This window comes from Weissella kandleri (genome assembly GCF_001438705.1).
GTDB lineage: Bacteria > Bacillota > Bacilli > Lactobacillales > Lactobacillaceae > Weissella > Weissella kandleri.
Window position 1 is genome coordinate 1 of sequence record NZ_JQBP01000003.1, and the last position, 57,671, is coordinate 57,671.

At 39.6% G+C, this 57,671-nt stretch carries 56 protein-coding genes and 1 riboswitch (1 of these 57 running past the window's edge); of the genes, 32 read left to right on the forward strand and 24 right to left on the reverse strand.

Annotated features, from left to right (window positions below; genetic code table 11):
• The 26 genes from IV73_RS06665 to IV73_RS03315 form a co-directional block, all read left to right on the forward strand.
• Positions 1 to 217, forward strand: a 217-nt coding sequence (locus tag IV73_RS06665) for a hypothetical protein (protein ID WP_201781078.1), incomplete at its 5' end; no start/stop codon positions are given.
• 184 nt (positions 218 to 401) lie between these two features.
• Positions 402 to 2,702 carry a preprotein translocase subunit SecA gene (locus tag IV73_RS03195; RefSeq protein ID WP_057754808.1) on the forward strand — a complete coding sequence of 767 codons (2,301 nt, stop codon included), beginning with the start codon at positions 402 to 404 and terminating at the stop codon, positions 2,700 to 2,702.
• A 35-nt stretch (positions 2,703 to 2,737) separates the two neighbouring features.
• Complete coding sequence (locus IV73_RS03200) at positions 2,738 to 2,920, forward strand: hypothetical protein (RefSeq protein ID WP_057754811.1); 183 nt, start codon at positions 2,738 to 2,740, stop codon at positions 2,918 to 2,920.
• A 6-nt stretch (positions 2,921 to 2,926) separates the two neighbouring features.
• Entirely contained in the window at positions 2,927 to 4,348 is a 1,422-nt protein-coding gene (locus IV73_RS03205) for a hypothetical protein (protein ID WP_057754814.1), read from the forward strand.
• 33 nt (positions 4,349 to 4,381) lie between these two features.
• Positions 4,382 to 5,860, forward strand: a complete 1,479-nt coding sequence (gene asp2, locus IV73_RS03210) for an accessory Sec system protein Asp2 (protein WP_057754817.1) — start codon at positions 4,382 to 4,384, stop codon at positions 5,858 to 5,860.
• Positions 5,861 to 5,863: 3 nt separating this feature from the next.
• On the forward strand, positions 5,864 to 6,292 hold the full coding sequence (locus tag IV73_RS03215; protein WP_057754820.1) for an accessory Sec system protein Asp3: 429 nt from the start codon (positions 5,864 to 5,866) through the stop codon (positions 6,290 to 6,292).
• Positions 6,292 to 7,503, forward strand: coding sequence for a hypothetical protein (locus IV73_RS03220; RefSeq protein ID WP_057754822.1), 1,212 nt, complete (start codon positions 6,292 to 6,294; stop codon positions 7,501 to 7,503). Before IV73_RS03215 ends, IV73_RS03220 begins: the two co-directional genes overlap by 1 nt.
• A gap of 197 nt (positions 7,504 to 7,700) precedes the next feature.
• On the forward strand, positions 7,701 to 8,420 hold the full coding sequence (locus tag IV73_RS03225) for a response regulator transcription factor (RefSeq protein WP_057754825.1): 720 nt from the start codon (positions 7,701 to 7,703) through the stop codon (positions 8,418 to 8,420).
• Between the two features lie 8 nt (positions 8,421 to 8,428).
• Entirely contained in the window at positions 8,429 to 9,814 is a 1,386-nt protein-coding gene (locus IV73_RS03230) for a sensor histidine kinase (protein ID WP_057754828.1), read from the forward strand.
• A gap of 23 nt (positions 9,815 to 9,837) precedes the next feature.
• Entirely contained in the window at positions 9,838 to 10,506 is a 669-nt protein-coding gene (gene udk / locus IV73_RS03235; protein ID WP_057754831.1) for a uridine kinase, read from the forward strand.
• A gap of 2 nt (positions 10,507 to 10,508) precedes the next feature.
• The gene (pepA, locus tag IV73_RS03240) at positions 10,509 to 11,585 is read left to right on the forward strand and encodes a glutamyl aminopeptidase (RefSeq protein ID WP_057754834.1); all 1,077 of its coding nucleotides are present in this window, start codon (positions 10,509 to 10,511) and stop codon (positions 11,583 to 11,585) included.
• Between the two features lie 2 nt (positions 11,586 to 11,587).
• Positions 11,588 to 12,232, forward strand: a complete 645-nt coding sequence (ytpR, locus tag IV73_RS03245; RefSeq protein ID WP_057754837.1) for a YtpR family tRNA-binding protein — start codon at positions 11,588 to 11,590, stop codon at positions 12,230 to 12,232.
• Positions 12,233 to 12,263: 31 nt separating this feature from the next.
• Positions 12,264 to 12,542, forward strand: coding sequence for a hypothetical protein (locus IV73_RS03250; protein WP_057754840.1), 279 nt, complete (start codon positions 12,264 to 12,266; stop codon positions 12,540 to 12,542).
• 13 nt (positions 12,543 to 12,555) lie between these two features.
• Positions 12,556 to 13,899 (forward strand): UDP-N-acetylmuramate--L-alanine ligase, encoded by a 1,344-nt coding sequence (gene murC, locus IV73_RS03255; protein ID WP_057754843.1) that lies wholly within the window; start codon positions 12,556 to 12,558, stop codon positions 13,897 to 13,899.
• A 65-nt stretch (positions 13,900 to 13,964) separates the two neighbouring features.
• Complete coding sequence (locus tag IV73_RS03260) at positions 13,965 to 14,681, forward strand: Bax inhibitor-1/YccA family protein (RefSeq protein WP_057754846.1); 717 nt, start codon at positions 13,965 to 13,967, stop codon at positions 14,679 to 14,681.
• Positions 14,682 to 14,760: 79 nt separating this feature from the next.
• A riboswitch (purine riboswitch) is annotated at positions 14,761 to 14,857 on the forward strand.
• A 91-nt stretch (positions 14,858 to 14,948) separates the two neighbouring features.
• Positions 14,949 to 16,253 carry a nucleobase:cation symporter-2 family protein gene (locus IV73_RS03265; RefSeq protein WP_057754849.1) on the forward strand — a complete coding sequence of 435 codons (1,305 nt, stop codon included), beginning with the start codon at positions 14,949 to 14,951 and terminating at the stop codon, positions 16,251 to 16,253.
• 121 nt (positions 16,254 to 16,374) lie between these two features.
• The gene (locus tag IV73_RS03270; protein ID WP_057754853.1) at positions 16,375 to 17,001 is read left to right on the forward strand and encodes an NAD(P)H-binding protein; all 627 of its coding nucleotides are present in this window, start codon (positions 16,375 to 16,377) and stop codon (positions 16,999 to 17,001) included.
• Between the two features lie 119 nt (positions 17,002 to 17,120).
• Positions 17,121 to 17,561, forward strand: a complete 441-nt coding sequence (locus IV73_RS03275; RefSeq protein ID WP_057754855.1) for a hypothetical protein — start codon at positions 17,121 to 17,123, stop codon at positions 17,559 to 17,561.
• Positions 17,562 to 17,822: 261 nt separating this feature from the next.
• Positions 17,823 to 19,001 carry a thiolase family protein gene (locus tag IV73_RS03280; RefSeq protein WP_057754858.1) on the forward strand — a complete coding sequence of 393 codons (1,179 nt, stop codon included), beginning with the start codon at positions 17,823 to 17,825 and terminating at the stop codon, positions 18,999 to 19,001.
• A 98-nt stretch (positions 19,002 to 19,099) separates the two neighbouring features.
• On the forward strand, positions 19,100 to 19,828 hold the full coding sequence (locus IV73_RS03285; RefSeq protein WP_057754861.1) for an EAL domain-containing protein: 729 nt from the start codon (positions 19,100 to 19,102) through the stop codon (positions 19,826 to 19,828).
• A 32-nt stretch (positions 19,829 to 19,860) separates the two neighbouring features.
• Positions 19,861 to 21,051 (forward strand): GGDEF domain-containing protein, encoded by a 1,191-nt coding sequence (locus tag IV73_RS03290; RefSeq protein WP_057754864.1) that lies wholly within the window; start codon positions 19,861 to 19,863, stop codon positions 21,049 to 21,051.
• Positions 21,052 to 21,123: 72 nt separating this feature from the next.
• Positions 21,124 to 21,867 carry an EAL domain-containing protein gene (locus tag IV73_RS03295; RefSeq protein ID WP_057754867.1) on the forward strand — a complete coding sequence of 248 codons (744 nt, stop codon included), beginning with the start codon at positions 21,124 to 21,126 and terminating at the stop codon, positions 21,865 to 21,867.
• A 211-nt stretch (positions 21,868 to 22,078) separates the two neighbouring features.
• Positions 22,079 to 24,115: a pectate lyase-like adhesive domain-containing protein gene (locus IV73_RS03300; RefSeq protein WP_057754869.1), complete on the forward strand. Its 2,037-nt coding sequence runs from the start codon at positions 22,079 to 22,081 to the stop codon at positions 24,113 to 24,115.
• 25 nt (positions 24,116 to 24,140) lie between these two features.
• Positions 24,141 to 24,464: a hypothetical protein gene (locus IV73_RS03305; RefSeq protein ID WP_057754872.1), complete on the forward strand. Its 324-nt coding sequence runs from the start codon at positions 24,141 to 24,143 to the stop codon at positions 24,462 to 24,464.
• Between the two features lie 4 nt (positions 24,465 to 24,468).
• The gene (locus tag IV73_RS03310) at positions 24,469 to 25,050 is read left to right on the forward strand and encodes a hypothetical protein (protein WP_057754874.1); all 582 of its coding nucleotides are present in this window, start codon (positions 24,469 to 24,471) and stop codon (positions 25,048 to 25,050) included.
• Between the two features lie 39 nt (positions 25,051 to 25,089).
• Entirely contained in the window at positions 25,090 to 25,683 is a 594-nt protein-coding gene (locus IV73_RS03315) for a hypothetical protein (protein WP_057754878.1), read from the forward strand.
• An 83-nt stretch (positions 25,684 to 25,766) separates the two neighbouring features.
• On the opposite strand, the gene IV73_RS03320 is transcribed toward IV73_RS03315, so the two are convergent.
• Positions 25,767 to 27,293 (reverse strand): helix-turn-helix domain-containing protein, encoded by a 1,527-nt coding sequence (locus IV73_RS03320; protein ID WP_057754881.1) that lies wholly within the window; start codon positions 27,291 to 27,293, stop codon positions 25,767 to 25,769.
• A 285-nt stretch (positions 27,294 to 27,578) separates the two neighbouring features.
• On the opposite strand from IV73_RS03320, the gene larD reads away from it, so the two are divergent.
• From larD to xerS, 5 genes are all read left to right on the forward strand, one after another.
• A complete protein-coding gene (gene larD / locus IV73_RS03325) occupies positions 27,579 to 28,292 on the forward strand; it encodes a D/L-lactic acid transporter LarD (protein WP_057754884.1) in 714 nt (237 codons plus the stop codon).
• A gap of 260 nt (positions 28,293 to 28,552) precedes the next feature.
• Positions 28,553 to 29,035 (forward strand): CAT RNA binding domain-containing protein, encoded by a 483-nt coding sequence (locus IV73_RS03330; RefSeq protein ID WP_057754887.1) that lies wholly within the window; start codon positions 28,553 to 28,555, stop codon positions 29,033 to 29,035.
• Positions 29,028 to 30,860: a beta-glucoside-specific PTS transporter subunit IIABC gene (locus tag IV73_RS03335; protein ID WP_057754890.1), complete on the forward strand. Its 1,833-nt coding sequence runs from the start codon at positions 29,028 to 29,030 to the stop codon at positions 30,858 to 30,860. The genes IV73_RS03330 and IV73_RS03335 overlap by 8 nt, the downstream gene beginning before the upstream one ends.
• Positions 30,861 to 30,887: 27 nt before the next feature.
• A complete protein-coding gene (locus IV73_RS03340) occupies positions 30,888 to 32,345 on the forward strand; it encodes a glycoside hydrolase family 1 protein (RefSeq protein WP_057754893.1) in 1,458 nt (485 codons plus the stop codon).
• A gap of 185 nt (positions 32,346 to 32,530) precedes the next feature.
• Positions 32,531 to 33,601 (forward strand): tyrosine recombinase XerS, encoded by a 1,071-nt coding sequence (gene xerS / locus IV73_RS03345; protein ID WP_057754896.1) that lies wholly within the window; start codon positions 32,531 to 32,533, stop codon positions 33,599 to 33,601.
• Positions 33,602 to 33,798: 197 nt separating this feature from the next.
• On the opposite strand, the gene IV73_RS03350 is transcribed toward xerS, so the two are convergent.
• From IV73_RS03350 to IV73_RS03365, 4 genes are all read right to left on the reverse strand, one after another.
• Entirely contained in the window at positions 33,799 to 35,712 is a 1,914-nt protein-coding gene (locus IV73_RS03350) for a copper-translocating P-type ATPase (protein WP_057754899.1), read from the reverse strand.
• A 1-nt stretch (position 35,713) separates the two neighbouring features.
• Positions 35,714 to 36,094 (reverse strand): cupredoxin domain-containing protein, encoded by a 381-nt coding sequence (locus IV73_RS03355; RefSeq protein ID WP_057754901.1) that lies wholly within the window; start codon positions 36,092 to 36,094, stop codon positions 35,714 to 35,716.
• A 53-nt stretch (positions 36,095 to 36,147) separates the two neighbouring features.
• A complete protein-coding gene (locus IV73_RS03360) occupies positions 36,148 to 36,570 on the reverse strand; it encodes a CopY/TcrY family copper transport repressor (protein ID WP_057754905.1) in 423 nt (140 codons plus the stop codon).
• Between the two features lie 138 nt (positions 36,571 to 36,708).
• Positions 36,709 to 38,073 (reverse strand): MFS transporter, encoded by a 1,365-nt coding sequence (locus tag IV73_RS03365; RefSeq protein ID WP_057754908.1) that lies wholly within the window; start codon positions 38,071 to 38,073, stop codon positions 36,709 to 36,711.
• Between the two features lie 296 nt (positions 38,074 to 38,369).
• On the opposite strand from IV73_RS03365, the gene lepA reads away from it, so the two are divergent.
• Complete coding sequence (gene lepA / locus IV73_RS03370; protein WP_057754911.1) at positions 38,370 to 40,145, forward strand: translation elongation factor 4; 1,776 nt, start codon at positions 38,370 to 38,372, stop codon at positions 40,143 to 40,145.
• A gap of 90 nt (positions 40,146 to 40,235) precedes the next feature.
• Here lepA and IV73_RS03375 read toward each other — a convergent pair whose 3' ends face one another.
• The 19 genes from IV73_RS03375 to IV73_RS03460 all read right to left on the reverse strand — a co-directional run.
• On the reverse strand, positions 40,236 to 41,573 hold the full coding sequence (locus tag IV73_RS03375) for a M20 family metallopeptidase (RefSeq protein ID WP_057754914.1): 1,338 nt from the start codon (positions 41,571 to 41,573) through the stop codon (positions 40,236 to 40,238).
• Positions 41,574 to 41,585: 12 nt separating this feature from the next.
• Positions 41,586 to 43,088 carry a YfcC family protein gene (locus IV73_RS03380; RefSeq protein WP_057754917.1) on the reverse strand — a complete coding sequence of 501 codons (1,503 nt, stop codon included), beginning with the start codon at positions 43,086 to 43,088 and terminating at the stop codon, positions 41,586 to 41,588.
• A 220-nt stretch (positions 43,089 to 43,308) separates the two neighbouring features.
• Positions 43,309 to 44,190, reverse strand: a complete 882-nt coding sequence (fba, locus tag IV73_RS03385; RefSeq protein ID WP_057754920.1) for a class II fructose-1,6-bisphosphate aldolase — start codon at positions 44,188 to 44,190, stop codon at positions 43,309 to 43,311.
• A gap of 27 nt (positions 44,191 to 44,217) precedes the next feature.
• Positions 44,218 to 44,835: a 5' nucleotidase, NT5C type gene (locus IV73_RS03390; protein WP_057754923.1), complete on the reverse strand. Its 618-nt coding sequence runs from the start codon at positions 44,833 to 44,835 to the stop codon at positions 44,218 to 44,220.
• Between the two features lie 281 nt (positions 44,836 to 45,116).
• Positions 45,117 to 45,386 carry a 30S ribosomal protein S14 gene (gene rpsN, locus IV73_RS03395; RefSeq protein ID WP_057754926.1) on the reverse strand — a complete coding sequence of 90 codons (270 nt, stop codon included), beginning with the start codon at positions 45,384 to 45,386 and terminating at the stop codon, positions 45,117 to 45,119.
• Positions 45,387 to 45,388: 2 nt separating this feature from the next.
• On the reverse strand, positions 45,389 to 45,538 hold the full coding sequence (rpmG, locus tag IV73_RS03400) for a 50S ribosomal protein L33 (protein ID WP_006845447.1): 150 nt from the start codon (positions 45,536 to 45,538) through the stop codon (positions 45,389 to 45,391).
• Between the two features lie 214 nt (positions 45,539 to 45,752).
• Positions 45,753 to 46,391 (reverse strand): hypothetical protein, encoded by a 639-nt coding sequence (locus tag IV73_RS03405; protein ID WP_057754929.1) that lies wholly within the window; start codon positions 46,389 to 46,391, stop codon positions 45,753 to 45,755.
• A 2-nt stretch (positions 46,392 to 46,393) separates the two neighbouring features.
• Entirely contained in the window at positions 46,394 to 47,629 is a 1,236-nt protein-coding gene (gene pepT, locus IV73_RS03410; protein ID WP_057754931.1) for a peptidase T, read from the reverse strand.
• Positions 47,630 to 47,653: 24 nt separating this feature from the next.
• Positions 47,654 to 48,454, reverse strand: a complete 801-nt coding sequence (locus IV73_RS03415) for a Nif3-like dinuclear metal center hexameric protein (protein WP_057755495.1) — start codon at positions 48,452 to 48,454, stop codon at positions 47,654 to 47,656.
• A gap of 4 nt (positions 48,455 to 48,458) precedes the next feature.
• Positions 48,459 to 49,148: a tRNA (adenine(22)-N(1))-methyltransferase gene (locus tag IV73_RS03420; protein WP_057754934.1), complete on the reverse strand. Its 690-nt coding sequence runs from the start codon at positions 49,146 to 49,148 to the stop codon at positions 48,459 to 48,461.
• A gap of 202 nt (positions 49,149 to 49,350) precedes the next feature.
• On the reverse strand, positions 49,351 to 49,776 hold the full coding sequence (gene ndk, locus IV73_RS03425) for a nucleoside-diphosphate kinase (RefSeq protein WP_057754937.1): 426 nt from the start codon (positions 49,774 to 49,776) through the stop codon (positions 49,351 to 49,353).
• A gap of 76 nt (positions 49,777 to 49,852) precedes the next feature.
• Positions 49,853 to 50,605, reverse strand: coding sequence for a hypothetical protein (locus tag IV73_RS03430; protein WP_057754940.1), 753 nt, complete (start codon positions 50,603 to 50,605; stop codon positions 49,853 to 49,855).
• A gap of 5 nt (positions 50,606 to 50,610) precedes the next feature.
• Positions 50,611 to 51,894: a tetratricopeptide repeat protein gene (locus IV73_RS03435; protein WP_057754943.1), complete on the reverse strand. Its 1,284-nt coding sequence runs from the start codon at positions 51,892 to 51,894 to the stop codon at positions 50,611 to 50,613.
• 43 nt (positions 51,895 to 51,937) lie between these two features.
• Entirely contained in the window at positions 51,938 to 52,081 is a 144-nt protein-coding gene (locus IV73_RS06710) for a hypothetical protein (protein WP_169790292.1), read from the reverse strand.
• 38 nt (positions 52,082 to 52,119) lie between these two features.
• A complete protein-coding gene (locus IV73_RS03440; protein WP_236697728.1) occupies positions 52,120 to 52,659 on the reverse strand; it encodes an ECF transporter S component in 540 nt (179 codons plus the stop codon).
• Positions 52,643 to 53,461 (reverse strand): bifunctional hydroxymethylpyrimidine kinase/phosphomethylpyrimidine kinase, encoded by an 819-nt coding sequence (locus IV73_RS03445; protein ID WP_057754950.1) that lies wholly within the window; start codon positions 53,459 to 53,461, stop codon positions 52,643 to 52,645. The genes IV73_RS03440 and IV73_RS03445 overlap by 17 nt, the downstream gene beginning before the upstream one ends.
• Positions 53,448 to 56,126: a DNA polymerase I gene (gene polA / locus IV73_RS03450; RefSeq protein WP_057754951.1), complete on the reverse strand. Its 2,679-nt coding sequence runs from the start codon at positions 56,124 to 56,126 to the stop codon at positions 53,448 to 53,450. The genes IV73_RS03445 and polA overlap by 14 nt, the downstream gene beginning before the upstream one ends.
• A gap of 248 nt (positions 56,127 to 56,374) precedes the next feature.
• Entirely contained in the window at positions 56,375 to 57,628 is a 1,254-nt protein-coding gene (locus IV73_RS03455; protein ID WP_057754954.1) for an ABC transporter permease, read from the reverse strand.
• On the reverse strand, positions 57,629 to 57,671 hold the 3' portion of the coding sequence (locus IV73_RS03460) for an ABC transporter ATP-binding protein (protein WP_057754957.1). The gene runs 854 nt beyond the window's last position; the window shows 43 of its 897 coding nt (coding positions 855–897); its start codon lies off the right edge, out of view — the gene reads right to left on this strand; it ends in the stop codon at positions 57,629 to 57,631.

The window sequence follows — 57,671 nt, forward strand, 5'->3', positions numbered from 1 at the left end:
TCAGAGAGCGATTCAAAGTCGATTAGCGATTCAGAATCAGACTCAAAGTCAATCAGCAATTCAGAGAGCTACTCAAAGTCAATCAGTGATTCAGAGAGTGATTCAAAGTCAATCAGCGATTCAGAGAGCGACTCAAAGTCGATTAGTGATTCGGAGTCAGACTCGAAGTCGATTAGCGACTCAGATTCAAACAATTATTTACCAGAGACAGATGTGATTCAAAAACATGAAGTAAATAATTTAAAAGCTTTCAGTGCATTATTACTTGGTTTGTTGCCAATATATAAAAAGGCTCGACGTAAAAACCGAGAATAATAATCTCATCAGTCAGTAATAGAAATTACTCTATTGCTGACTGATACATAGTACAGATATTAAAAACATAAGTAAGGAGCATGGATATGGTCTCTAAAAAAAGGGTAAATTTAATTGTGCAACAGCGTAAAACTTTAGAAAAATTACCAAAGAAAATATTATTAGAAAAAGTTCAAAAACTTAAAATAGCGAAAGAAGATTCCAGCTCATATACTAAGCAAATTGATACAGCGACCGCATTAATTTGTGAGCTACTTCGACGAGAATTAGGTATTATCCCATATTGGACCCAAATTTTAGCAGCTTTGGAAATGCTAGATAATAATATTGTTGAAATGGCAACGGGTGAAGGGAAAACGATCACAGCTATTATTACGATGTTTTTATTTGTCATAAATCAACGACAGGTGATACTATTTACGCAAAATGATTATTTAGCCCAGCGTGATTATGAATATTCTAAATCTTTATTTCAGCTTATTGGAATTGATACAGCAGTGGTACATCCATTGGAAGAAACAGCTAACAAGTCGAATTATGTTGATTTGGTCAATGAACGACAAAATTTATATGATGCTCATATCGTATATACAACAAGCTCTGTGTTTGGCTTTGATTATTTACAAGCTAATTTAGTTAGCTTAGAAGAAGAACGTTTAAAATTTAAATTTGACGTTGCTTTAATTGATGAAGTTGATTCTATTTTATTGGATAGCGCCAGAACGCCGTTAGTGATTTCAGGTGGTGATAAAAAACAATCGAATTATTTTAAAATTGCTAATCGGTTTGTGCGATTATTAGCTGAAAATGAACACTATGAATTAGATTTGATGCGTGGATCGGTCTGGCTCACATATGAAGGTATTAAGTACGCTGAACGATTTTATCGAGTGAAGCATCTATTTACGGCTGAAAATGTAGCAATTGTAAAGCATATTTTGTTGGCTTTGCGTGCTAATTATCTCTTCAATGAAGGTGAAGATTATGTATTAGAGGAGGGGGAAGTTAAGTTACTGGACGTAACAAGTGGGCGCATTATGAAAAATTCCATTTTAGAAAATGGATTACATCAAGCTATTGAAGCCAAGGAAAACGTTAAGATAACGAAAGAGAATCGAACTTTAGCCAGCATTACGTTACAAAATATGTTTAGGAAATTCAGTAAAATTACTGGAATGACAGGGACGGCTAGAACAAGTCGAGAGGAATTTATTAGTCTATACAATTTAAAGGTAAAAACCATTCCACACTATAAGAAAAACATACGAAAAGACCTTCCAGATCAAGTCTATCCCAGTTTGAGGACTAAATATCAAGCTATTGAAAATCGTGTTTTAGAGTTACAGAGACAAGGAAGAGCTGTACTACTAATCACTGAATCAATTACTTCAGCGGAAATTTATTCTCAATTATTTTGGGCTAAGAATATAGAGCATTCATTATTAACGGCTTCACAGAATGCGAAAGAGGCCGATATTATTGCGCTAGCCGGAATGAGCAATAATATCACAATTGCTACAATTATTGCCGGACGTGGAACTGATATTCGTGTGTCGGAAGCTGTGAACAGGCATGGGGGCCTAGCTGTGGTAGCAACTGAACATTTTGAGACTAAACGAATTGATAATCAAGTGCGGGGACGTACTGCGAGACAAGGGGACCCTGGAACATCAGAATTTTATATTTCTTTAGAAGATAAAATTTTTGAAAAATACCCACAAAAACGTATTATGAAATTAATGCAAGAGGATAATAAAAATTTAAGCAAAATTAATCAAAGCTACCTTAAACGTTTAGTTCGTAAAATTCAAAAGCAAAATGAAGATACTGGTTATCGGGAACGTTTCAATGCATTAGAAATGGACGAGACATTACGGATTCAACGGGAAATGATGTATTCTTACCGGATCCAAATTATGCAAAATCCCTTGCAGTCTTCCACTAAATTAGGTGATCAATTACTTGCTATCGTGAGAAAGATAGATAAAAATGGGATGGGACCTACTTCAGAACGTCTAGTGCTAGATTATTTAAATGAAAATTATCAGTTACATTCGACAGTGAATTATCAAGCAGAAATCGAAAAGCGTTTCCGACAATTAGACACGTTATTTAATCATTCTGATGAATTATTAGGAATTTTTACAAAACAGGCGCTGTTAAAGGCAGTTGATACAGAGTGGGCTTATCATTTAGAGCGAATGCAAAAATTAAATACGATGGTAGAAAAACGGGTGACGATTCAAAAAGATCCGGTGAAAGAATATCAGGCTTTAGGTCATCAACTTTTTGAGGATTATCGGCAAAATATTCAAACAGCTTTTTTGAAAAATTTTATGTTGTCACGAGTTAAGGTTAACCGAGAATTACAAATCACTTTTCCATAAAAGAGACAAAAGGTAATGGAGGCGGGATTAAAAGTATGAGTAGTAAGCGTAATTTTAATGAAGGTTTGGAACAGTTATCTCAGTTAGGAAATCAACGTTTGTATAAACGTCCAAAGAAAAAGAATATCAATTTAATGGTAGGGAGTGTCACCGCCTTGATGTGTTTAGTAGTTTTAATTGGGATTGTTAGAACGCTATTTTTAATTTGGACGAGGTAGATAGATATGGAAAATGCTAAAAATAGCGCGATCTTATTAGGCGATAACGCCCAAAAAGATTCGATGTTTAAATTGTCTGATGTTCTTTTGGATACAATGGACCAATTTGATATTTATACCTTAAACTTTGACTTGTTTGAAAATGTTAAATTAATTAAGCATGGGTTACATCCCCAGCAGTTAAATTCATTTTTTACAGCGATGACTAACTTTGATCAAAAAGAGTTTAGTGTATATAATTTTTCTGATTTTCCATTTAATAAAAATTACCGAGAAATTTTATTGGATGATATCATGCTGATTCTAAGACCGGATAATACGCGAATTTTCGAAATTAATTACCAACGAGAATATGGTTTAATTGATCAGGTCCGAACGTATGATAAAGATGAAAATTTAATCGAGATTACTTATATAAATGATCGTGGTTATTTTGCAGCCCGGTTAACTCACAAAGCACCAAATCAGTACCAAATCATTTATTTTACAGCTGATCAAACGAATAATTTACGGATCAACATCAACTCCATGCAGCCTATTGAGACAGTCGCACAAGATTATTTAAGTAGTGATGGTAAATTCATTGATTTAAAAGGGGAATGGTTGTTATTCCAGTTGCAGCTCCGTCAAGTAGAACGTCTATTAGTAGTTGTGAACGATCAAAATCTGCAAGCTTTAAAATATTTACAGCAAAAGCAGCTGGATCTCGAAATTGACCTGCTTTTTGAAACAGGTGAGATTGTACAGATTAACCAAATTGAGACATTGACTGATATTTTATCCGCAGCTGACCAGGTTATAACAGATGGTACGGTAAGCGCCAATTTTGTACAGAAATATTTTCCTAAAGCAGCTACCAATGAAAAAATTTATAAGTATTACCCAGTAAGTTGGGATATTAAACCAGGTAGTTTTATGAAATATAATGTAGATTATATTGGTGTAAATGCTGAGCATTTGACCATTGAACAATTACGGATGTTATTTCCAGGAATGTTAACTTTTATTGATCAAAATCCGCAGACTATTTTTTTACTGTATAGTTTTAACCAAGCTAAGTTGAACGAGTTAAAACAAGTAACTTTAACTTTATTGAACGGGCAAAAAGCTGATTATTTCCAAAAACACTTTGCATTTGAACGTTTTATTGAGCAAACTGATGTTTATCAAATTTTAAGTAAGTTAAAACTGAATGTTGATTTTAATGAACAAGCATCTGAAATTATTACGTATGTTAGTGCTAGTTATGGAAGCGTTCAATTTACGGTTAACGAGTTTGACTTCTTATCAATTGGAAAAAACAATTGGTTAATTGACGATGTACAAGGCGTTTTTCAGCTGATGAATCAAATTTTAAATGATTTATCGCTATTAAATCGGAGTATTTATTTAGCCACTTTATTAAGCCAAAAAATTTGGCAAACTTAGTAGAAAGAATAATTATCATTTGGAGTAATAGAAATGCCACAAAAAGATACAAGGGTTACAGTATTACAAATTGGTGAGCAAAATTGGTTTTCAAAAGGAGAGACTGAAAACTTTCGATGGAGTTTTGTTCACAGTGCAGATACTGAATTAGATGCAGAAACGTTATTACCAGGCTTTTTATTTGATGCAATAATTATTACCGGTCAATTAAGTTTTGGACGTTATCTACAATTGAATAAATTTTTAAGTGCATATCGTATTTTTTTGGTTGAGCAGCAAAGTGGTCCCATTTTAAAAATGTTGAGAAGTAAGCAATATATAGATGCTAGCCAATGGCCTAAGCAACGCTTGTTAGCGTTGATTTCTGAAAATTTCTATATGAAACAAATGGGAACCAAGATGGACATGCGAGTGGTGAAGCCAGTGTTGAACGAACAAAGCACCGCTAAACAGTTTGGGAATAGTCATTGGGAATTTAATTTAGTTCAAGACGATCATGATCCAAATATGATTATGTGGTCTGATTTACGCTTGGTTAGTACATACGATTTTGATATGTGGATGGAATTTGAAAAAACATCTAACCTGCAAATGGAATTAGAAATAACCCATATTTCAGCGCCGACCAGTAAAATTTTGTACACAGAAAGGCTCAGCGAAAAAGATTTAAAGCAAGGGGTTATGATTCATAAAACCGATGAATGGCAATACTTAGCGTTTAAGTTAGTTTTGCACGGTTCGGGAGTTTTGAACTTAGGTAATTTTCATTTCCGAAAAACCCGACATGAATTTGGGACGATGTTGCCTGGCGGCGAACGCCTAATAGATGCGCAACGAAAAGAATTATTCGTATATTTCGATTCAGGTAATCTGAAGCCACCGTTGAATATTTATTTTGCTGGTTATCGAACCAATGAAGGTTTTGAAGGTTACCCGATGATGAAAAATTTGCAGCATCCCTTTATTTTAGTATCTGACCCGCGGTTAGAAGGGGGAGAATTCTATTTATCTGATCAGCAAGAATTAGAGGGCCAGTTGGTAGATTACATTAAGCGTAAATTAGCATGGTTAAAATTTAAGGAGGACGATTTAAATTTGTTAGGACTATCAATGGGAACGACTGGTGCATTATATTATGCGACTTTATTACCAGCGAGAAATGTCATTATTGGTAAACCTTTAATTAATTTAGAGTATGTTGCTACGGCTGGTCGAAATCAGCGACCTGATGATTTTTTGACGGCATATGATTTAGTAGAAGATTTGAAAGCGGATACGTTAGCTCGTCCACTGATAACGGCGGATGATTTAAAAAATCCATCGACTAATTTTTATATTATTTATATGGATCAAGATGATTATGATAATACTGCCATGCAGTTATTGTTAGATAATTTAGGCCCCGATGTCAAAATTGTTCAAAAAGGTTTCGAAGGGCGGCATAATGATAATACGGGACGTGTCGTTGAATGGTTTCTCATTTATATTAATGAAATTTTGGAAAGGTGGTAAAATTTGACGATTAGATTGAAGATTAATGATAATTTAACTAAAGATGCAATTTATGGAGCGCAAATCGTGCAAACCAATAATGGTGTGGAATATCGTAATGCATATTTGCCGTCCGGGTATGCCATAGCCACTTGGGGAAATGGACAGAAGCGTAATCACAAGCAAAATGGATTACCATTGCTTTTTCCGGGGAATACTTATCAGATTACGCTAGAAGCTAACTTTGAACCAAGCGAATCAATTTTATTAAAAATAATTTTATATCACGGTGTTGAACAGCGCGAAATTATAATTTCGATTAAAGAAAGTACAGTCACGTTCCCCGTAGACTATCATTTTGATTCTGTACAATTTGAATTAGTCAATGTCAGTAATGAATTTTTAATGTTTAAAGATATTATAATTCAAGAAATTAATGAAGAGATAGTATGATGAAATATATAAGTAGAGAAGCCCGAAAACAAACTTATCAGGAACTTTTTTCACGGATTATTTATACCTTGATTATTATTGGAGTGTTTTTAATTGGCCAAAACATTCCGTTATTAGGGGTGCAATTGGATGACCATTTAAATAGTATTTTACCATCCGGCTCATTTTTAGCATTGGGGATGACGCCTTGGATGACCACTTTGATTTTATGGCGGATTGTATATATGGGTGATCGTGCACGTTATCGCTTGGTGTCTCAACAAAAAGATCATGTGTTGCGTTCGATGCTGTTGTTTTTAATTGCGAGTTTGCAAGCGGTGGGGATGTTAGTCCAATTAGATGCATTAAAAATATTACCCATTACTTCTTATCGTTCAACTACTTTTTTGACCAACCTTTGTATTTTAATTACGGGTGCTTTTTTGACGATGTGGCTAGCACAATTAATTATGCAAAAGGGCTTAGGTGGGAATAGTATTTTAGTGGCGATTACGATTATGCAAAGTTATTGGCCAAATTTTTCGATGTTTTTTAGTAAAAATTTTCATAGTGGTTGGGGTGGCTTTACAATTTTAATATTGGGATTGTTAATTTTCATCTGGATCATTGTATATTTATTTAACAGTGAATATCACATTCCATACTATCAAGTTAATCATGCCAAACGTTTAGATCAGTTTTCTTACTTACCCATCCGCTTGATTCCAGCGTTGGGATTACCCTTTATGTATGCCGTTTCACTATTCACATTTACTAAATATATTGGCATTCTATTAGCTGTTCTCTTTCATAATCAGACCTTAATGCATATGAGCGATAACATTGATATTTATTCGGCGACTGGGAATTTGTTCTTACTTGTCCTTATTTTTGTTATTTCAATTGGGTTTGCCTTTTTCAATGTTGATACCCAAAAGCTCGCTGATGATATGGAAAAGGGGGGTGACTTCATTGAAAACGTTAATACTGGGCGTGCGACGCAACGATATTTGAATCGCCACTTATTGGTTTTGGCGGTTGTTGGAGCGGCAATTAGTGTGTTAATCACCGTGGTTCCAATGTTATTAAACAATATTTTCCATATGTTAAATGCAGCACGCATTGGAACATTAGGCGGAGCATTGTTAATGTTAATGTCAATTTATGTACAAGGAATCGACCAATGGAATGCAATTAAACAAAAGTATCAGTATACATTAAACAATCTATAAACTTAAAATCTTAAAATTAAGAATTGATTTAGGTGGATCTAAACCGCCTAGGGTCGATTCTTTTTATTTGTTTAATTCTTTTTGGGAAAAATATATAAAAGCTATTAAATTTTAGTTGAATAGGGCTAAAACTCTGTTAAGGCCGGTGATTTATTGGTAAAATAATGTTAATCGTGCTTAAGGAGGAACTCATAGGCATGGCCAAAATATTAGTGGTAGATGATGAACCGGCAATTCTAACCTTACTTAAATATAATCTAGAACAAAATCAATTTGAAGTCGTTACTGCGATCGATGGCGAATCAGCGTTAGATCAGATGCGGCAACAAAATTTTGATGTTATGATTTTAGATATTATGTTGCCTAAAATTAGTGGCATTGGGTTGACGCAGCACTTGCGCGCACAAAATGATTTGACTCCTATTTTAATGCTGACTGCACTTGATAGTGAAAATGATACAATTCAAGGCTTGGAAGCGGGGGCAGATGATTATTTGCCAAAACCTTTTAAAACCCGCGAATTGATTGCCCGGGTGCGTGCATTATTAAGACGGACGAAAGACGCGGAAGTTTCAAAGCAGCATGCAGAAATGACAGTTACGCAATGGTTGACAGTGGGTAATTTAAAAATAGATGTTAAGCAACAGCTGGTTTATAAAAAAAATCAGTTATTGCGGTTAACACCGAAAGAATTAGCCCTATTAATTTATATGGTTGAGCATGCTAATCTGGTTTTGAGTCGGACAGAAATTGCGCGAGGCGCTTGGGGAATTCAAGTAGATGGTTTAGATACACGGATGATTGATATGCATGTTGCGAATTTACGTGATAAATTAGAGGAACAGCCGAAAACCCCAAAAATTTTAAAAACGGTACGTGGCGTTGGGTATCGTTTTGAGATGAAAAATGAGAAATGAGATCAATAATGCAATATATCAAGCAATTCGGTCGCTGGTGGATCTTGACTGGTGGACTACCGGCTATCATTTGGATAATTTTTAACCCCCTTCTACCGACCATGCGTTGGACTGGGACAGGCGTATTAGTCGGAACGACAATGCTCTTAGCGTTTATATTGACGGTTTACGAACTTCGTAGAAATCAAGAGTTGGAGCGCTTTAATCGCCAGATGCAAAAAGCGATACAGGTGAAACCACAATCACAATCTGCCCCACATGGGATTCTTTTACCGCCCAATCATCCGTTAGCCGCGTTAGCTTATTCGATTAACACTTTTCAAACTGAGCTTCAAGCAACGGTTCAGGAATCCCAGCATATGGAAAAAGTTTTGCAGACATTTTGGGAAAATGCGCCGGTGGGGATGTTAGAAATTAGTGGGAAACGAGAAATCGTTAATATAAATCGACAAGCTGCTCAATTATTAGGACTTTCTTTAACGGTCAAGGGTAAGTCTTTTGATGATGTGATAACGCAGCATAATTTAATGTTGCAGATAGAACAAGCATTAAATCAAACTGGTGGGTTTCAACAACAAATGCGCTGGGAGGCTGCCAATCAGGTGCATGATGTTGAAGTACAAATGCAACAACAGATTATCAGCGAACATGATACAGTTTTATTGGTCTTTTTGTACGACGTGACAGAGTTAATTCAGATGCAACAAATGCAGAGTCAATTTTTAGGTGACGCTTCACATGAGTTAAAAACCCCCTTAACTTCAATTATTGGTTTTACTAGTACCTTATTAGATGGTGCGGATGATGATCCCAAGGTGCGGCGAGAATTCTTAACGATTATTAATCAAGAGGCGCAACGATTGCTGTCTTTAACTCACGATATTTTGGCGCTTATCAAAACGGATACACAAGGCCAGTCACCTCAGGCCATGCAACAAATTGATTTTGGTACGCTGGTGCAAGACATTTTAGCGGAACAAAGGACGCGCTTACAAACGTTACATTTAAAGGTGGATGTTGATGTGCCGACTAAATTAGTTGCATTACCCTTTAATGGTCCTCCGCTACGTCAGATTATTAGTAATTTAATTTCAAATGCGGTTAAATATAATGTTCCTGGTGGAGCAATACGCGTAAAATTAACGGTACAGACACAATGGTTGGTGATGCAAGTGGCTGATACTGGAATTGGAATTTCTAGTGGAGAGCAAAAGTTGATTTTTAATCGCTTTTATCGAATCGATAAGGCGCGTAATCATAAGATTCCGGGGACCGGCTTAGGCTTAGCGATTGTTCATGATTTGGTCCAGCAATTGGACGGACAGATTACATTAAGAAGCCAAGTTGGGGTCGGAACGACAATTGACGTGCGCTTGCCACTACGGATAAAATGAATGATAGTGATAAGGAGAGAATGATGGGAGTAAAGCGGCCAGTAATTATTGGAGTATCCGGAGGATCGGGATCAGGTAAAACGACGGTGAGCTGGGAAATTATGGAACATCTAGCTGGTGAATCAGTGATCATGTTAACACAAGATGCATATTATAAGGATCAATCCGATATGTCGATGGATGAGCGTAAACAAGTTAATTATGACCATCCCGATGCATTTGATACAGAATTATTAGTTAAGCAGTTAAAGCAATTAGTGCAGTATCAGGCCATTAAAAAGCCCGTGTATGATTATGTGGAGTATACCCGATCAAGTGAAACAGTCTTAGTGGAGCCCGCAGACGTGATTATCGTTGAAGGGGTTTTGTTGTTTGTGGACCCTGAATTGCGGTCAATGTTTGATATTAAAGTCTACGTTGATACCGATGATGATATTCGATTTATTCGGCGCATGCAACGCGATATCGTGGACCGGGGGCGTTCGGTTGATTCTGTGATTGAACAATACTTAGCAACCGTTAAGCCGATGTTCCATCGATTTGTCGAGCCAACCAAGCGTTACGCAGACGTGATTGTACCAGAAGGTGGACAAAATCAAATTGCGATTAATATGATGGAAGCGCAAATTCGTGATATTTTAAACCCTCAGCGCCATGAAAATAACATGAATGACGAAAGAAAGAGGGTATAAAAATGAATGAAGAACAATGGGATCGGGTAGTTAAGTACACAGAATTACAAGGAACGTCTGGACAAGAAAATTTAGTTCGGGCAGCCTTTCGAGAAGATTTAACACCATTAGTAGATGAAATTGTTCAAAACGGTCTCGGCGGGTTATACGGTTTGATTAAGCATCATGATTCTAACGCTCCGCGCGTTATGTTTGGCGCTCATTTTGATGAAGTGGGATTTATTGTGAAGCGGATTACGCCACGAGGTTTGCTAGAAGTTAAAGCGTTAGGCGGTTGGAACCAAACGGTAGTCAGTGCGCAGCGCTTTACCTTGTTTACTAGACATCATGAATATCCAGTTGTTTCATCTTCAGCTGCTCCACACTTGTTGCGAGGTCAAAGTGGTGAACCGAAAGTACCAACTTTGGACCAAATTTTATTTGATGGAGGCTTTACCTCGGATGCTCAAGCAGAAGAGTTTGGGGTTTACCCCGGTGATTTTATTGTGCCTGATGTTAAGACGGTGCGTATGGCAAATCATAACCGAGTAGTCTCAAAGAGTTGGGACAACCGCTTTGGGATTGTTACCATTTTAGACGTCTTAGAACGTCTCCAGAATCAAACAATCCCGAATACGTTAATGATGGGTGCCAATGTGCAAGAAGAAGTGGGCTTGCGCGGAGTGGGACCAGCTGTGCATCAGCTACAACCAGATTTGTTCTTCGGGTTAGATAGCTCAACGGCGGATGATTTAACGACCGCAATAGGGCAAGGGCAATTGGATCACGGAGCCATTTTACGGGTGGTTGACCCAGGGGTGATTATGCCTCGGCGGCTGAAAGAATTTATTTTAGACATGGCCAGCGATGAGCATATCCCATTGCAGTATTTTGTGCCAAATGGTGGTACGGATGCGGCTGGCGCACAGTCTCAAAACAATGGAATTCCGGCTGTTACTTTGGGAGTAGCTTCACGCTACATTCATACCCACCAGACAGTCTGGTCAATTTCTGATTTTCAAGCGGCAGAGCAATTAGTAGAAAAGTTAATTTTGAATTTAGATGCAAGTACAGTCAATGATATTATTTATGGAGATTAAAAATGTTAATTACAAGTTATAATTCAGCCGCTTTAGGTGATGTTTTAATTGCAATGGTCGCCCCATCGAATCGCACTGACCAAGCCGAAAGTCGCGGTGACATTACCGTTATTACCCAACCGGATGGAACATTAGTTGGGGTGAACTTTTTAGCGATTTCTAAAATTTTGGATGTGACTGAGTGGTCAGCGGGGCAAATTCAATTGGACGTTAAGCAAGTCGCACAGCTCAATCAGGCCTTACAAGTACAAGGCTTTAAGGTTAGTTTAGAAGCTGATTTAACACCAAAGTTTGTGGTGGGTTATGTTGAGTCAGCGACTAAGCATCCTGATTCCGATCATCTACAAGTAACGACTACACGGATTGGTAATGATCAAACGGTACAAATCGTCTCAGGTTCACCTAATATGCAAGCAGGCCTTAAAGTGGTTGTCGCCTTGGTGGGGGCCATGATGCCTTCTGGATTGGTAATTTGGCCTGGAGCTCTGCGTGGAGTTGCATCAGATGGTATGATTGTCTCGGGTCGTGAATTAAGGTTGCCAAATGCACCACAAGCCAAAGGCGCCTTGGTTTTACCAGACGATTTTGCACCAGTCGGAACCGCTTTTGATGTTAATTCCAACGCCGCTCAGCACCTCTTTGATTAGGCTTTGACAAATGATAGGAGGAAAGATGTAGATGTTAGAGCGACCGGTTTTACGGTATCATGAATATTATCCTAACTATGATGGCGTTTTGCAGCAACTATTAAGTGCAAAGCGGGCGCGGGGTTATATTCAATTGGCTGATCCTTTAAATAATCAGGCAACTCATGAAAAGGCAACTAAAACGAATGGGCATGGTAAAGCTAGAAAAGCGTCTACCCAGCCACAAGGAATTAATTTGGAGGCCATTGTTTTAGAGGAAAATGCGGTGTCAGATAAAAATCCATCGCATTATTTTACAAAAAATCAATAAGAGGATCAAAAGTATGGACAAAAATAAGACATATTATTTTATTGGAATTAAAGGTTCCGGAATGAGCTCACTAGCGTTAATTTTACAGGACCAAGGTTATCAAGTGGCGGGTTCTGATATTGATGAATATACCTTTACCCAAAAGCCATTGGAACAAGCGGAAATTCCGATTTACCAATTTGATGCCAATAATATTCAGCCGGGGATGGTAATTATTCGTGGAAATGCCTTTGAAGACGACCAAGTTGAAGTGGCTGCGGCCTTAGCCCTCGAAGATGCGGTGACAGTTTTGACTTACCCGGAAATTGTTGAGCAGTTAATTCAGCAATATACTTCTGTTGGAGTAGCTGGAGCGCATGGTAAAACGTCAACAACTGGTTTGCTGGCCCACGTATTATCAGGAATTTCGCCGACGTCATATTTAATCGGGGATGGGACGGGAAAGGGGGTCCCCGATGCCCGCTTCTTTGCCTTTGAAGCGGATGAATATCGGCGGCATTTTAAAGATTACACACCTGATTATGCAATCATGACCAATATTGATTTTGATCACCCAGATTATTATCACGATATTAACGATGTCTTTGATGCTTTTGACGATTTTGGACATAATGTGCAAAAGGGAATTTTTGCGTGGGGTGATGATCCGATGCTGCGGAAGTTAACCACTGATACACCGGTTTATTATTATGGTGTCGATGCTGATAAAGATGATTTTGTGGCGGAAAATATTAAGCGTTCGACACAAGGTTCAAGTTTTGATGCCTACTTTAAGGGTGAATTGTTAGGTAATTTTAAAGTGCCATTGTTTGGTAAGCATGGAATTTTGAATGCTTTGGCTGTCATTGCGGTGGCCTATGTCGAAGAGATTGATTTGACGCTGTTACAAAAGGAATTGATGAGTTTCCAAGGGGTTAAGCGGCGGTTTACTGAAAAGATGGTCGGGGATGTTACGATTATTGACGATTATGCGCATCATCCTTCAGAAATACAAGCGACCTTAGATGCGGCGCGCCAAAAATTCCCTGGGCGACAACTGATTGCAGTTTTCCAGCCACATACTTTTTCACGGACGATTGCGTACTTGGATGAGTTTGCACAGTCCCTTGATTTAGCTGACCAAGTTTACTTAACTGAAATCTTTGCATCAGCGCGGGAAAAACAAGGAAATATTTCATCTGGCGATTTGGGAGCCAAGATTAATAAATTCGGCGGTATTATTTCACCTGAAAATGTGGCGCCTTTGATGCAATATGATCAAGCCCCTGTGGTAGTTTTCATGGGAGCTGGAGATGTCCAAAATACAGAATTTGCTTATGAAAAGATTTTGGCCAATACGACGATGAATCTCCAATAGCCTTGGTTTATTTTAAGCTTGTTATGCTATAGTGGTATCTAACAAAAAAGAAGGAGAGATTGAGAATGGATAATTTAAATTCACGACAAACGCGAATAATTAATCCGGATCGTTCAGGATTAAATTCGTTTTTCTTAAAAGTATATAGTTATATGGGGATGGCCTTGTTGTTAACATCCTTAACAACCTTTGTATGTGTAACTATGTTCCCCATGCAAACGTTAGCCTTAACGAGCAATCTAGTGACTACTTTGATTTTGTTTGCGGTATTAATGGGTATCGTGTGGGTTGCTTCACGTTCAGCCATGCAAAATCCAGCCAAGGCCTTTGGGCTAATGATGGCTTATAGTATTGTTATGGGGCTTTTCTTTACTAGCCTCGTAATGTTTTTACAACCTAAATCAATTATTTTGGCCTTCATTACTACGGCGGCGTTGTTCGCTGGAATGGCTTTGTACGGGGTGACGACTAAACGCGATATGTCAAAATTGGGGACGATTCTATTTGGAGCCGTCTTTGCATTGATTATCGGTGGTCTTTTGAACCTCTTTATGGGTGGAACAATTTTGTATCTAGGTCTGTCGGTTATTGGTGTAATTGTCTTTGCGATTATTACCGCCTATGATATGAATAACTTAAAGAAAATGTATGTTCAAGTCGCCGGTAGTGCGCAGGCAGAGCAAGGTGTCGCTGTAATGGGGGCGTTGAACCTGTACATTGACTTCATTAACTTATTTACGTACATTTTACGGTTATTTGCCTTTTCTTCGAATAATAATTAAGTTAACCCAAAAGGATCATTCTTGGAATGGTCCTTTTTTCTATGCTTGCTAATCAGTTGTAGGTTCGGTACAATGGTAAAAAAATAAATTGTGAATGTTTAGTATAATCATTGGAGAATGGCTGATGAGTTTCTACCCGCACCAAAGCGCGGACTACTAAATGATTTTTAAACACACCCATTCTTTTGTATGGGTGTGTTTTTATCTTTGAGAGCGGAATTGGCTTAATTTGATGAAATCCTAGGCATTCAGGATAAGGAGCTTTTCATGAAGCCAGAGTCAAAATCAGTCAATTTTTTCCAAACCACCCTTTTAGGTCTTCAGCATGTATTAGCAATGTATGCCGGTGGGGTGTTAGTCCCCTTGTTAATTGGTGCCGCGTTGCACTTTACACCACAGCAAATGACTTACTTAATCTCAGTTGATATCTTTATGACTGGGATTGGGACGTTATTACAGTTAAAGACCACGCGTATAACGGGAATTGCGATGCCAGTGGTTTTAGGATCAGCGATTCAATCAGTCACGCCTTTGATTAATATTGGCGGGACTTTGGGCGTCGGTGCGATGTATGGAGCGACCATTGTAGCGGGAATTTTCGTTTTCTTGATTGCAGGGATGTTTGCACGTTTAAAGGATTACTTTCCACCAGTTGTGACGGGTGCTTTGATTACGGTCATAGGGTTATCATTGATTCCTGTAGCAGTGGCAAAAATTGGTGGGGATGGTGCAGTGACCGCCTCCAATTTCGGCAATTTGACTGCTTTGTCCATTGCGGGTGTGACTATCTTAACGATTATGATTTTAAATATCTGGGCGCGAGGTTTTATCAAGTCAATTGCCTTGTTATGGGGAATTATTGTTGGGACTGGATATGCTGCTTGTTTAGGTCAAGTTTCGATTGATGCCGTACTGACAGCCAGCTGGTTTCATTTACCACGTCCTTTCTTTATGGGCGTGCCGACTTTTCATCTAGCTTCTAGTCTTACGATGATGATTATCGCATTAACATCGCTGATTGAATCAACGGGAGTTTATTTTGCGGTGGCTGAGTTAACTGGAACGGACTTAACGGAGAAACGTTTAGCCAAAGGTTATCGAGCAGAGGGACTTGCCGTCATCCTCTCTGGAATCTTTAATACGTTTCCTTATTCAACGTTTTCACAAAATGTGGGAGTTGTACAGCTGTCCGGAGTACGCTCAAAGAAACCCATTTATGCGGCGGCTGGCTTATTAATTCTAATTGGGATGTTGCCTAAGTTTGGGGCGTTGGCAACCATTATTCCAGCACCAGCGTTAGGCGGAGCCATGTTAATTTTGTTTGGAAATATTGGGGTTCAGGGGATGATGATTATGCATACCGTCGATTTTACACAAGAACGTAATTTAATGATTGCGGCGGTGGCAATTGGTGCTGGTTTAGGTGTGGCAACTTATCCGCAAATTTTCCAACATCTGCCAATGCTTGTTAAAATTGTGGTTCAAAATGCTGTGGTGGTGACCGCTGTATTGGCGGTGGGATTGAACGTTTTATTACCCGGGCGTTCAGACACAAAAACAAAACCAAATTAATGGCCTTGGGAAGCGGCAACTTTGATAAATGAGACTTGCATAACCCGCTTGACTTTCTGGGCAAATAAGCCTATCTTAAAAGCGTTTAGAGAAAGCAATATGAACATTATGGAGGCAAGGTATGCAAATATTAATTGTTGGTGCTAGTGGACGTGTGGGACACAATTTGTCACGGATTTTAGCCCAAGCTGGACATCAAGTCGTTGGGACACAGAGCCATTTAGGCCCTGCTGATTTGCCGGTCTTAGATTTAATGTATGCAACCGTGGATGAAATTGCACAAAAAATTCAACAGTTAGGTGATTTTAATGCCGTTTATTTTGTAGCGGGATCACGGGGAAAAGCTTTACTACAAGTTGATTTAAATGGGGCGGTAAAGTTAATGACGGCCTTAGAACAATTGGGTATCAAACGATATATTCAATTAAGCTCATATAAAGCGGATCGTCAAGCAGAGTGGGATGGCTATCGCGGTGATTTGACTAATTATCAAATTGCGAAATTCTATGCAGATCGATGGCTTCAAGAAAAGACAGCGTTGGATTATACCATTTTACAGCCGGGTAGCTTAACTGAAGATGATCAAGTAACCGGTGTAGAATTTATGACGAACCAAGCCGGTAAGAATACGATTGCGACGGTTGCTCAAGTCTTAGCTGATTTGTTACAGCATGATAATACTATTCATAAGACGATTACAATGCATCAAGGTGATCAATCAATTGCGGCAGCGTTAGGGCAATTATAGGCTTGATTTCTAATTAATTTTTATAATTTTTAAAATTAAAACGTAAAAGTGACATTTATTAAGTTGGATTTATTGTTGAATTGACATAATAAGCTTATTCCAGAGGAGGAGCTTGGATTATGATCAATCAACAACGAGTGAAACCAAAGCCGAAATTCCAAACGAAAGTATTTATGACTAGTTCGTTAGCTACGGCCGCCATGGCTTTTAACTTTACGGTTAATCAGCCGGTGATAGCTTATGCAACGAGCAGGGCTGATTCAAAGACAGTTACCAAGTCCCTGACAGCGGACCAAATGACTGGAGTAACGCCGGTACAAATGGTGGGACCTTATCATGACCAAGACCATAAACAATCAATTTTATTGAAGGGTGACTTTCAAGCTGGGGACTTGGTTCAAATTATGCTCAATGATGTTGCTTATGTAGGGGTAGTCCCACATAATGGAACGTATCAATTACTTCTACAAATCTTCACACCGGTAACGTTAACGAAAGTAGATGTGGTAGTGGAAGGTCAGATGTATCAAAATCAAGCAGTTCTTGAATCAGAGGGCTAAAATTAAAATAAAGTAATGCATTCTGCAGGTAGTTGGGGATGCATTTTTTAATGGGATTTTTGCAAAAGGAATCATTACGAGCGGAGATATTTGAGCAGACTCTAGTGCATATAGTATAATAGGCAATATGTTTAAACTTTATAGAGTAGGTTATTCAATTAAACAAGCAATTAGGTATGATCAGCGTGGATTTTGTTAGGTGAAAGTCTATAAAGAAGATAAGAATTGATAATCAAGTCTAAAAGTGATGGGGGAATAATCATGGAAAGAGTATTTATTGTGGCAGCAAAACGCACACCTATTGGTAAATTTGGTGGTACTTTGGCACAAGTTCGTTCAGCTGATTTAGGCGCAACGGTGATTCAGTCTGTTTTACAACAAGGTCGTTTACAAGCAGATCAAATTGATCAAGTCTTAATGGGCAATGTTTTGCAAGCGGGTCAGGGTCAAAATCCAGCTCGTCAAGCGGCCCGTCAAGCCGGCTTACCGGTGACTGTACCAGCTATTACCATAAATGATGTCTGTGGGTCCGGTTTGTCGAGTGTCAATTTGGCTGCTTCCTTAATTCAAAGTGGGCAAGCGCAGGTAGTGGTCGCTGGGGGAATGGAAAGTATGTCCCAAGCACCATATGTCCTACCGCAAGCTCGGTTTGGTTACCGTATGGGGGATGGCCAATTAAAAGATACGCTTTTGTCAGATGCTTTGGTAGATGCGAACGGCGGTTTTCATATGGGAATTACGGCCGAAAACGTAGCTAAAACTGATCATATTTCCCGGGCTATGATGGACCAATATGCTTTGGAAAGTCATCAAAAGGCAGTTGCAGCTCAAGTAGCGGGACGGTTTGATGATGAGATTGCGCCGGTGAAATTCACGGATGCTAAAGGCAAGGTGATGCAAGTACAAACTGATCAAGCGCCCCGCGCTGATACGTCGTTAGATAAATTAGCTGCTTTAAAACCTGTTTATCAACAAGATGGAGCAGTGACAGCTGGGAATGCTTCTGGAATTAACGACGGAGCTGCTGCAGTTATTTTAGTGAGTGAGTCAAAATTAAAAGAATTACAACTAACGCCGCTGGCAGAATGGCAAGCTGCCAGTCTGGTGGGGCTTGATCCTGAATTAATGGGCTTAGGAACCTATTACGCCGTGCAAAAGTTATTAGATGATCAACACTTAACCATTGATCAAATTGACACATTTGAACTAAATGAGGCCTTTGCGGCACAGTCGTTGGCAAGTATGCGTCGATTGCAAGTCGACCCTAGTCGGGTGAACCGAAATGGTGGAGCCCTAGCCTTAGGACATCCAGTGGGTGCATCTGGAAGTCGGATTCTAGTTACCTTAATTTATGAAATGCAACGTCAGCATCAAAAAAGCGGAATTGCATCGTTATGCGTCGGAGGCGGAATGGGTGTCGCAGCGCTAATTACAAGGTAAGTTACGGCTATACCTATATTTACAACCTTTTTATTTTAGGTTATAATTATGCAATTAGTTATTAAAAAATATATAAAATGAATAAATGGGGTTTTAAAATGAATGACTTATATTTTGTGGGTCAAAAAATTGTTAATTTAATGGATAAAAATAAAACGGAGTATGAATTATTGCTACGGAGCCATAGTGTCCCTGGGTTCCCAGCCCAAAAATATGCTGAATATATCCAATCTGAAAAAAAGCACAATGAATATTTGGAATTTTTGCAAGATGAAGTGCAGCAAATTTTAGAAATTAATCCAAAGCAACGGTTTGCGCTGAACTTAGATCAACAAGAACTAGAATATGAAGATACGTTCAAAATGTTGGCGGCTATCGATGAAAAGTTGCGCCCCCGTTTAATGATTGAAATCACCGAATTGCCCCCATTGGAACAGAAAACAAAGTATGACACGGCGATTAATATCCAAGCTTTTGAAAGGATTAGTAATTTAGGATATCAGTTGTCTTTGGATGACGTTACGCAGGGGAATAATTCCATTGGAAACCTATTATACGTAGTTCCATATTTGAAACAAATGAAGTGGTCGTATATTCATGTGATTAATAAAGCGACTAAAGAAGAAGTGGAGTACTTAATCCGATTTTTGAATCTAATTGCACAACAATATCATTTGAATTTAGTGATTGAAGGAGTGGAAGACCGGGAAATTTCAGAATGGTTGTTTGATAACAATATCAACAATCAGCAAGGTTATTTATTTGCTAAACCTGCTGGTGTTGAACCAATTGCACTAGTAACTAACCGTTTGGATTTGGCTGATTAAAAATTGGTAAGTGAAAAATAGGAGATAGCATTTTGATTCAATATTTGAATAATTATTGGGATGCTTTAACACACGTTTTCAAACAGAGTAGTCTAGAAGGATTTTTTGTAGTTATAGGGATTTTAGCCGTGAGTTTGTTATTTTATGGCTTTATGCAAGAACGATTAAGAAAGTTTGTTTCTCCAGGTACAATGAACTGGTTACTGGGAGCGGTCCCTGTGATAGCGGTCCTAGCCCTGCAAACTTACTTCATTACGATGAATAATAACCAATTGGCGTTCACAGAATCCAATTTACAATTAATAATATTTTTATATTTTTTGTTTATGCTTAAAAATCGTTTACAGTTAGTGTTTGAGACATTAACCATGATTGGTTTATTAATCTACTTGATTAATATGCACCAACAGAACTTGTGGCGCGTTTTTTTAGCGATATTGGGTGGGATTGCGGTAATAATGATTTCAGCATATATTCAAAAAAAGGCTGATTCCATTATTGATCATACATGGAAATACTTGGGGATAATTTTATTATATGCTAATGCCTGGTGGATGATGCTTTCATTGTTATATCCAAATATCACAGTGGCACAATACTTAGCGCTCATCACTAAATTTATTATTTTTATGAGTATTATTCATATTCTAAATATTCTTGTGCGCCGCATATGGAAACGCTATACTACTTTGCAAACGGATATCGGGCGCGATTTTTTAACAAACGTTTATAATCGTGAATCATTTGATAGCCGGTTTAACGAAGTCTTTAATTGCTTTAGTAATAACCATATTCCATGGTCATTACTATTGTTTGATATTGATAACTTCAAGCAAGTTAATGACACGTACGGGCATTTAGTAGGTGATGAAGTATTAAAACAAGTGACAGCGTCAGTTCAAAATACCTTAATTGAAACGAAATCATTCGGACAACTATTTCGTTTAGGCGGGGAAGAATTTGGTATCATTTTTCGCAATAAAACGGAAGAAGAAGCGTTGGAAACGACTGAGCTTATTATGCAACACGTTAAAGAAATTCGAATACCAATTACCAAAGATAATACGGAATTAAAGATAACAATTTCTGCCGGGATTTCGGAGCAAAAGTTAGAAGATGTTGAAGCGCTGGATTTGTATGACCGGGTTGATTCATATTTGTATGCTTCTAAAAATGGAGGTAAATGCGCTTTGACAAATTCTAAATGGACACGGCAAGTTTAATTAATACTAAATATGTGTTATCTAGTGTGAAACGATGAAAAAAGAGAAGAACGGGGAAGGATTACAGTAATAATGAACGATTTCTATTTTGTGGCTCAAAAAATTGTTAACTTAGAGGTAGATGGTTCCAGTTCAGAATATGAACTGCTTTTACGTAGCCATCAAGCACCTGGTTTTCCACAAAAGCAATATTTAGAGATGATAAGTAATGAGTCAGCTCATAAAGATTACATGGAAATCGTACTGCAAGTTTTACCGCAAATCTTGAAATCCAATTCAGATGATATTTTTTCATTTAATTTGGATCAACAAGAATTAGAATACGAGGCGACTTTTGAAATGCTTGAAATGTTGGCTCAAATTGAACCCAACATCCATGCACGTCTATGGATTGAAATTACGGAACTACCAGCGCAACACCGTTCAAATCCTTATGCGAGTGGCTTAAATGTTGAGGCTTTCGCTCGATTACAAGAGATGGGTTATCAAGTCGCGTTTGATGATGTTGGGCAAGGAAATAATTCGCTTGGGAATATGTTTTTGATTACCCAATACATTAAGCGAATTAAATGGTCGTTAGTGCATGTTCGGAAAGTACTTAATAAAGAATCTTTGAAGTTAAACTTGGAATTATTGAGCATCATTGCCCAAAATCGGCATTTAGACCTAGTGGTCGAGGGAATTGAAAATCAAGATACCGTTGATTGTTTGCTGAAAAATCAAGTGTGTTTGCAACAAGGTTACCATTTTGACAAACCACATGAGATTGCGCCAATACCTTTAGCGATTGATGAAGGTAAAAAAATATTAGGTTAATTTGTGGAATTAGATTAGTAGAGCATCAGTGAATAACTGATGCTTTTTTGTATTAAAAAGCTTAAAATCAACCTTTATAAGTCGAAAATGAGAATTACATAAAAATAGTGAGCGAAAATATTAAAAAACACTTGCCATTGAGTGTGATTATCAGTTAAAATAAGTAAAAAGAAGATGTAAACGTTTTCAATAAACTGAAAGGAGCAAAGCGATGAAAGTAATAGATTTTAATTTGAAAACTGGTTTTTTACTCTTACTTTGCTTCATTGGTGTGCAATTAGTTAGTTTTGATTCAGTGGCAGCAGATGTGAAAGAGGTAACTTCGAATTCAGAATATCGATCTGCTTTAGCCGACCCGAAAGTGACTGAAATACAATTAAAAAACGATCTGAATTACGGGAGTGAAAGTTTTCCAGTGAACCATTCAGTGGTAATTAATGGTATGGGACACACGGTTTTATATAATGGAACTTTACAAACTCAAGGGGTTTATTTTAACGCAAATGATATTGAAATTTACTATAAAAACATTAATTTTGGCCGAGAAAGTAATTTAGGTTTACAGATTTTAAATAATGCAAATAATTTTTATGGGATTGCCCCACAAAATGGAAAAAAAGGTCTGACCTTACAAGTTGAAAATGTTGGCTATTATTCGGATCTAGGGGCTCAACCTTTTTATCTACCGGCAGCTGATAATCAGATTATCTTTAGTGGAACGAATAATTTTAAAATGATGGGGGGGTTAAATTCACAAGAATTTGCGGAAGCGAGCACATTTATTTTTAAAGCGAACAGTCAAACCACTGTGGTAGATCAAAATAACACTAATTTAGGTTTTATTTGGGCTCAAAATGTAGCACTCAATTTTAATGTTGAAGCCAACGCAAAAGTAAATATTACAACGAAACATGATTTTTTGTATTCCACAGAAATTGCGCCAATGTTTAATCTTGGGGCCGGTGCGCAGCTAGATATTCAGCAAGCGGATTCGTTAGCATCTGGCACCATGGGACGTCTAATTTATCAAGGTAATTTAAAACCACAGATTCAGGTTGGGCCAAGTGCAAACATTAGTTTACAAACCAAAAATGAAAATAAGTTTAGTAACATACAAGTTAATCTAGGTTCTGGGTCAAGCAGTTCGTTTAATACGAAACAAGGTACTAACTTTTTTGGTGGTTCAAGCGGGAACATCAAGCTAGACAATATTCAAGATGTGACATGGTCGGGTCAAGGTGGATCCAGCACTGGGCCGATTGGTTTAGTTGGAGGAATTGACTTTACGGACTTTGTATCGCCATTAGAAGGCTATGGCGTATATCTTAATCAAACAAAGCCAGCATTGACGAAGCAAACCACGAATGATAGTTGGATATTAAATGCGAGTGGCTTTTCACGAAACGGAACAGATTTTAGCACTGATCAAAAAAATGCCTTAAGAGCAGCTAAAGAAATAAAATTAGTTGGTGAAAAAAATCAGCCCACGCAGTTGAGCTGGAGTAATCAAGCTGTCCAAACTACGCAAACCTTAGATATCGATATGTATGATTTACAACAAGCGGACGGTCAGGAACTCACCTTTTATTGGCAAGATAATGACCCCAATGAACCATTGGCTTTTCAACTCTTAGATGCAAATCATCAAATTGTTCAAACGAGTAAGGTTAACACTGGTGCGGGAGCAACTACCTGGCAAAAGCAGACAATGCAGCTGCCAAAGCAAGGGATTGACTATGGATCTCAAATGTATCAGATCCATGTTGTGCGAGAAAATGCGGATGGTTCCTTAAATGAGGTTGGTGCAACTAATCTTCAGTTGCAAGTAAATGTAACTGGAAGTTTAAGATTAATCGATGTTCCGGCAAGTTTTCAATGGTCGCAACGTACGCCAAAATCTAAGGCCCAAATTTTAAATCGTGATACCGCTAATGTTGCGCCATTTCGGGTAATAGATAGTCGGCCGGCACCTCATCAGTGGACGCTACAAGCGCATGTTATTGGAGATGTCAAAGCACCGTTCCATTTAAAATGGCGGCAAAACACAACTGACCCAGTGGTAGATTTAGATGGTCAAGTTATTTGGCAACAGCGTAACCCAGCGCAAGCACAGATGGATTTTCAGCAGACATGGGATGCTAAGACAGGAGTTGTGCTGGAGACTGAACCATATATTCCCATCGGTCAATATCAAAATCAGCAAACGGTGGTCTGGACTTTGAACACTGTGAATTCCGACGTACCGTAAACATGCGTTCAAAAAGGAGGGTATTATGGGATCACTTTTAAGCTTCAAAAAGAAATTCACGTTAGCGAGTATTAGTCTTTTGGGTATGGGCTTTAGCGGGTGGCAGTATACTTTTATTAGAGCTAGTGAGCTTCAACAAAATCAAGCAGTTGTTAGGTTAAGGGTTGAACCAGTAGAGATACCCGTTGAAAAGACACTTTTTGGGCCAAGCTTTCCCGGCAACGTCTTACAGTTACCGACGACGGGGGTCGATCGTTTATATTTCATGTTAGGTTTTGGATTTCTGTTGATGCTTTGGCTGTTGTGGCTATCTCGGCAAACCCAATGGTTATCAACGCGAAAGGAGTAAGTTTATGGACCTGCGAACACGCTCACCAGCATACGTATTGTATTGCTTAATCAGCAGTTGTTTATTTGTATTTTTAGGTTATTTTTTACAATCTGTTGAAGCTCAGGTCGTTAGTACGCCGATTCAAATTCAGATTACTCCTACGACAATTCTTTTGGAAGATATAACAACACCTGATTTTGCGACACAATATAGTCAAAATCCACAACACCTTCAATCTAAGCGCCCTTTACGGGTTCGCTTAAAGGTGAATAGGGCATTGAATCAACAGCGATGGCAACTTCAATATCAATTATCAGCATTTAAAAGTCAAACAAACGGTAAAACCATTCAACCCAAGTATCAAATTGGTCCAGGCCAATTTGAGGCTTTGTCAGGGGACATAGGCAATACGCAACCGTCTACGATGACCGGGACATTGCAAAATGAAGTTCCCATGCTGCAATTAACCAATTTATCAGTGGGAGAATATGAATATAATATCCCAGCGCATCAAATTCAAATGAACCTTCCAGCAGCAGTTCAGGCGGGTGATTATACCGCCACGCAAACGGTTAGTTTAATAAGCAGTCCGAATGTTCCATAAAGGATGGACAAGGACCCATAAAAAATGGAGGAAAAGACCATGAAAACTACAAAACTATTAGGAACTACTTTTGCAAGCTTGATCTTATTTGCCGCGGGGGCGACTCCTATCTTGGCGGCCGATCAATTAGTTGTTAACGGGACTAATCAAACGCCGACTACGGTGCAAATTGTGGATGACGTCAGCGATCCAGATCCATTAGACCCAAGCGACCCTATGCAAGCCCATTTGACGTTAGAACACGTACCTGGCGCATATGATTTTAGTTCGACATTGACCCGAAATGGCTATAAATTGAATTCCCCAGTGAATGATAATATTCAGGTTTTCAATGATCGTAGCACACGCCAGTGGTCTGTTAAGGCGAGCGTGTTAAACGACCAATTAATGCGAGGTGGCGACCAATTTAATGTGGACCAATTTAGCATTAATAACATTGCTTTAGCGACCGGGACCGACACGGTTGTAGCTAAAAGTGTCGACCAAACAGTCGCTAATAATACAGGTTTACTGACTACACCAGTAACGGGGGTTAAAATTGATTTTAAAGACCCACAAATGCAGTTAAAAGCTGGTGACAAGCTAACTGGAGCGATTAAGTATCAACTTTACGCGGTGGCAGATGTAGAATAAAATGAATAAATAAAAAACGACATTATAGCGGCCAATTGTGGCATATGGTGTCGTTTTTCAGTGTTTAAGCTAGCTAGCATAGATTATTCAATAAGTGACGTACTTTGTTGTTCCTTAATTTGATTTAAACGTCCCATCAAATGATTGAAATCACTAGTTGTAATTTGACTATGAACATAGATTTGTTTTTCTGATGGGTAATTAGAATTAACAAACAAATCGGTATGCACGACTAAGTCCGCTTCGTGTTTAAGGTCATGGATTTGAACTTCAACATTAAAGAAAGGTTGTAGGAGTGTCTCTAAGCGATTTCGGAAACCGGCATCAATGTAACTTGGTGAATCCAATTGTACTAAAACTTTAATGGTTGGTTCAAAATAAAAAATTGATTGGATTGCCGCAAAGGCATAGGCATAACGAATGCAGAGGGCGTGCAAGGTATCTGGACTCATTTGAGCTATATCAGTGGGATCTAGCAACTCTTTAATATTAGATAAGAGGTGCGGTGCATTTTGTTCTAAGACTTCGACCAAATGTAAATTAGAAACGGTAAAATCGATGTCAGGGAATAAGGCGACATGCACACGTCCGGCAATGAGGGAGACTAAGAAATTCTGTCCCGATTCGTTTGATAAATCAATTTTTAGACCCAATTTTTCTTGAACTCGATCTACGAAGTGATGTGCCGTAGCATGAAACGGGCTATTTAAGGAAGCTAGTTTGCGATCAATAGCTAAAGCACGACCACGATAGAGGTAATAATCTGGAATTGTTTTTAACCATAAGAGAACAAATTTTGTATCATTTTTGGGTAATCCATAATTTTGGGTTAGTTGTATCATCACGCGTTGATCATGTTCATCAAAAATTAAAATGTCCATTAGTTCATCCGACACGGGATTGACTGGAAGCATATTTGCTTGGCTTCGCGCAAAATTAGTGGCTAAAATAAACATCAGCTCATTTAGTTTTCCATCGTCATTAGGAATACTATATTCTTTAAAAATAACTTTAGCAATTGTTTGCATTAATGGTTGCGAGACCGTTTCAAAGGGCCAAGTGACACCTCGATAAATGCGCCATAAAAATGTCGCTATTCCAAAGCGGATTTTTTCTGGCTCGCCACTTAGGCTCATATTGCCTTTATAAATGGCGATGGAAAGTTGATAGGGTTCCATTTCTTTATTGAATTTAGTAATATTACGACGCAAGGCGGTTTCACTAATATAATTATCAAAGCAAAATTGTTTAATATTAACGATCGGATTTTGAAGTAATTGTTTGCATAATAATAATTGTATTGAATGTTCGGTAATCTTAATATGTAGGCGTTGATACGTTAAACGATTACCAATGTAACGATAAATATGATTATTTTTATCAATATAACCTAATTCTTCACCAGGCTCGTTCTTTTCATTGATTGCAATATCATTAATTTCATCAATATATTTATAGATCGTTCGCCGGTTAAGGGGCAAACGATTTTGAATCATAGCAATATCTACGCCTTCGTCATAATCGGCGATAATTTGGAGAATTGAAATCCGGTGATGAATATCGTAACTATAAATATTAGAAGCAAAACTAACATTGTATTCTTCTAGCATTAGATTACAAACCCCCTATTAAACAGCATTAAAAAGCTTATTTGTATTTAGTAACTAACATTATGTAGCATACATATGTGGTTAGTTGATTGTTTTTAAATTATTCCATTGATTAAAAAGTATATTATTATGTAGCGTATGTATCCACAATTATATACAACATTAAATTTATCACAAAAATGATAATAAATAAACATAAATTAAGGTTTACTAATGTTCCAGTTTAGGGCATAATTATATGGTTGTCTGTCACAAATATTAAAAGTTTTATTTTAGGGAGTAAAAATGATACATAATTTGTTAGCCGAATTCATGAGTACGGCATTAATGATTATTTTTGGAGTTGGGGTCCATGCGGACGTAGTTTTAAATAAAACGAAGTACCATGGTTCTGGGCATTTATTTGCGATTACTACGTGGGCATTTGGAATTAGCGTTGCTTTATTTATTTTTGGCGGGGTATGTATGAATCCTGCGATGGTCTTGGCCCAAAATATTTTGGGAATGCTACCATGGTCAACGTTTATTCCTTATTCTCTGGCCGAAGTGGCTGGAGGAATTGTTGGTGCAGTAATCGTTTGGATTATGTATGCTGATCAATTTAAAGCTTCAGAAGGTGATTTAGCACCCGATGATGTTCGAAATATTTTTTCAACAGCACCAGCCATTCGGAACTTACCACGTAATTTCTTTGTCGAGGCCTTTGCAACCTTTGTCTTTTTAACTGGTATTTTGTCAATTGTCCAAGTTAAAACAGAAGGAGTTGCAGCCATTGGGATTGGACTTTTAGTTTGGGCCATTGGAATGGGAATTGGTGGAACGACTGGATTTGCGATGAACTTAGCGCGAGACATGGGGCCACGGATTGCACACCGTATTTTACCAATTGGGAATAAAGCTGATTCAGACTGGAAGTATGCCATCCTCGTTCCCGGACTGGCACCTTTTGTGGGAGCCATTGTTGCTGCCTTATTTGTTAAATATTTCTTAGGGCTTTAATTCATTATAGTTTAAAGATTATTTTTTAAATAATTAATTTGAAGACTTACGTAACTATCTGCGTAAGTCTTTTTAGTTCAATGGAAATAAAATTTAAAAATGGCTATTGAAAACGTTTTCTTTAGGTGGTAGAATTCAAGACAGCAATTTGGATTGTGACCAATTCGTTGGGCAAGACCGAATAGTACGGAGAAGCAAATTTTTGTTGCTTTTCCGTACTATTGGGTCTTTTTTTATTGTTAGGCTGGGGGGTGAGTTAGATGTTGGCCAAGAAAATTTTGAATAACAACGCAATTATTGCCGCAACATCATTAGGCGAAGTGGTGGTATTAGGTTGCGGGATTGGATATCAAGTGAAAGGTGGTGAAGAAATTGCGATTCAAAAAATTGAAAAATGGTACAGTGGACAATATTTAAATAATTTTGAAGATTATGTTATCTGTTGTATGGTTGTCGATCAAATGATGTCTGCTAGTAAACGTTTAGGAATTCGACCGAGTCAGATGTTGGCGGGACGTTTAACGTTAGCTTTAGAACTCATCATCTTGAGCAAAGGACAAGCCAACCCTCTAGCCCCCGTTATTTATCAACATTTACAAGAAAATCACCCGCAAATATTGCAAATTGGTCAAATGGGATTGCGTTTGTTAAGTGACACCTTGGAGTGCGACGTCGCAATTCAGGAAGCGGGTATGATCGCTTTGGAATTGTTAAATGAAGATGGAGATAAAAGGCATGGGTAATAAGGAATTAGTGCAAAAAATTATAGCGGCAGTTGGTGGTGCGATTAATATACAAAGCGTATGGCATTGTGCTACTAGGTTACGGTTTAAATTGAAAGATAAAACTCTGGTGGATAAAAAAACTTTGGAAGTCATGAGTGAAGTAGTTGCAGTGGTAGATTCGGGTGGACAGTTGCAAATAGTCATTGGAAACGATGTTAATGAAGTTTACAAATCGTTAAGAGAGCAGTATCAAACGTCGGAGGATGAGGTTAGTAATGAGGAAGTAGTAGACGCGCCTAATCACGAAAAAATGATCAACCGAATTATTACATTTATTTCGGGGACTTTCTCGCCCTTTTTGGGTGCTTTAGCAGGAACCGGGGTTTTAAAAGGAATTTTAGCATTAAGTTTGGTTGCTGGTTGGTTAACGCCAGAAAGTGGTGTTTATAAAATTTGGTATGCGGCGGGTGATGCCTTATTTTATTTCTTACCAATTTTATTAGCCTTAACAGCGGCGAAACAGTTGAAGGTCAATCAATATACAGCGATGGCTTTAGCGGGAGCCTTAGTGTATCCATCTTTAGCCACTCAGTTAATGAATCCAGATCCGTTGATGTTCTTTGGGGTTCCAGTAGTTGGAGCCAATTATGCCTCAAGTGTTTTACCAATTTTATTAGCAGTTTGGTTATTGTCTTATCTTGAGCCGCAATTTAACCGGATTTTACCGGCCTCAATTCGCAATATTTTAACGCCGATGTTGCTTTTGATGATTATGGTGCCATTAACTTTGCTGAGCATTGGCCCATTAGGTAATTGGATTGGGCAAGTACTATCAGCTGGCATTATGAATATCAATCAAAGTGTCCCGTTCTTAGCAGGGGCCATTATTGGCGCTTGTTGGCAATTATTTGTAATTTTTGGGGTGCATTGGACTTTTATCCCAATCATTGCTAATAATATCGGCGAACTTGGTCATGATCCATTAACACCAATTATTTGTGCATCAGTAATGGCTCAGGCGGGTGCGGCCTTAGGTGTATTTTTACGTGTGCGCGATACTAAACTTAAGTCAATCGCGGGGTCATCAGTCCTAACCAGTTTACTTGGAATTACGGAACCAACCATTTATGGGGTGACATTGAAATTAAAGAAGCCCTTTTATATTGCCATTGGGGCCGGTGGTTTGGGTGGAGCTATCATTGCCTTAGGAAAGGTTCAAGCGACTGCTTTTACTCTGCCAAGTTTACTATCATTGCCAGCTTATTTAGAAGGCGGTGTAATTTACTTAGTCTTAGGACTAAGTTTGGCTTTTGGTATTTCAACGGTGGGGACTTATTTCTTTGGAGTAACCGCAACTGTCCATGATCAGCCAACGCAATTATATGACGAAGATATTAAAGCACCCGTTGTTGGACAAATTGTACCGTTAATGAGCATTGATGATGAAGTGTTCGCAAGCGGTGCCATGGGGCAAGGTATTGGGATTATTCCGAAACAAAACATCATTACAGCCCCTGTAACTGGTGAAATTGTTACAGTGCATCCACATGCGATTGGAATTCGGTCAAAGCAAGGTGCTGAAATATTGATTCATGTCGGAATTAATACAGTACAGTTGAATGGAAAGCATTTTAAGAAGTTGGTTGAGCCTGGCAAAAAGGTAAACTTAGGTGATCCGGTCTTAGAATTTGACCGGCAAGCGATCCAAAAGGCGGGTTATGATCCGATTGTGTTATTAATTGTGACGAATACGCCAAATTATCAATGTCAGATAACGCAAGACTTGGAAACTACTAAAAACTGGTTAATTCGTTTACGACCAAATCCAAAAGCAGCAAAATAAGTATAATGATTTAAGGAGAAATGTTAAATGTATCAAGCTAATATTACACAAGGTTTTCCCGACGATTTTTTATGGGGCAGTGCAATTTCTGCAAATCAAACCGAGGGGGCATGGCAAGTAGACGATAAAGGGTTAAGCACCGCCGATATAATGCGCCGGATCACTGATCGTCAAAATAAGGCTTTGGCACCGATTACAAAGGCGGATTTTGATCAAGCGTATCGTAGTAAGGATGTTGAGCAATACCCCAAACGGCGAGGAATTGACTTTTATCATACTTATCCCGAAGATATTGCTTTATTGGCAGAAATGGGGATTAAGGTTTTACGTTTTTCAATTGCGTGGACCCGAATCTTTCCCACGGGGCTAGAGGAAGAGCCAAATTTAGCTGGCTTAGCTTATTACGATCGGATTTTTGCAGAATTAGCTAAATACGATATTGAACCATTGGTAACAATTTCACATTTTGAAATGCCAGCCATGCTTTGTATTAAGTATCAAGGTTGGGCTAGCCGCGAAGTTATCACAGCCTTCACCAAATTTACAGCAGTTTTATTTAAGCGGTATCCACAGGTTAAGTATTGGCTCACTTTTAATGAAATTAATACAAGTTTATGGGGCTTTCATGAAACTGGTGTCCTAGATGCCGAAAAAACTAGCCAAGAACAACTACAATTGCGATATCAAGCTGTTCATTATCAGTTCGTGGCCAGTGCCTTAGTAATTCAACAGCTTAAACAAATAAACCCACAAGCTCAAGTCGGTGCGATGTTAGCTCGAATGCAAACTTATGCGGCGACAGCTAAACCTGATGATGTCTTGGCAGCTCAAGAAACCGATCGACAAAATTTGTTTTTCTTAGATGTGCAAGCACGTGGTGAATATCCAAGTTATATGAACCGATATTTTAAAGAACAGGCTTTGGATTTAGATATTACGCTAGCTGATCAAGCTATAATCGCTCAATATCCGGTTGATTTTATTAGTTTTAGTTATTACATGACGACAATTGTTGACGAAGAAAGCCGGCATCAACAGGCGGCGGGGAATATGGTGGTTGGTAAAGCTAATCCATATTTAAAAGCTTCAGCCTGGGGTTGGCAAATTGATCCAATCGGACTTCGGATTACACTAAACACATTATGGGATCGTTATCAAAAGCCTTTGTTTATTGTGGAAAATGGTTTAGGCGCGCTAGATCAAGTTACAAATGACGAGCAAATCCATGACGACTATCGGATTAGTTATTATCAACAGCATTTACAGCAGTTGAAATTGAGTTTAGAAGATGGTATTCCAATTTTAGGTTATACGTCTTGGTCCCCAATTGATTGTATTAGTTTTAGTACTTCGGAAATGAGTAAACGGTATGGATTTATTTACGTGGATTTGGATGATGATGGTAATGGTACGGGTCAGCGTTTAAAGAAAGATTCATTTTATTGGTATAAAAAAGTAATTGCAAATAACGGTGCGGATTTATAATATTTTTAGGCCAAGTCTAAGTATTAATGACTTGGTCTTTTTAGGCAGCAATCCACGTAGTGAAGAGGTTATAAATAGTAATCCACTATGCGGACATATTTACATATTTACGCATAGTGTGTTAAAATAAAAACATACTTCATTATGACGACTTATTTTAGCCGAGTGCACTAAGGAGCTTATTTATGACTACTAAAAAACAATTTATTGAAAACGCGCAAAAAAAATTACTTTTAATGCCACCCATTACTAAACAATTTTATAATTATCGCATAGCTAGCGGCGCGCAACCTTCAACTATGTATACAACTTTAAATAATCTACACCAATTCTTTACTTGGTTTTGTAACCATACACCAGACTTAAACGTTCCTGAACAATCAGCTTTACGAGTCTCAGACTTAGCTTTGATTAATCCTGAAACGATTCAAGCTTATATTACATCAATGCTCGCACCTGCAGATGGCACTAAACCAGTCTCAAAGAATACCATCAACACAAGATTAATGTCGTTACGCGGCTTTTTTCGTTGGTTAACTGTCGAGTCGACAGATCCGCAAAATGCGCCACACAGCTATTTAGATAATAACCCCATGCTTAAAATTAAATTCAAGTATGGTCAGACCACCTTAAATGCTAAGGCGAATGCTATCAATAAAAAAATTTATGACGGTGATCGTAAGTTTAATTTCTTGGAATGGTTGCAAAATGACTATAAAAAAACGTTATCACCACAAGCACTCAAGCTTTACGAACAAACTGAAATCCGTAACTGCGCCATTTTCTCTCTCTTAATTGCTTCGGGGCTACGGGTTACCGAGCTCGTTAATATCGAATTAACCGACATTGATAACGATAAGCATATCATTGAAAACGTCATTCGCAAAGGAGATCACGAAGACGTCGTTAAATACGCAGCCTGGGCTGAACCGTATATTGCAGATTGGCTCGAATACCGTGATCTTAATTTTGGTGAACAAGCAAATTCTGCTTTATTTGTTACTTTAAGCCGAGGTTTGGTTTACCGTATTTCACAGTCACAAGTTGAGCGTATGGTTAAAAAATATACTAAGGCCTTTGGTCGAGAAACGACGCCTCATAAACTACGCCACACCTTTGGAACTGAGCTTTATCGAGCAACTAACTCAGTTATCGATGTTCAACAAGCGCTGGGGCAGACTACTGATTCAGCTACTAAAATTTACATCCACGCCGATCAAGATAAACGCAACCAAGCAATCGAAAAACTCGAATAAGTTTGACGATAAAGTAAGAAATAGATCCTAAACCAATTTTTAGTAGATGCAGATTGTCTTAAAATCTGACCGAAAGCACCTTTAATCTTAATTAACAAAAAAGCATAGTCTTAATTTTGACTATGCTTTTAAAATCGCGTTATTTTGTATTATACATTTTATAATTTGCCTTATACATAAATAATAATTTAAGCCGTTTAGCTGATTTTATCAAATTTGAGCAAAAGTGAATTAGCTAGGACGGAAACAGAGCTCAAAGCCATGGCCAATCCCGCAAATCCCGGACTCAATGTGACGCCCCACTTTACAAACAGGCCTGCTGCTAATGGTAGACCAATAATATTATAAACGAAAGCCCAGAACAAATTCTCTTTAATTTTCATAAAGGTCTTTTGACTTAATTTCAATGCCTTGGGCACATCTGTTAAGTTATTTTTCATCAATACAATATCACCAGTATCAATCGCAATATCAGTTCCGGTCCCCATCGCAATTCCTAAATCAGCAGTAGCTAAAGCTGGCGCATCATTTAATCCATCACCCACAAAAGCGACAGGACCATTACTTTGTAATTGTTGCAAATGATCCGCTTTTTGGTTAGGTAAAACTTCGGCCTGAATTTCATCAACGCCTAATTGTTGACCGATTGCTTGCGCTACATTTTGATTATCGCCAGTAATCATCGCCGTTTGGTAATTAGCCTGCTTTAATTGTTGAATTGCTGGTTTTGCTGAAGCTTTCGGTTGATCTTGGATTGCCAATATACCTTGCACCTGTTGATCCCAAGCAACATACACCACACTTTGCGCCTGTTGCATATAAGTTGCAGCAGCTGTCTGCAATTGCGGTGCTAATGTTGCATCACCCATCAAAGTGAGATTACCAACTGCGACCAGGTGACCATTAATTTCACCTTGCGCCCCTTGACCCGCAATCGCTTTAAAATTATGAACCGGCTGCAATTCGTCAGCATTCACCGTGGCCACCACGGCTTGTGCCAAAGGATGCTCCGAAACCTGTTCAACACTCGCCGCCCAATTTAAAATTTGTTGCGTATCAACTTGTGGTATGGTGCTCGTTTGCGTTACCTTTGGAGTCCCTTCAGTTAAAGTGCCTGTCTTATCAAATGCCACCACTTTAATCTGATTGGCTTGTTCTAAGACTGTTCCATTCTTAATTAAAATACCTAATTTAGCTCCACGAGCAGTCCCAACCATTAAAGCCGTTGGGGTTGCTAATCCTAGCGCACATGGACACGCTATAACTACAACGGCGACCGCATAATTAATAGCCTGACCTACTGTTGCATCCAAAAACAAATACCAAACTAAGAAAGTTAAAATCGAAACAATCAAGACGGCCGGTACAAAGACATCTGAAATCTGATCGGTTAATTTTTGAATGGGCGCCTGGCTGGCTTGTGCTTTTCGCACGACTTCAATAATCTGCTGCAACATCGTCTCCGAGCCCACTTTATTGACCCGTAAAACCAGCGTTCCATTTTGATTTAATGTTGCCCCAAAGACTTGATCATCCTTTTGTTTTTGGACAGGTAGACTTTCACCCGTTAGCATAGCTTCATTCACTGATGAATTACCTTCTAAGACGATTCCATCCAAAGGAATTTTTTCTCCCGGCTTAACCCGTAATTGGTCACCAACTTGCAGTTGATCAATCGCAATTTCTTGATACCGTCCATCACGCCATACTTCAGCCGTATTAGCTTGTAACTGCATTAATTTTTCAACTCCAGTATTTGCTTGCTCGCGCATCCGGACTTCCAATACTTGACCCAATAAAACAAAGGTAATTACAACCGCAGCACTTTCAAAATAAACCGGCTGAGCTTGCATCATCGCCCACAAACTATACAAGTAAGCCGTTGCCGTTCCGACCGCGACCAAGGTATCCATATTAGCGTGATGCTTTTTAAACGAAGCCCACGCGCTATGCCAAAATGGGCGCGCCGCAATTAACATAATCACGGTCGTAATCGCTGCCATCGTCCAAACACCACCAGGAAGCATGATGCCCAGCGGCGTTAAAATCATTTCCGCCAACAAAGGCAACGTTAAAACTAATGCACTCCAAAAACGCGTTTCAATTCGCATATTAAGCCTCCGGTTCAATCTTTAACTGTCCATGGAACATATTCATCCCACAGGCCCAGTTATAATCACCAGCTTCTTTAGTATCAATCTTTACCGTTACCGGTTGATCCTTAGGCAGTGCTTGATTAATTCCTAAATCTGGGAACACAACATGATCCAAACAGCTTGAAGCATCCTTGCGCGTAAAGATTAACTCAGCTGGGACATTTTGCTTTAAAACAACTTTTTCAGGTGAATATCCACCATCAACGTTAATTTTAATCCGCTGCTTTTGGCCCTCTATTACCGCTGTTGATTCAGCCACTTGGTGTTTGCCAAAAAACCACCATACAATTCCAATTATGAAAATAATTCCGACAATCCCAACAATCACTTTAATCATCATTAATCTCCTCTGTTCATCCTAACTGTAATTAATTCGCCAAACGCTGATCTCTAACAATTACCATCAGGCATGCAATGACATTGCACCACTTCTGGAGCGGTTTGTGCACGAGCTTGCAAAATATCTTGCATAGCAGCAATATCTTTCTGACTAATCGGCGCCATTTTCAAGAGCTCTTGTAGTGCATTACCTTGATGTCGATCACATAGCCGCTTAAATAGTGCCTGTGTATATTCAATTGATATATGATCCTCATCTACCAACGCTGTATATTGATATTGCTTTCCCAGCGCTTGCGTTACTAAAAACCCCTTTTTTACCAAACGCGCTAACATCGTTTTAATCGTTGAGGCTGACCAATTGTGGTCAGGGGCCAATAAATCGCTAATCGCATGACTTGTTAACCCTGGCTTAGCCCAAATTAAATTCATCACCGCAAATTCAGCTTCTGAAATATTACTGATGGCTTCCATCGATAACCAACTCCTTTCTTAATCTACATCTGTAAACAATGTTAGCCTTAGAGTCTACATTTGTCAACACAATCACGCCTTGCCGCTAAAAAAAACGGTGAGGATATTCCTTACCGTTTTTTATATTAATGTTATTGCTTAGGTTGTTAACCGACGCCATTGTTGATTTAACAACTTAATTGTCGTAATAAAGAGCAATAAGGCGATTACAAAGAGAACGGCCAGTAAGATAACGCCATTGCGCCCACCAATCATGGCTCCATGCACTGCATCACTAGCCTGTCCCATCGCAAACAAACGTGCTGCCACAGCAGTCGCAGCCGCCCCTGCAAATTGCTGCAAGGTATTCATGACACTATTCCCATCCGCAGACAAAGTCTCGTCTAATTGACTTAAGGTAGCGGTCATTAAGTTATTAATAGCCATCCCCGAACCAATCATGGTCAAGACATGAAGGCCTAAGAAGACCCAGATTTGTTCCCATTGAAAGGCAATTGCTAAACTAGTCATGGCAATCGTTGAAGCTGTCAAACCGAAAATAATTGGCTTAACTGGTCCAATTTTATCTAAAATCCGTCCGGAAATGGGGCCTAAGATTGCACCGGTTACTGCGCCAGGGAACATGAATAACCCGGCCACAGTTGAAGTCTTACCCAAGCCGATTTGAATAAAGCTTGGTAAGATAAAGGACAAGGTTAAAAGCATGGCTTGATATATGAGTACTCCATACAATAAACGATCGAAAACACTGTTTTTAAAGACATTTAAATTCAATAACATTCGTTGCTTATTCAAGTAATAGAAAATGATTAACGCAATTAAGCTCCCAATGAACCAAGTAATTGAAAGCTGTTCAATCGCTAACAAAAGACTGCTTAATCCGATTCCTAAGAACACAAAAGCGCCCAGGTTAAACTTTTCAGAACGTTCAACGGACTCTTGTGGCATAGCATATAACCCCATCCCAAATGAGATCAACGCCAAAGGAACTAAGAACCAGAAAATAGCTCGCCAGCCTAAGGTTCCCATCAAGACACCACCATAGGTCGGACCGATCGCTGGCGCAATGGAAGTCGTCATCGTTCCGATTCCCATCATGACGCCCCGTTTTTCCATTGGTGATTTTGTTAAAATAATATGAAACATTAATGGTAAGGCAATTCCCGTTCCCAATCCTTGCAAAAATCGTCCCGCTAACAAAATTGAAAGAGTCCCTGCAAAACTATCCATGATAATTCCCATAAAGAACAAAATATTTGAAACAATAAATAATGTACGTGCTGAAAAATTACGAATAAAATAAGCAGATAAAGGGACAATAATCGCAATTGCTAAAAGATACCCCGTGGTAACCCATTGCACACCATTCGCATTCACATTAAATTCTTCCATTAATGCTGGAAAGGTAACGTTCATTGACGTTTCAATCAAAACCCCACTAAAACACATAATACCAGCCGCAATTACAGCGGCCAATACATGCCATTCTTTTGTTTTTTGCATTTTTAAACCACTCCCCTTTTTAATATATTTTCAACCAGAACCTCAGACATTAAAAAACGGGCATAACCAAAATGATTATGCTCGCCTCTTTTCTCGGTATACAACTAAATATACTATCTGTACGAAAATATAAGTTAATTCTAACATGTGCCCCGACGCAAAGCAAGCGCTTGGCACCTTCTATCATCTGCACACGTAAGATTATTTTCCTGAGATTTGCAGCCCCAGCTTTCCTCAAAGGTAACTCGGCGTGGTATGCTATAATTATTATTTAAATTTTTTAAAGAGGTAAATACATGAGTTTCCCACAAGACCACATTCGTAATTTCGCCATTATTGCCCATATCGATCACGGTAAATCCACTTTAGCTGATCGTATTATGGAGATGACCAGCACTGTTAGTGATCGTGAATCAACTGCACAACAATTGGATGACTTAGCTGTTGAAAAAGCGCACGGCGTCACTGTCAAGTCTAAGGCGGTTCGTAATTATTACATTGATGACCAGCACGATGAATATCAGTATAATTTAATTGACACCCCCGGGCACGTCGATTTTAATTATGAAGTTTCTCGTTCTCTCTCGGCCACGGACGGTGTGCTTTTAGTCGTCGACGCTACTAAAGGTGTGCAAGCCCAAACTGTCGCGAATTTCCGTTTAGCAAAAGAAGCCGGCTTAACAATTATCCCTATTATTAATAAAATTGATAATCAAATGGCTGATATCCAAAAAACTACTGAACAATTACTAGAATTAGAACCAACTTTTCAAACTGACCAGATTTTACATATTTCAGCGAAAAGTGGTTTAGGCGTTGATCAAGTCCTTCTAGCCATCCGCGATCAAATTCCGGCTCCCGCTGGTGACATCCAGGCTCCATTGACAGCGCTAGTTTTTGATTCTAAATTTGATCCTTATAAAGGAGTAATTGCGCAAGTGCGGATTATGGAAGGCCAATTGTCTGCGCAAACCAAGCAAGTCTTCATGGCTAGCCAAGTTGCTTCAACGAACAAAGAAGTGGGCGTCTTTACACCAGAACCCCAAGCTTTACAAACTCTCCGCGCGGGAGATGTTGGTTACCTGGTTACGGGAGTCAAAAATCCTGATAGTATTAAAATTGGTGATACCGTCACCAACGAAATAATGCCCGCAAAACAACCGTTGCCTGGTTATCAAGAAGTTGAACCAATGGTCTATGCTGGTCTATACCCTAAGGATACTGATTATAAAGAATTCAAAACGGCGATTGAAAAGTTAGCCTTAAATGATGCGGCTTTTCATTATGAACCCGAACAATCCGAAGCCTTGGGGATGGGTTTTCGCGGTGGCTTTTTAGGTATTTTTCACCTTCAAATTATTCGTGAACGCTTAATGACTGAATTCGGGATTAACGTCTTAACGACGATGCCAAATTCAACCTTTAAAATCACCTTGAAAAACCAAAATGAACCCGTCTATGTGGAAAATCCCATTCAGTTCCCCGATTGGTCAAAAATCAGTCTGGTTGAAGAACCCTATGTCCATGCTAAAATCACTTTACCCAACGAAATGTTAAATGACATCATGCGTTTAGCTGAAAGTCGCCGGGGAATATTAGAAGATTTAGATACGCTTGGTTCAATGGTCGTCGCCACCTATCTGATGCCCATCTCTGAAATTGCCTATGATTTTTTCAATGAATTAAAATCAGTTTCGCATGGTTTTGCTACGCTTTCTACTGAATCAGCCGATTATAATTATTCTGATTTGGTGAAATTAGAGATTGCCATCGACTACGCTAACATCGATGCTTTAACAATCATCACGCATCGGCTTAAGGCTGAACGGATTGCTCAAAATATGGTCACAAAGTTACGTGATCTCGTTCCCCGGAAACTACAAGCCATGCCTGTTCAAGCAATTGTCGAAGGCCGCGTCATTGCCCGTGAGAACATTCCACCCCTCCGGAAAGTGGCCGCCAAAGGAACTAAGGTCTCTAAAAAACAACAACAGCTCCGGCGTTCAGGACAAGCTAAGGTGGACATTGAATTACCACAAGCTGTCTTTGATGCTATTTTAGACCTTGGATAAGCAACAACCTTTAAAATAAACAAAAACTGCAAGCATCCCCATTCCTCTCGGTTTGAAGATTCTTGCAGTTTTTTATTAATTCAGCAGTCCCTAGTCTACCAAAAGATTCTTTAAAGCTTGGGCGTAAATTTCCATTGCCACCCGCATATCCTTAATCGGCCAGTTCTCATTTGCTTGGTGCATGAAGTCAGGCGTGGTCGTCAACATTGCCCCGAAGGCCACACTATTCTTCATTGTCCGAGCAAAGGTCGCCCCACCAGAAATACCTGGTTGTGATGTTGTATCACCAGTCACTTCCGCATACGCCTGCATCAAGGTAGTGACTAATTCACCTTCCTTTGGCACATAAAGTGGCTCCAAGTAATCAAAGTTTTCATACTTCATATCAAATGGCGCAACTTTGTCCACAATCGTTTGGATTAAATCATCATGATCCACTTGCACGGGAATCCGTAAGTCAATTTGCATTCGTGATTCTTTCGCATTAATTTGTAAGCTAGAAATATTAAAGGTTAATTGACCTGAAACATCATCTTTAATCACACCCAAAATATTTTCACCAGTTGCGTCTTCACCAAATTGTTTGATAAATTCCAAAGCTGGCACACCAGAGAAAACATCTGCTAGCGCAATCGCTAGGCGTAGCACCGCGTTGGTACCTTCTGGTGCATGCATGGCGTGAACCGAATTTCCTTGAACGACCAATTGACCATCTTGTTTTTCATAAGCAAAGCCATGTTGCTTGAGAGCTGCTTCCACCTCAGCTTGCTTAGGACCACCATAATTGGCTAGCCCCGGTACAGCGTTGAAAGCATTGACTAAGTCTAATTCAATTTCATCCGAACCTGGCCCGACCAAATATGATTGTTGCAAACCTTTTTCAGCATAAACAAGTGGGAATTCAGCATCCGGTGCAATCCCCATCGTAATACCGGCTTCTTTTTCATTATACTTGGCCATCCCCCGCCAAAGAATCTCTTCATCAGTTCCAAAGATAAAGCGCACCCTTTTATTGAAGTGCATTCCTTGGTCTAACAAAGCCTTAATCGTGAACAAAGTAGCAATCGTTGGCCCCTTATCATCCTGACTTCCACGCCCGTATAATGAACCATCCTTTTGCGTTAATTCAAAGGGATTAGTTTTCCAAGCATCTATATCACCGGCTGGTACGACGTCGACGTGGCAAATCAAACCAAAAATTTCAGCGCCTTCCCCAATTTCAGCATAACCATAATAGCCTTCTGGATCAACATACGTTTGATAGCCTAGTTCATCTGCAATCTTTAGGACTTCATCTAAAGCGGCCCGAATACCTTCACCAAACGGCGCATTGGGGGCTGCTTCAGTATTATACGAGGGCTTAGCAACTAAACGACTAAGCGCTTGAATCGCTTGTTTTTGAACATCATCTGAAATATAGTTCTGCATGATTATTTCTCCTTAAATTAAAGTACAAATTACCAGGAATCCAATCGTAACAACTAATAAAATCCCCATCAATTTAGCAGTAAACTTAAGCCAAGTCACGATATCAACATGGGCAATGGCCAAAGCTCCCATCACAATCCCTGATGTAGGTGTAATGACGTTCACCCAACCAACGGCGGCTTGATAGGCTGTAATAATTAGGTCGGGCGCAACCCCAGAAAACTTTCCTAAAGGTCCCATAATTCCCATTGTCGCCGCTGCTAAACCAGACGTTGATGGAATTAAAAATGACATTGGAATGTAGAAGAAGAACGTTAAAACAATGAAAATTCCAGCAGGCAAATGTTGTAGCCCCTGTTCACCGGCATGCAAAACAGTCGCTGTAATATAACCATCACTCATAATGAATTGAATTCCACGGGCCACCGCAATCACAATCGCCACGCTTAAGAATTCATTCATCCCGCCTAAGAAGGCATCGATAAAGGTACTTTCCTTCATATGGTAAACAAACATGACCACCACTGACATAAAGAGGAACAACATCGTCATTTCTCCAAAGTACCAAGTTCCAAAGGGCACCATATCCCGACCTAAGAAATCTCCTAAGAATGGGATACCCGTTAACCATTTAGTAAATGAATCAAAGAACGTCCAATGTTCATTAATACTACTCCAAGGAACAATTCCAATCACCATCAATAAGAAAGTGATTCCAAAGATCCAAAGCACCGCTTTTTGCCGACCAGACATTTCTGTTCCAGCATCATCACTTGAAAGTGCAAACTCAGCTAAATCTGTTTCACGTTGGTTATAAACCATTGATTTTGATGGATCTTGCTTCACCTTGCTGGCATAGCGCATCACATACACAATACTAATCGTAACCGTAATAACAAACAAAAGTAGGCGTGGAATCAAACCATCACCCGGTGACAGATTCAAACTCTGTGAAGCCACTCCAGTCGCAAAGGGGTTCACCGTAGAGGCTAACACCCCAACCTGTGAACCAATCAGCGCAATCGCAATCGCCACTAATGAGTCAAAACCTACGCTAATCATCACTGCAATCAAAATAGGATAAAAGGCAATCGTTTCTTCACCCATTCCATAGGTTGAACCACCAATCGCAAATAAAATCATCAAAAGTGGAATCATCAGTTTTTCTTTTCCTGCGTATTTTCGCAAGGTTGATGAAATTCCATCATCTAAGGCTTTGGTCTTATTCACAACTCCCAAGAATCCACCAATCACTAAAATGAATAATGAAATTGAGATGGTTCCATCAGCTGTATCCGTCCCTACCATTCCTTTAATCGGGGCCATGAACACATCCCATACACCTTGGGGATTAGCTGCTCGGGTATGATAAGTCCCAGCAATAATCTCCCCCGCTTTATTCGTAGCGTATTCACCAGCGGGGATAATCCACGTTAAAATAGCTACCGCAATGATTAGAAAAAATAGAATTGTAAACGAAGATGGCATCTGAAATTTTTTCTTTTTTCCATGCATAAATCTACTCCTTTTTATTTGTGCAAAATCTAACTTTACCTATATAATAGCTTAATTCACCTTGATTTGGAAGCAATTAATTAAAATTGTTTAATTTTTGCATACGTTTCCATTCGCGCCCATCTTAACTTATCTTTTTGACCGACACGTTGCCTTCCTTGGGCCAATACCACAAAAAAAGACAGGCTTCAGCCCATCGCTAAACCCTGTCTTAATTCCATTAGATTCGGTTAGCATTGCCAAAAACTGCAATCCGTTCATCTAAAGCTTGTTCAATGGCGGTTACACCAGGCTTCAAGAATTTGCGTGGATCATAATTTTTACCGCTGAGATCTTGATCGGTCTCTACAAACTGCCGCGTGGCATTATGGAATGCTAATTGTAACTCAGTATTGACGTTCACCTTGGCCACACCTAATTGAATGGCAGCTTGAATTTGGTCATCTGGAATTCCAGATGCGCCATGTAAAACAATTGGCATCGCCTGACCACGTGCTGTCGTCACGGCTGCTGATAATTGCTCGAGATGATCCAAATGAAGCCCGCGCCAATTTTGAGGATAAATTCCATGAATATTACCAATCCCGGCTGCTAAAAAATCAATCCCCGTTTCCGTCATCAAAACCGCATCATCAATGGCAGCTAATTCACCTTCACCGACAACCCCGTCTTCTTCTCCACCAATTGAACCAACTTCAGCTTCCACTGATACATTGGCGGCTTGAGCCCGGGCCACAATTTCCTTTGTTTTAGCTAAATTTTCGGCTAAAGGAAGTGCTGAACCGTCAAACATCACCGACGTAAAACCTGCTTCAATTGCTTGTTTTGCCCCTTCATATGTCCCATGATCCAAATGAATCGCGATGGGTACCGTAATTTCCAAGGCTTCATCTAAATTTCGCACTAAATTAGCTACAACCTTAAAACCACCCATATATTGGACCGCTCCCATTGAAACGGCCAAGATGGTGGGGGCTTGGTTTTCTTGCGCCCGCCTCAAAATTGCCTGCGTCCATTCCAAATTATTAGTATTAAAAGCTCCTAAGGCATAGTGGCCTTTCTGGGCCTTTTGCATCATCTGTTTCGCATTTTGAATTGTCATCTTAATTCCTCCTCCTTACCAGTGCAATCACTTTTCCCAGGCTTCTTTTTGAAAATCATCCATGGGTCCGTGCAATTTGAGATGCCGAATTTGATTGGCTTTCAGTAAAGCTGTCCGAATATTAATATTTTGTGTTTGATAAACCTTGGCGGTCGCAATCAGTAGGTCAACTAAACCGTCATCAGCTCCCCACCGCATTTTTTCATCATAGTTATATTGAAGCCAAGCCGTACCTAATTCATTATCTTCCCAAGCCGCGGCACCATGATAAGGACGATCATCAACTAAAATACCTCCTTCAGCTCGGGCTAAGCCTTTATCGTGCGTCATAATTACCCGTTTATAAAAGAAGCTTTGTTCGTCATTACCGAAATATTCATGCAACCATGCGAGTTTATCACTCCAAGCGCTGATGTTATTCCAAGGCGCTGTGGTTAAAATATATAAGTCATAATACACACTTAATTGTTGCAAGGCTTCCATTAAATGTGGCAATGGCTTTAAATTCCTAAAAATTCCTGGAATTTGATCTGGTTTAGCAAGTCCTAACGTGGTCGCTTGTTCCGTTGCTGGATTTAACACAGCTAAAGTATCAACCATCGTGTTATCCATATCTAAAAATAATTTTGGTTTACGATTATTCATTTTACCCTCCGACTATATGAATTGGTATACATATAATAGGACTTATTATAGCGCGTTGGTTGTGAAAAAACAAATTATTTTTAAGATCTGACAAAAAGAACCAAAGTGTTTGTATCAACTGTTATATTTTTTCACAAAGCCAAACGAAATGTGAAAAACATTATCTATATTAAGTTTATTTTGAAAATTGGTCTAGGTTGCATTTGAGCATTCAATACCTTTTTCGACACAAAAAAACCATGAGTATCATATACCCATGGTTTAATATAAACTTGCTAAGCTTACCAAGAAGCTTTCTTAACACCAGGAATCAATCCCTTGTGGGCAAGTTCGCGGAAGTTCAAACGTGACATTCCGAACTCACGCATGTAAGCGTGTGGACGTCCGTCAAGTTGATCCCGGTTGTGCATACGAACAGGTGATGCATTACGAGGTAACTTTGAAAGACCAACATAGTCTCCAGCTTCCTTCAATGCAGCACGCTTGTCAGCATACTTTGCAACGGTTGCTTCAATCTTCTTAGCCTTAGCGATCTTTGACTTCTTAGCCATGATTACTTAACCTCCTTGAATGTGGTAACTTTACGCAACTTTGGAGAATACTTTTTCAATTCCAAGCGGTCAGGTGTGTTACGACGATTCTTTGAAGTTAGGTAGATACGCTCACCGGTTTCGGCGGCTTCTAACAAAATGTTAATGCGCATTAACATACTCCTTGAAATGTATTTGGGTGATTGCCATCCCCACTAGTGTAAACGACAGGCCTAGTTGCATAGACCAGGCCCCAAGCTTGCGTCGTGCACAATAGCTAGTAAATTACAAATAGTAATATTACACGCCTTTCCCCCAAATTGCAAGCCTTTTTGGAAAATATGTAAAGTAAATTTACTTTACAGGTAAAAGGTTGAACTAAGGCGCTTATTGCCACGTCTTTTGGACAAAATCCCAGCTCGTATACATGATAGGCCATAGGAGCATGAAGTTAATTAATTCATCAAATGCACCGGCAAATGGCCACCCCAATAATTGAATAATTAACAAGGTACCAATGAAAATCAACATCAGGCCGCTTGATAGACACCACATATTGGTCAAAGAAGGTTGCAACTCAGCATCATAACTTTGTCCGACACGCAAAACTAACCCAGCAAGGCCCACATCAACCACTAATAATAGCAAAATATACCAATTTAACCGGTCAGTGACCGAACTCAATTGTGCCATCCCCACTAATGGAAACCCCCAACGTAGGATTTGCAAAACGATAAACCCACCTAAAAAGTTTAAAACCGCCTGTCGTTGACGCGTAAGCCGTTTATAGCTACCAAATTGCACCCATGCCCATAAAAAGACGACGATTAACAAACTTGCCACTAAATTATACCCGACAAACAAGGTCCGAAATGGTTGATCGCGTGCTGTTAAAATAACACTCATTTGTTTTAGTGGCACATAGACCGGCCAATTCAACACCCCAATGAAAGGTGTCAATAGCATCAAAATACTCCCTAATAGACCACAAGCCCAAATATATTTGTTTTGCCACCATTGTTGCATACTTAATTGCCACCTTCTTTTACATTAATTTCAATAATCTTTAAAATACTCTGGTAGGCTTTTTCCATTGTTTCCACGGACACATATTCATAACGACCATGCATATTTTCGCCCCCAGCAAACAAATTTGGTGTTGGCAAACCTAAAAAGGTAATCTTTGAGCCATCCGTACCACCACGAATGGGTTCAATAATCGGTTCAATCGCTAATGCCTCTAAAGCCTGCTGTGCTAATTTCACTGGATACATATTATCCTTTAAGACTTCACCCATATTATAGTATTCGTCATTTAATTCAACTTGAATTCGTTCCGTTTGAAAACTTTGATTCATCTTTTGCGCAAGTTCTTTTAGATACTGTTTACGCTGATTAAACCGCGTCCGGTCATGGTCACGGACAATATACTCCAGGGTGGCATGCTCGGGCGTTCCTGTTAAATTAGTTAAATGCCAAAAGCCTTCTCGTCCGGCTGTGTTTTCTGGCCGGTCATGCTCAGGTAACTGGTTATGATAATCGATTGCGACCTGTAAAGCATTGACCATGAGATTTTTCGCTGACCCTGGATGCACATTTAAGCCTTGAATTTGTACCTTCGCTGCTGCTGCCGAGAAGGTTTCCCATTCAAGTTCACCCAACGGACCACCATCCACCGTATAAGCAAAGTCTGCCCCAAAGTTCTGCACATTAAAGTGGTCAGCGCCAGTCCCAATCTCTTCATCTGGACCAAAAGCCAACATAACCCGACCGTGTTTAATATCTGGATGTTGAATTAAATACTCAGCAGCACTCATAATTTCAGCGACTCCCGCTTTATCATCAGCACCTAACAATGTTGTCCCATCCGTCGTAATCAATGTTTGTCCCTGATATTTTAACAAACTTGGAAATTGCTTAGGGTCGAGCGTAAGCTCATCATTTAACTGAATGACGTCGCCATTATAATTTTCAATAATCTGGGGATGGACTGATTCCGCGTTAAAATCAGCTGTATCCACGTGGGAAATTAAGCCAATAGTTGGAACGGAGTAATTCAGATTACTGGGTAGTTCCGCAAAGACATATCCGTCAGCTTGGGTCGTAACATGTTGCAAACCAATTGCCACCAACTCTTCTTTTAATTGATTTAAAAAAGCGACCTCTTTTGGATCAGAAGGAATGGTTGTACTGTTGGGATTTGAACGTGTATTAACTTTTACATAGCGCAAAAAGCGTTCAACTAGTTCTTGGCTAATTGTCATGATAAAGCCTCCTTAATTTATTTTTTATACAAGATATTGATATGGATCTGTATTCATGGCTGAGAGAAAAACCGCATTTAATTCCCAGCCATACGCGTGTTGCCAAATCTGAATTTGTTCCACCATTTTTGCTTTAACAATCGCTTCCATATGGTGATCAGGATCAATCACCGTAAAGTCATCAGCAATCACATCATGTCCAATATGGTAGTACAAATCAGCCGTCACTAATACATCTGCCCCCGCTTGTTGGGCTTGGCGATAATGATCGCCACCATCACCGCCAATGACTGCGACAGTTTGAATTGAACGCTCTAAATCGGGTCCAATCACGCGCACCGCTGCAACGTTAAACAAATCTTTTAAAGCTTGCGCATAAGTGCGTACGGTTTTGGGCTGTTCTAATTGCCCAATCCGACCTAAACCAGATTTGCCATCCGCATTAGGAATTAATGGCCGCGGATTTTGAATCTGCAAAGCCTCAGCCAACCAATCATTCATCCCCCCCACTGCAGCATCTAAATTCGTATGCGCACTATACACGACAATGTTGTGCCTCAACAAATCGGCATACATTTGATTTTGCGGGCGACTCAAGTCCAAAGTCCGCGCTGGATGAAACATTAGTGGATGATGGGAAAAAATAAAATCAACGTCCTTATCAATCGCTTCTTGCACCACCTCAGGCCGAACATCTAAAGTTGTCATCACCCGGTCAATGGATTGATCAGCACGCCCCAGTTGTAACCCCACAACATCACGCTCCCACGCCAAATTGACTGGCGCTAAAGCTTCAATTGCATCAATCAATGTTTGAGCTTGCATCATATTAATTTAAGACCTCCTCAATCAAATTCAACTGGCTTTCATACGCTTGATACGCAGAATTTTCAACTTGGCCAGCTTTTTGCATCTGCGCTAATAATTTTTTCAAACGTTTAGACTCTCGCTGCCAATATTGTTGCCAAGGTGCTGTCCGTCGCTTTAAATTGAATGGTCCAAACATTAATTCTGCTGGTGAATATTGAACTTCACCCGGTTGAGCCACCAAAATTTCATAATAGTGACCGTCATCAAACAAAATAGTTTCATCCACCAACTGATAATGGTGATTTTGCAACCAGTCGCGCACCATGTGAACGTCCGTATTAGGTTGTAAAATCAAATGTGTATAAGCATCCCGTTTCGAAATGCCCGCCGTTAAAATCTTATTAATCAATTGTCCGCCCATGCCGGCAATGACCGCTGTATCAATTTGGTCTTCCGGTTGCACCACCGCAAAACCATCTCCCAAACGGGTCACTAACTGCGACCCAAAGTGAAATTGCGCTTGCATTTGTTGTGCATTCTGGAGTGGTCCGACCGCCACTTCGCCGGCAACCGCGTATTCAATGTGCTGATTTAACAAAAGGTGGGCTGGTAAATAGGCATGGTCAGACCCAATATCTACAAGGCGTGCCCGTGCCGGTACAAATTCAGCAACGGCTTGTAAGCGTGGTGATAATTTAATTGCGTCCATATTGTCATCTCCTCAATAGCATCCCCTAAGTGAGGAATTGTAATTTAATAGTATCTATTTTAGCATAAATTCACCTTGCACCCATGCTCGGTTCTCTTTTCCCAACTTGGCTTAACATACCCATAATCCGCTTTTTTTCGGATAAAAAAAGCACAACTCAGTTAGATTTTAACCAAATTGCACCCATAATTTAAATTCAAGTCTAACGCTTTAACTCTGGGAACCATAATTTAATTTCCCGTTCGGCATTCTCTGGCGTATCAGATCCGTGGACCACATTGCGGACTTCATCCCCAGGCCAGTCACGGCCAAAGTCACCGCGAATGGTTCCAGGGGTCGCTTCAGTCGGATTTGTCGTTCCCATCAAAGTCCGCCATCCCTTCACAACATTGTCTCCTTCAACTACCATCGCGACTACTTCATTTTCCATCATATACTTTAATAGACCAGGGAAAAAGGGCCGTCCTACTAATTCTGCATAATGTTGACGTAATAATTTCTCATCCGCCTGTAGCATTTTAATAGCGATAATGTCATAACCTTTCCGTTCAATCCGTCGAATAATTTCACCGACCTTTTTTTGGTTAACACCATCGGGCTTCACAATTGCTAATGTGCGTTCAGTCATTTCAATTTTCCTCCAGTTCATAATATCAATATTATAACGAAAAATACGCCTAAATGTAATCGTTTTCACTTAATATTTAATTTTTACTTAAAGGACGCCGTGAATAAAGGCTTTGTTGCTTAGTTTCCAAACCGTATAATAGCACAGGTTGCACCTTCACTAAATTGGCACCGGCTTTATGCTTACCATTATCGTTTGCATTGGTATCAGTATTATGGTGCATATTATTCCCCGAAGTATGCCGCTTCTTTACTGCATTATTTTGGGACTCAATTTTTTTACTATGATGAACTTTAACATGCTCAGTAGCTTTTTTAGGTTCTAATCGCGTGTCCGGTTTAGGCGTTTTGTTTTTAGCCGGGCGCGCTTTTTGCGCCGACATTGCTTTAGGTTCAGCTTTAACGCTAGCATCACTCGCCGTTTGTTGAGATTCGACTAGCTGTTGAGGTTTCTTCGTCTCTACCTTAGCAGTCGAATTAGCAATCGCCGGCTTTTGCACCTTAGCCTCTGTAGGTTGAGCAGCGCTTTTTGTCACTGTAGTAGCAATTTTTACATCGTCTTCAATTAACAGATATGACTCAACTTCACGCCATTGCCAGCGTCCCTTAAACTGTTGCAGGGCTTTACGCCATTGCACCAAATAAGCAGCTTGAGCTTTTTTTTGATGGGCTTTTGGAATTGCCACTTTGGTAATGGTATATCGCTTTAAAATTTGTAAATCGGCGTTGTCCGCGACCCACTGTTCGATCAGCTTCAAACTGGGAATTTTTGCATCAACCTCCGGATGAAGCTTAATCCAATTAATTGTCTTTTCTTTTACCATCCCCATTGACCTCAATCTTCCAAATCATCTTTTAATAATTCGTATTCATAAGCCATTTCCGTATCATCTGGTTCAGCTTGTAAATAAGCAGCCAAGTTTTTTTGCATCATCGGCCGATTACCCGCCTCACGATAATAAGCATAGGCCTGCTTTAAGAAGTCCGGAGTCGTTTGCAATAGTGGTAAGGCTGCTTGCCAATATTGGTCAGCCATCGCATAATCTTCTAATTCAGTATAAGCTTGTGCCAAATTCCAATAGCCAACAGCATCTAACTCGTATTCATCATCTTCTAAGGCTTTATTGAACAAATTCACCGCTTCAATCATCTGATGATCATTCACTAAGAAGCTGGCATATGCATTAATAATGTCAGGGTGGTCAGGTAAATTCTTTAAAGCTTTTTGATACAAACGATTAGCTTGATCTACTTCCCCGAGCTGTTGTGCCACTCGTGCTCCATTCAAATATGCTTTTTCATTAAATTGATCAACTGCTAAGCCAGCCTCATAGGTGACCAAAGCCCGTTTCGGATCAGCTTTTTGTTCATATAATTGCGCCAAAGGTACGTACGCCCCAGCATATGATTGATCCTCATCCAATAATTCTTCAAAAAGTTTAATTGCTTGTTCCTTTTGTTCATCATCCATCGTATATAACATTGCCAATTGAAACTTAACATCAGCCGTTAACTCCGTAACTGGAATTTGTTCCAAATAGCCCAGTGCTTTACGATTATCACCCAACATCGCATAAGCTACCCCAATTCTTGAAACCAAGTTGACCCCTGACCAGCTCGTAGTTCCAGCGGCAATCAAGCTCCGGTACTCTGGAATTGCTTCACCATACCGGCCAGCACTAAACCACAATTCGGCCAGCGCAAACTGAATTACCGGCTCATCGGGGGCTATTGCTTCTGCCACCTTCAACTTACTTTCCGCTACTTCATTTAAACCTTCCGATTGATATAAATCGGCTTGAACTAACAGTGCTTCTAAATAAGCCTCCGAAGTTGGTTCAATCACGGATAAATAATTTAAAGCCGCTTCAGTATCGTCATCGGCGATGGCAATTTCAGCTAACTCCGTTCGAAATAAATCTTCTTCCGGATAACGCTCCAAAAGCTTTAGTAACGTCCGTTTTGCATTTTTGGTGAAACCTAAAGCAAAAAGTTCTTCTGCTAATGAATGCAGGGTTTCATCATCATCATGACGTAGAGCGGACGCAAATGATTTTTTAGCTGCATCTAATTGACCACGATCTAAATCGTCCAACATTTGTTCTGAATAACTCGTCATTTCTCTCATCCCCCACAATTTTAATTTTCAAAGATACATCCCCTTATTTTGCGGAATGTTGTGCCCGCGCTTTTTCTAATAACGCTTTTTTGGCAGCCATTTTAGCTTGCGGGTTTGGTTTAACCTGACCCTGCTGCGCAGCCCCGCGAGCAAAGTCATTACTTTTAATTGATCCCTTGGCGGTCATTTTATCTAACCTTCTTTCTCTTTCTCGATCGGATTCATTTAATTAAGTCGCTTTAAATACCGTATTAAAACGGGCCGCAAAATTATGGCAATGCTAAAACCAGCCAAAACTTGGAGCACATTAGTCGCCAATTCAGCCGTGGAAATCGTCAATGCGGTCGCTAACGTGGCATGATTTAATAATTGTAACCCAATTCCAAACAGCCAGTATCCCGCCAACATGACACTTCCACCTATAATTGCGCTCAACACCAAACCAAACCAAGTTGAGCGCTGTTTAGCACCGACAGTTTGCCAACAGACGCCAATTAAATAACCTTCCAGTCCATGAATAATTAATGAACCTAGCATCCATTGCGGGTAACCAGCGAATAAGTCTACTAATAAACCAGTAATTCCTCCAACAGCACCACCAATGCGTGGGCCAAAGAGCCACCCTGCTAAAAAGATTCCGACTTCCACTAAACTAATAAAACCGGTCGGCGTGGGCAAACGCAAAAATATATTTAACAAAATATTTAAAGCGACTAACAGCCCTACAATTGTCAGCCGATAAGTTGGTTTAAGATGAATATTCACGATTTGCTCCTTGCCATACATTACCTTGCTGTTCATTAATTGTAAGCCCTGCTTCAATTGCATGTTGCACGAAAGTTTTAGCTTGCGCGACAGCTGTTTCCAACGAATTTCCTTGCACTAAATAACTTAAAATAGCAGCTGAAAAAGTACATCCCGCCCCATTATTATTATTTGAAGTCAACTTAGGGCTCGTAAGCCATTGATTCCCATCCTGCGTTAATAAATAATCTTTGGCCATTGGACCAGCCAAGCGGTGTCCACCTTTAATGACAACACTCTGCGTTCCAGTCTGCAGTAGTGCTTGTCCCGCTCGGGCGACAGTCTGTTCATTAACCAATGCTTGTCCCGTTAATTGCATCGCCTCGGTTAAATTCGGGGTAATAATGGTCGCTAAAGGAAAGAGTTCACGTAAATAAGCATCCCTTAGTCCCACTGCGGCATCAGTTTGTGCCTCTTTAAAGACTAAGACCGGATCGACCACCACTGGAATTTTTTCCGGCAATTGTTTGATCCAGGTCGCCACTAATTCAACTTGTTCAACTGTAGGCAAAAGGCCAATCTTCACCCCCCGTAGCTGAAACGCTGCTTGTTGCGATTGTAATTGATCTTGCACTAATGTAGCCGGTAGCGGTGTGATTTTTAAATTATCAGGCTGGACTGCAGCAATACTCGTCACTGTGGCTAATCCATATAATTTTAATTCATTAAAAGTGGCCAAATCTGCTTGCAGTCCGCCACCAGATAAACTATCCGCACCCGCAATTGTTAAGACCACGGCTGGTTGATTTTTATTTTGCATCATACCACGTCTTCCCCTCGTGGGTCTCCACCTTTAATGGCACATCTAATTGCACCGCTGAATCCATAATTTCAGGGACAAGCTGATGCATCGTTGCTAATTCTTCCGCTGGCACTTCAAAAATCAATTCGTCATGCACCTGCAATAACATTTTTGAGTTCAATCCATGCGTTTTTAAAGCTGTCTGCATTTTAATCATCGCAATTTTAATGATATCAGCCGCCGACCCTTGGATTGGGGTATTCATAGCTGTCCGTTCAGCAAAACTCCGTAAGTTAAAGTTTTTCGCCTTAATATCTTTCAAATATCGCCGTCTATGAGCGATGGTTTCAACATAACCTTGCTCACGTGCGGTTTCAATAATCTTTTGCGTCCAAGCTTTAACGCCTGAATATTCCGTTAAATAGGTTTCAATAATTTGTTTAGCCGTTTTACGGTCCGTCCCAATATTTTTGGCTAAGCCAAAATCAGATATCCCATACACAATGCCAAAATTAACCGCCTTAGCTTGACGCCGCAAATTGGGGCTAATTGGGTCGGCTAAAGGAATGCCAAAGATTCGGCGCGCCGTTGAAGCATGAATGTCTTCATCGGCTAAGAAGGCTTTTTGCATTTCCATATCCCCGGTCACATGCGCTAAGACCCGCAATTCAATTTGGGAATAGTCGGCACTAAAAATTGACCAACCTTCATGACTAGGGACAAAGGCGCTGCGAATTTGGCGTCCTTCTTCTACACGCACCGGAATATTTTGTAAGTTCGGATCCACTGATGAGAGCCGTCCGGTTTGGGTCAAAGTTTGTAAATAACGGGTGTGGACCTTTGAATCACTCCCATGAATCACCCGTAATAATCCATCAACATAGGTCGACTGAATTTTTGATAGTTGCCGATATTGCAAAATTGACTCCACAATTGGTACATCGGTCATTTGTTCCAATACTTCGACAGATGTTGAATAACCTGTCTTCGTCTTTTTCAATGATTTTAGCCCCATTTCTTCAAATAAGACCGTTCCCAATTGCTTGGTCGACTGAATATTAAATTCATGACCCGCTTGCTGATAAATCTTTTGCTGTAATTCACTAAGTCGTTCGCTAAACTTAGACTGCATTGCTAATAAGTGATCCGCATTGACCGTAATCCCTTGCATTTCCATATCAGCTAAAACAAAGGTTAATGGTAATTCAATCTCAGTGTATAATCTGGCTTGCTGTTGGTCAGTTAATTGTTGCATCAAAGCTGGTTCTAATTGACCAATCGTTTGTGCTTTTCTTCCAAGGTGTTCAAAAAATACTTGATCATCAGCTGGAATTTGGAACTTAGCCCCTTTACCATACACTTCTTCGTCCGTTGCCACATCAAAATACTGATGTTCATGGGCAACTTGCCCTAAATCATTGCTATTATCGTTAACATTTAACAAGTATGAAACCAATAAGAGATCGAACGTCACACCCGTTAGTTGCACCCCATAACGAGCCAAGGCGACCGTTAAGGCTTTGGCGTTAAAAACACGCTTTTTAAGCACTGAATTTTGCAAAAGTTTGCGCACGGGAGAATCTTGTGTTAAATAATCTACGTTGCGACTGGCAAAATAGCCCACTTGCGCATTTCCAACCACAAAGCCCACAATATTGGCTCGATGATAGTTCTCACCATCGAGTTCAACATAAACATCTAAAACATCTTCAATACGATTCAACTCAGCTTCGTTCTCGAAATCCAGCGTGACCCATTTGAGCGGTTGCTGCGTGACTGGTTTTGCGTCTGCGGCCACATAACCCATATTGGCTAGTTTAACCAATTGTTGTTTAAAGTCTAATTGTTGATAAAAAGGAATTAAGGCTTGATAATGGATGCCTTGATAATCCAAGTCATCCAAATTAATCTCTAATGGTGCATCGGTCCGAATCCGAGCTAATTCACGCGACAAAAAAGCATCATCGCGGTATGTAATCAAATTTTCCTTACGCTTTGAAGCTTTCATTTCATCCACATGTTCATATAATGTGGGGATGGAATGATATTCTTGGATTAACTTAATCGCCGTTTTCTCGCCAATACCGGGCACCCCAGGATAATTATCGGATGGATCACCTTGCAACCCCTTTACTTCAACGACTTGGGCGGGCGTCAACCCACCGTAAACTTCGGCCACTTGGGCGGGCATATACTTATCGATTTCGGTAATTCCCTTCTTGGTCAACCAAACCGTAATATTATCCGTCACTAATTGCCGCATATCACGGTCTCCGGTCACAATCGTTACTGCATAGCCAGCTGCATCCCCAGCTGCGGCAATGGTTCCGATAATATCATCAGCCTCATAATCTACCAACTGATAATTTTTGATACCATGGAGCTCCACCATTTTTTTCATGGGTTCAAATTGCTCGACCAATTCTTGCGGCGTTTTATCCCGATTTCCCTTGTAATCACCAAAAGAATTCGTCCGAAAAGTCGTCTTACCTGCGTCCCAAGCCACTAACGCTTTGTCAGGCTTAAACGGATCCACAATTCCATCCAAAAGATTATTAAAGCCGACTAAAGCGTTGGTATGAAGACCTTCATGACTCACAAATCGGTCGACCTGATTAATCAGCGCGTAAAAAGAGCGAAACGCCAGAGAATTCCCATCGATTAATAATAAAGTTGGTTTAGCCATGCATACTTCCTTCCATTCCTTTGCTTAGATCTATCAAGACGTCGATTTTAGTCCATCAATTAGCTCTAACTTGTTACATTTCAGTTAATCTATTATAGCATGTTGTTCCGGTCCCTGAAAACGAACCTTTTGCAAAATAGCTATGGGCTAGACTCATTCGCTGTCTTAAAACTAATTTTTTTACGTGCGTTCTGCACGCTTTTTTAATCCATAAAAAAAGCCCTCCTTAAATGAGGAAGGCCTAAATGTTAAGCTTGAATATTTTTTTGATAATGGAAGATTTTACCTAAACTTTTTAGGCTCTCCCAGGTTAAATTACCTTCACTATAACGTAAGACATTATCGCGATAGACGCGCAGTCCATAACGACTCAGGAAATAAATCGTCACAATTTGGAACCCAATCGCTAGCCAAATATCATACGGTTGCGTGAGCTGCAAGCCAACACGGGCGGGCATTAAAGTTTGTGACAAGAATGGGATATAAGATAGCACTTTGATCACTATGTTTTCACTAGTACTTGAAACCATAAAAGTCAAAATATAACCTCCCATTGCTAAATAGGTCACGGGTGAAACCGCTTGTTGCACTTGGCTTTGATCATTAATCATCGCCGCAATAATCGCTGTCAAAATTAAATACAGGACAATTCCTAAGAAGACCATTAATAAGGTCGTCCCGACAAAATTAAGGTCGACCCCTTTTAAAATGTCTTTAAACATCATTACGTAACGGTTATTCGCTGGGATTAATTGCCATGAAAGTAACAAGATTGCAGCGTAAAGTCCTAAGTGAAGTAGTGCTAGCCCAATAATTCCCAATAATTTACCAAAGAACTGCACGGATGGACTAGTGGCAGCTAATAAAATTTCCATAATTCTAGATGACTTTTCATTCGCGATTTCCGTCGCAATCATCCCCACATAAGTTGATAGGAAGATGAAAATGAAGATTCCTAAACCAACCGTCAACATATATTGAGCCTGTTTCGCTGTCTTATCACCGGCACTTTCACCTTTTACGCTCACTAAACGAGTCTTAATCGTCGGTGGCGCCATTAAGGCTTGTAACTCAGTCGATGATAAGTGCATTTGCTGAGCCTTTTGTTCAATCGTATATTGTTTTAAAAAAGTTTGCAGTTGATCTGCATCAACTGGATGCCCCTTGGGTGTGTTTTGCACTAAATATGTCGTACCATTTTGCGTTAATAAACTGTCAATTTTTTTTTGATGGAGTAATTTTAAGCCTTGTTCTTCACTCTCGACCGGCTGATATTTCGCTTTAATCGTCTTACTATGCATTAAGCTTTTTTCCAATCCTGCATCAACCTGGACACCAATTACGGGCGTCGGGTGACTGGACAAGGTGTTAAATAACAATCCAAATGCGAAGATCACTCCGGCAATTAAGATGGGCGATAAGACTAAAGACCAATAGCCAATCGTTTTGACGCGAACCTTAAAAGTTTGTTTAGCGACTAATAAAAGTTGTTTCAAAAACATTTAATTCTCCCCTTTCGCCACTTCTTGTTTGAAAATTTGATCT

Bases quoted from the DNA above. Each gene is read 5' to 3' on its own strand.
- IV73_RS03275 (WP_057754855.1), top strand. From the start codon at position 17,121: ATGATCAATCAACAACGAGTGAAACCAAAGCCGAAATTCCAAACGAAA.
- xerS (WP_057754896.1), top strand. From the start codon at position 32,531: ATGACTACTAAAAAACAATTTATTGAAAACGCGCAAAAAAAATTACTT.
- IV73_RS03405 (WP_057754929.1), bottom strand. From the start codon at position 46,391: ATGCAACAATGGTGGCAAAACAAATATATTTGGGCTTGTGGTCTATTA.
- IV73_RS03260 (WP_057754846.1), top strand. From the start codon at position 13,965: ATGGATAATTTAAATTCACGACAAACGCGAATAATTAATCCGGATCGT.
- IV73_RS03420 (WP_057754934.1), bottom strand. From the start codon at position 49,148: ATGGACGCAATTAAATTATCACCACGCTTACAAGCCGTTGCTGAATTT.
- IV73_RS03305 (WP_057754872.1), top strand. From the start codon at position 24,141: ATGGGATCACTTTTAAGCTTCAAAAAGAAATTCACGTTAGCGAGTATT.
- IV73_RS03335 (WP_057754890.1), top strand. From the start codon at position 29,028: ATGGGTAATAAGGAATTAGTGCAAAAAATTATAGCGGCAGTTGGTGGT.
- IV73_RS03365 (WP_057754908.1), bottom strand. From the start codon at position 38,073: ATGCAAAAAACAAAAGAATGGCATGTATTGGCCGCTGTAATTGCGGCT.
- IV73_RS03380 (WP_057754917.1), bottom strand. From the start codon at position 43,088: ATGCATGGAAAAAAGAAAAAATTTCAGATGCCATCTTCGTTTACAATT.
- IV73_RS03445 (WP_057754950.1), bottom strand. From the start codon at position 53,461: ATGATGCAAAATAAAAATCAACCAGCCGTGGTCTTAACAATTGCGGGT.
- IV73_RS03340 (WP_057754893.1), top strand. From the start codon at position 30,888: ATGTATCAAGCTAATATTACACAAGGTTTTCCCGACGATTTTTTATGG.
- IV73_RS03315 (WP_057754878.1), top strand. From the start codon at position 25,090: ATGAAAACTACAAAACTATTAGGAACTACTTTTGCAAGCTTGATCTTA.
- IV73_RS03375 (WP_057754914.1), bottom strand. From the start codon at position 41,573: ATGCAGAACTATATTTCAGATGATGTTCAAAAACAAGCGATTCAAGCG.
- IV73_RS03310 (WP_057754874.1), top strand. From the start codon at position 24,469: ATGGACCTGCGAACACGCTCACCAGCATACGTATTGTATTGCTTAATC.
- IV73_RS03265 (WP_057754849.1), top strand. From the start codon at position 14,949: ATGAAGCCAGAGTCAAAATCAGTCAATTTTTTCCAAACCACCCTTTTA.
- polA (WP_057754951.1), bottom strand. From the start codon at position 56,126: ATGGCTAAACCAACTTTATTATTAATCGATGGGAATTCTCTGGCGTTT.
- ndk (WP_057754937.1), bottom strand. From the start codon at position 49,776: ATGACTGAACGCACATTAGCAATTGTGAAGCCCGATGGTGTTAACCAA.
- IV73_RS03195 (WP_057754808.1), top strand. From the start codon at position 402: ATGGTCTCTAAAAAAAGGGTAAATTTAATTGTGCAACAGCGTAAAACT.
- IV73_RS03220 (WP_057754822.1), top strand. From the start codon at position 6,292: ATGAAATATATAAGTAGAGAAGCCCGAAAACAAACTTATCAGGAACTT.
- IV73_RS03360 (WP_057754905.1), bottom strand. From the start codon at position 36,570: ATGGAAGCCATCAGTAATATTTCAGAAGCTGAATTTGCGGTGATGAAT.
- rpsN (WP_057754926.1), bottom strand. From the start codon at position 45,386: ATGGCTAAGAAGTCAAAGATCGCTAAGGCTAAGAAGATTGAAGCAACC.
- IV73_RS03415 (WP_057755495.1), bottom strand. From the start codon at position 48,454: ATGCAAGCTCAAACATTGATTGATGCAATTGAAGCTTTAGCGCCAGTC.
- IV73_RS03285 (WP_057754861.1), top strand. From the start codon at position 19,100: ATGAATGACTTATATTTTGTGGGTCAAAAAATTGTTAATTTAATGGAT.
- IV73_RS03390 (WP_057754923.1), bottom strand. From the start codon at position 44,835: ATGAATAATCGTAAACCAAAATTATTTTTAGATATGGATAACACGATG.
- IV73_RS03330 (WP_057754887.1), top strand. From the start codon at position 28,553: ATGTTGGCCAAGAAAATTTTGAATAACAACGCAATTATTGCCGCAACA.
- IV73_RS03280 (WP_057754858.1), top strand. From the start codon at position 17,823: ATGGAAAGAGTATTTATTGTGGCAGCAAAACGCACACCTATTGGTAAA.
- IV73_RS03430 (WP_057754940.1), bottom strand. From the start codon at position 50,605: ATGGGGATGGTAAAAGAAAAGACAATTAATTGGATTAAGCTTCATCCG.
- IV73_RS03225 (WP_057754825.1), top strand. From the start codon at position 7,701: ATGGCCAAAATATTAGTGGTAGATGATGAACCGGCAATTCTAACCTTA.
- IV73_RS03455 (WP_057754954.1), bottom strand. From the start codon at position 57,628: ATGTTTTTGAAACAACTTTTATTAGTCGCTAAACAAACTTTTAAGGTT.
- IV73_RS03200 (WP_057754811.1), top strand. From the start codon at position 2,738: ATGAGTAGTAAGCGTAATTTTAATGAAGGTTTGGAACAGTTATCTCAG.
- IV73_RS03320 (WP_057754881.1), bottom strand. From the start codon at position 27,293: ATGCTAGAAGAATACAATGTTAGTTTTGCTTCTAATATTTATAGTTAC.
- pepA (WP_057754834.1), top strand. From the start codon at position 10,509: ATGAATGAAGAACAATGGGATCGGGTAGTTAAGTACACAGAATTACAA.
- IV73_RS03270 (WP_057754853.1), top strand. From the start codon at position 16,375: ATGCAAATATTAATTGTTGGTGCTAGTGGACGTGTGGGACACAATTTG.
- fba (WP_057754920.1), bottom strand. From the start codon at position 44,190: ATGACAATTCAAAATGCGAAACAGATGATGCAAAAGGCCCAGAAAGGC.
- rpmG (WP_006845447.1), bottom strand. From the start codon at position 45,538: ATGCGCATTAACATTTTGTTAGAAGCCGCCGAAACCGGTGAGCGTATC.
- ytpR (WP_057754837.1), top strand. From the start codon at position 11,588: ATGTTAATTACAAGTTATAATTCAGCCGCTTTAGGTGATGTTTTAATT.
- IV73_RS03250 (WP_057754840.1), top strand. From the start codon at position 12,264: ATGTTAGAGCGACCGGTTTTACGGTATCATGAATATTATCCTAACTAT.
- murC (WP_057754843.1), top strand. From the start codon at position 12,556: ATGGACAAAAATAAGACATATTATTTTATTGGAATTAAAGGTTCCGGA.
- lepA (WP_057754911.1), top strand. From the start codon at position 38,370: ATGAGTTTCCCACAAGACCACATTCGTAATTTCGCCATTATTGCCCAT.
- udk (WP_057754831.1), top strand. From the start codon at position 9,838: ATGGGAGTAAAGCGGCCAGTAATTATTGGAGTATCCGGAGGATCGGGA.
- pepT (WP_057754931.1), bottom strand. From the start codon at position 47,629: ATGACAATTAGCCAAGAACTAGTTGAACGCTTTTTGCGCTATGTAAAA.
- IV73_RS03355 (WP_057754901.1), bottom strand. From the start codon at position 36,094: ATGATTAAAGTGATTGTTGGGATTGTCGGAATTATTTTCATAATTGGA.
- IV73_RS03295 (WP_057754867.1), top strand. From the start codon at position 21,124: ATGAACGATTTCTATTTTGTGGCTCAAAAAATTGTTAACTTAGAGGTA.
- IV73_RS03435 (WP_057754943.1), bottom strand. From the start codon at position 51,894: ATGACGAGTTATTCAGAACAAATGTTGGACGATTTAGATCGTGGTCAA.
- IV73_RS06710 (WP_169790292.1), bottom strand. From the start codon at position 52,081: ATGACCGCCAAGGGATCAATTAAAAGTAATGACTTTGCTCGCGGGGCT.
- IV73_RS03230 (WP_057754828.1), top strand. From the start codon at position 8,429: ATGCAATATATCAAGCAATTCGGTCGCTGGTGGATCTTGACTGGTGGA.
- IV73_RS03205 (WP_057754814.1), top strand. From the start codon at position 2,927: ATGGAAAATGCTAAAAATAGCGCGATCTTATTAGGCGATAACGCCCAA.
- larD (WP_057754884.1), top strand. From the start codon at position 27,579: ATGATACATAATTTGTTAGCCGAATTCATGAGTACGGCATTAATGATT.
- IV73_RS03300 (WP_057754869.1), top strand. From the start codon at position 22,079: ATGAAAGTAATAGATTTTAATTTGAAAACTGGTTTTTTACTCTTACTT.
- asp2 (WP_057754817.1), top strand. From the start codon at position 4,382: ATGCCACAAAAAGATACAAGGGTTACAGTATTACAAATTGGTGAGCAA.
- IV73_RS03350 (WP_057754899.1), bottom strand. From the start codon at position 35,712: ATGCGAATTGAAACGCGTTTTTGGAGTGCATTAGTTTTAACGTTGCCT.